Origin of the sequence: Colwellia sp. C2M11, from assembly GCF_018860915.1 — a bacterium.
Classification (GTDB): domain Bacteria; phylum Pseudomonadota; class Gammaproteobacteria; order Enterobacterales; family Alteromonadaceae; genus Colwellia.
In genome coordinates, this window is record NZ_JAHKQD010000021.1 from 40,500 (window position 1) to 98,170 (window position 57,671).

44 protein-coding genes and 1 riboswitch (1 of these 45 only partly in view) are annotated in these 57,671 nt (G+C 36.3%); of the genes, 15 read left to right on the forward strand and 29 right to left on the reverse strand.

The features are described 5' to 3' along the window. Nucleotides 1-92 precede the first annotated feature (92 nt). The 11 genes from atzF to KO509_RS07105 form a co-directional block, all read right to left on the reverse strand. Entirely contained in the window at nucleotides 93-1,922 is a 1,830-nt protein-coding gene (gene atzF, locus KO509_RS07055; RefSeq protein WP_252727432.1) for an allophanate hydrolase, read from the reverse strand. After that, nucleotides 1,922-5,533 (reverse strand): urea carboxylase, encoded by a 3,612-nt coding sequence (uca, locus tag KO509_RS07060; RefSeq protein ID WP_215972587.1) that lies wholly within the window; start codon nucleotides 5,531-5,533, stop codon nucleotides 1,922-1,924. The genes atzF and uca overlap by 1 nt, the downstream gene beginning before the upstream one ends. A 121-nt stretch (nucleotides 5,534-5,654) precedes the next feature. Beyond that, nucleotides 5,655-6,293: an urea amidolyase associated protein UAAP2 gene (locus KO509_RS07065; RefSeq protein WP_215972588.1), complete on the reverse strand. Its 639-nt coding sequence runs from the start codon at nucleotides 6,291-6,293 to the stop codon at nucleotides 5,655-5,657. A 2-nt stretch (nucleotides 6,294-6,295) separates the two neighbouring features. After that, nucleotides 6,296-7,108, reverse strand: a complete 813-nt coding sequence (locus KO509_RS07070) for an urea amidolyase associated protein UAAP1 (RefSeq protein ID WP_215972589.1) — start codon at nucleotides 7,106-7,108, stop codon at nucleotides 6,296-6,298. Further along, nucleotides 7,101-7,934: an ABC transporter ATP-binding protein gene (locus tag KO509_RS07075; protein ID WP_215972590.1), complete on the reverse strand. Its 834-nt coding sequence runs from the start codon at nucleotides 7,932-7,934 to the stop codon at nucleotides 7,101-7,103. Before KO509_RS07075 ends, KO509_RS07070 begins: the two co-directional genes overlap by 8 nt. After that, nucleotides 7,934-8,746, reverse strand: a complete 813-nt coding sequence (locus tag KO509_RS07080; protein ID WP_252727433.1) for an ABC transporter permease subunit — start codon at nucleotides 8,744-8,746, stop codon at nucleotides 7,934-7,936. The genes KO509_RS07075 and KO509_RS07080 overlap by 1 nt, the downstream gene beginning before the upstream one ends. A gap of 20 nt (nucleotides 8,747-8,766) precedes the next feature. Continuing rightward, nucleotides 8,767-9,855 carry a putative urea ABC transporter substrate-binding protein gene (locus tag KO509_RS07085; protein ID WP_215972592.1) on the reverse strand — a complete coding sequence of 363 codons (1,089 nt, stop codon included), beginning with the start codon at nucleotides 9,853-9,855 and terminating at the stop codon, nucleotides 8,767-8,769. Between the two features lie 51 nt (nucleotides 9,856-9,906). Then, nucleotides 9,907-10,002, reverse strand: a riboswitch (guanidine-I (ykkC/yxkD leader). A gap of 440 nt (nucleotides 10,003-10,442) precedes the next feature. Continuing rightward, nucleotides 10,443-11,774, reverse strand: a complete 1,332-nt coding sequence (locus KO509_RS07090; RefSeq protein ID WP_215972593.1) for a TIGR03503 family protein — start codon at nucleotides 11,772-11,774, stop codon at nucleotides 10,443-10,445. Then, entirely contained in the window at nucleotides 11,753-12,553 is an 801-nt protein-coding gene (gene dnaQ / locus KO509_RS07095) for a DNA polymerase III subunit epsilon (RefSeq protein WP_215972594.1), read from the reverse strand. Before dnaQ ends, KO509_RS07090 begins: the two co-directional genes overlap by 22 nt. A 28-nt stretch (nucleotides 12,554-12,581) precedes the next feature. Then, complete coding sequence (locus KO509_RS07100) at nucleotides 12,582-13,082, reverse strand: DUF2919 family protein (RefSeq protein ID WP_215972595.1); 501 nt, start codon at nucleotides 13,080-13,082, stop codon at nucleotides 12,582-12,584. Then, nucleotides 13,079-13,813 (reverse strand): DUF599 domain-containing protein, encoded by a 735-nt coding sequence (locus tag KO509_RS07105; protein ID WP_215972596.1) that lies wholly within the window; start codon nucleotides 13,811-13,813, stop codon nucleotides 13,079-13,081. The genes KO509_RS07100 and KO509_RS07105 overlap by 4 nt, the downstream gene beginning before the upstream one ends. 325 nt (nucleotides 13,814-14,138) lie before the next feature. Here KO509_RS07105 and KO509_RS07110 point away from each other — a divergent pair, with 325 nt between their 5' ends. Next, nucleotides 14,139-16,454 (forward strand): carbohydrate binding family 9 domain-containing protein, encoded by a 2,316-nt coding sequence (locus KO509_RS07110; RefSeq protein WP_215972597.1) that lies wholly within the window; start codon nucleotides 14,139-14,141, stop codon nucleotides 16,452-16,454. A 6-nt stretch (nucleotides 16,455-16,460) separates the two neighbouring features. Here the strand turns inward: KO509_RS07110 and KO509_RS07115 are convergent, their stop codons facing one another. Genes KO509_RS07115 through KO509_RS07125 form a run of 3 tightly spaced genes read right to left on the reverse strand, consistent with a single transcriptional unit; the run spans nucleotide 16,461 to nucleotide 19,745 of the window. Continuing rightward, a complete protein-coding gene (locus tag KO509_RS07115) occupies nucleotides 16,461-17,675 on the reverse strand; it encodes an RDD family protein (RefSeq protein ID WP_252727434.1) in 1,215 nt (404 codons plus the stop codon). A gap of 33 nt (nucleotides 17,676-17,708) precedes the next feature. Then, nucleotides 17,709-18,881, reverse strand: a complete 1,173-nt coding sequence (locus KO509_RS07120) for a VWA domain-containing protein (protein WP_215972598.1) — start codon at nucleotides 18,879-18,881, stop codon at nucleotides 17,709-17,711. 18 nt (nucleotides 18,882-18,899) lie between these two features. After that, the gene (locus KO509_RS07125) at nucleotides 18,900-19,745 is read right to left on the reverse strand and encodes a MoxR family ATPase (protein ID WP_215972599.1); all 846 of its coding nucleotides are present in this window, start codon (nucleotides 19,743-19,745) and stop codon (nucleotides 18,900-18,902) included. Between the two features lie 185 nt (nucleotides 19,746-19,930). Between KO509_RS07125 and cysK the strand changes: the two genes are divergently transcribed. Together cysK and KO509_RS07135 are read left to right on the forward strand one after the other, a co-directional pair. Continuing rightward, nucleotides 19,931-20,926, forward strand: a complete 996-nt coding sequence (gene cysK / locus KO509_RS07130) for a cysteine synthase A (RefSeq protein WP_215972600.1) — start codon at nucleotides 19,931-19,933, stop codon at nucleotides 20,924-20,926. 145 nt (nucleotides 20,927-21,071) lie between these two features. Continuing rightward, entirely contained in the window at nucleotides 21,072-21,506 is a 435-nt protein-coding gene (locus KO509_RS07135) for a hypothetical protein (protein ID WP_215972601.1), read from the forward strand. 54 nt (nucleotides 21,507-21,560) lie between these two features. Here the strand turns inward: KO509_RS07135 and KO509_RS07140 are convergent, their stop codons facing one another. Further along, complete coding sequence (locus KO509_RS07140) at nucleotides 21,561-22,727, reverse strand: methyl-accepting chemotaxis protein (RefSeq protein WP_215972602.1); 1,167 nt, start codon at nucleotides 22,725-22,727, stop codon at nucleotides 21,561-21,563. 122 nt (nucleotides 22,728-22,849) lie between these two features. On the opposite strand from KO509_RS07140, the gene KO509_RS07145 reads away from it, so the two are divergent. Next, a complete protein-coding gene (locus KO509_RS07145) occupies nucleotides 22,850-23,041 on the forward strand; it encodes a DUF2897 family protein (protein WP_215972603.1) in 192 nt (63 codons plus the stop codon). Nucleotides 23,042-23,400: 359 nt separating this feature from the next. After that, nucleotides 23,401-24,003 (forward strand): carbonate dehydratase, encoded by a 603-nt coding sequence (gene can / locus KO509_RS07150; RefSeq protein WP_215972604.1) that lies wholly within the window; start codon nucleotides 23,401-23,403, stop codon nucleotides 24,001-24,003. Between the two features lie 59 nt (nucleotides 24,004-24,062). On the opposite strand, the gene hppD is transcribed toward can, so the two are convergent. The 3 genes from hppD to KO509_RS07165 form a co-directional block, all read right to left on the reverse strand. After that, nucleotides 24,063-25,142 carry a 4-hydroxyphenylpyruvate dioxygenase gene (hppD, locus tag KO509_RS07155; RefSeq protein ID WP_215972605.1) on the reverse strand — a complete coding sequence of 360 codons (1,080 nt, stop codon included), beginning with the start codon at nucleotides 25,140-25,142 and terminating at the stop codon, nucleotides 24,063-24,065. 276 nt (nucleotides 25,143-25,418) lie between these two features. After that, nucleotides 25,419-27,275: a DEAD/DEAH box helicase gene (locus KO509_RS07160; RefSeq protein ID WP_215972606.1), complete on the reverse strand. Its 1,857-nt coding sequence runs from the start codon at nucleotides 27,273-27,275 to the stop codon at nucleotides 25,419-25,421. 561 nt (nucleotides 27,276-27,836) lie between these two features. Further along, nucleotides 27,837-29,216 (reverse strand): ATP-binding cassette domain-containing protein, encoded by a 1,380-nt coding sequence (locus KO509_RS07165; RefSeq protein WP_215972607.1) that lies wholly within the window; start codon nucleotides 29,214-29,216, stop codon nucleotides 27,837-27,839. Nucleotides 29,217-29,415: 199 nt separating this feature from the next. On the opposite strand from KO509_RS07165, the gene KO509_RS07170 reads away from it, so the two are divergent. Together KO509_RS07170 and KO509_RS07175 are read left to right on the forward strand one after the other, a co-directional pair. After that, a complete protein-coding gene (locus KO509_RS07170; protein WP_215972608.1) occupies nucleotides 29,416-33,393 on the forward strand; it encodes an ExeM/NucH family extracellular endonuclease in 3,978 nt (1,325 codons plus the stop codon). A gap of 36 nt (nucleotides 33,394-33,429) precedes the next feature. Continuing rightward, nucleotides 33,430-34,041 carry a PEP-CTERM sorting domain-containing protein gene (locus tag KO509_RS07175; protein WP_215972609.1) on the forward strand — a complete coding sequence of 204 codons (612 nt, stop codon included), beginning with the start codon at nucleotides 33,430-33,432 and terminating at the stop codon, nucleotides 34,039-34,041. Between the two features lie 306 nt (nucleotides 34,042-34,347). On the opposite strand, the gene KO509_RS07180 is transcribed toward KO509_RS07175, so the two are convergent. The 7 genes from KO509_RS07180 to KO509_RS07210 all read right to left on the reverse strand — a co-directional run bounded on the left by KO509_RS07180 (nucleotide 34,348) and on the right by KO509_RS07210 (nucleotide 43,256). After that, nucleotides 34,348-35,019 (reverse strand): response regulator transcription factor, encoded by a 672-nt coding sequence (locus KO509_RS07180; RefSeq protein WP_215972610.1) that lies wholly within the window; start codon nucleotides 35,017-35,019, stop codon nucleotides 34,348-34,350. 196 nt (nucleotides 35,020-35,215) lie between these two features. Then, on the reverse strand, nucleotides 35,216-36,397 hold the full coding sequence (locus KO509_RS07185) for a porin (protein ID WP_215972611.1): 1,182 nt from the start codon (nucleotides 36,395-36,397) through the stop codon (nucleotides 35,216-35,218). Nucleotides 36,398-36,631: 234 nt separating this feature from the next. Beyond that, nucleotides 36,632-37,963 (reverse strand): DUF3422 domain-containing protein, encoded by a 1,332-nt coding sequence (locus KO509_RS07190; protein WP_215972612.1) that lies wholly within the window; start codon nucleotides 37,961-37,963, stop codon nucleotides 36,632-36,634. A gap of 17 nt (nucleotides 37,964-37,980) precedes the next feature. Beyond that, complete coding sequence (locus KO509_RS07195) at nucleotides 37,981-38,781, reverse strand: ABC transporter ATP-binding protein (protein WP_215972613.1); 801 nt, start codon at nucleotides 38,779-38,781, stop codon at nucleotides 37,981-37,983. Further along, on the reverse strand, nucleotides 38,774-39,529 hold the full coding sequence (locus KO509_RS07200) for an ABC transporter permease subunit (RefSeq protein WP_215972614.1): 756 nt from the start codon (nucleotides 39,527-39,529) through the stop codon (nucleotides 38,774-38,776). Before KO509_RS07200 ends, KO509_RS07195 begins: the two co-directional genes overlap by 8 nt. Beyond that, entirely contained in the window at nucleotides 39,526-40,560 is a 1,035-nt protein-coding gene (locus KO509_RS07205) for an ABC transporter substrate-binding protein (protein ID WP_215972615.1), read from the reverse strand. The genes KO509_RS07200 and KO509_RS07205 overlap by 4 nt, the downstream gene beginning before the upstream one ends. Nucleotides 40,561-40,934: 374 nt before the next feature. Next, the gene (locus KO509_RS07210) at nucleotides 40,935-43,256 is read right to left on the reverse strand and encodes a TonB-dependent receptor (RefSeq protein WP_215972616.1); all 2,322 of its coding nucleotides are present in this window, start codon (nucleotides 43,254-43,256) and stop codon (nucleotides 40,935-40,937) included. Nucleotides 43,257-43,615: 359 nt separating this feature from the next. Between KO509_RS07210 and KO509_RS07215 the strand changes: the two genes are divergently transcribed. Then, nucleotides 43,616-44,104: a GNAT family N-acetyltransferase gene (locus tag KO509_RS07215; RefSeq protein WP_215972617.1), complete on the forward strand. Its 489-nt coding sequence runs from the start codon at nucleotides 43,616-43,618 to the stop codon at nucleotides 44,102-44,104. 131 nt (nucleotides 44,105-44,235) lie between these two features. Here the strand turns inward: KO509_RS07215 and KO509_RS07220 are convergent, their stop codons facing one another. From KO509_RS07220 to KO509_RS07235, 4 genes are read right to left on the reverse strand one after another with little or no spacing between them, the layout of a single operon-like run. Then, nucleotides 44,236-45,024 carry an ABC transporter permease gene (locus KO509_RS07220; protein WP_215972618.1) on the reverse strand — a complete coding sequence of 263 codons (789 nt, stop codon included), beginning with the start codon at nucleotides 45,022-45,024 and terminating at the stop codon, nucleotides 44,236-44,238. Next, nucleotides 45,024-45,752 carry an ABC transporter ATP-binding protein gene (locus tag KO509_RS07225; protein WP_215972619.1) on the reverse strand — a complete coding sequence of 243 codons (729 nt, stop codon included), beginning with the start codon at nucleotides 45,750-45,752 and terminating at the stop codon, nucleotides 45,024-45,026. The genes KO509_RS07220 and KO509_RS07225 overlap by 1 nt, the downstream gene beginning before the upstream one ends. Beyond that, on the reverse strand, nucleotides 45,749-46,729 hold the full coding sequence (locus tag KO509_RS07230; RefSeq protein WP_215972620.1) for a YVTN family beta-propeller repeat protein: 981 nt from the start codon (nucleotides 46,727-46,729) through the stop codon (nucleotides 45,749-45,751). The genes KO509_RS07225 and KO509_RS07230 overlap by 4 nt, the downstream gene beginning before the upstream one ends. Before the next feature lie 15 nt (nucleotides 46,730-46,744). Next, a complete protein-coding gene (locus KO509_RS07235; RefSeq protein ID WP_252727435.1) occupies nucleotides 46,745-48,010 on the reverse strand; it encodes an ABC transporter substrate-binding protein in 1,266 nt (421 codons plus the stop codon). A 231-nt stretch (nucleotides 48,011-48,241) separates the two neighbouring features. Here KO509_RS07235 and pedF point away from each other — a divergent pair, with 231 nt between their 5' ends. From pedF to KO509_RS07270, 7 genes are all read left to right on the forward strand, one after another. Continuing rightward, nucleotides 48,242-48,685 (forward strand): cytochrome c-550 PedF, encoded by a 444-nt coding sequence (gene pedF, locus KO509_RS07240; RefSeq protein ID WP_215972632.1) that lies wholly within the window; start codon nucleotides 48,242-48,244, stop codon nucleotides 48,683-48,685. 1 nt (nucleotide 48,686) lies between these two features. After that, a complete protein-coding gene (locus KO509_RS07245) occupies nucleotides 48,687-49,565 on the forward strand; it encodes a transporter substrate-binding domain-containing protein (RefSeq protein WP_303495476.1) in 879 nt (292 codons plus the stop codon). A gap of 271 nt (nucleotides 49,566-49,836) precedes the next feature. Then, entirely contained in the window at nucleotides 49,837-51,561 is a 1,725-nt protein-coding gene (locus KO509_RS07250; protein WP_289847529.1) for a PQQ-dependent methanol/ethanol family dehydrogenase, read from the forward strand. 279 nt (nucleotides 51,562-51,840) lie between these two features. Beyond that, a complete protein-coding gene (locus tag KO509_RS07255; protein WP_215972623.1) occupies nucleotides 51,841-53,361 on the forward strand; it encodes an aldehyde dehydrogenase family protein in 1,521 nt (506 codons plus the stop codon). Between the two features lie 145 nt (nucleotides 53,362-53,506). After that, nucleotides 53,507-55,666 (forward strand): 4Fe-4S binding protein, encoded by a 2,160-nt coding sequence (locus tag KO509_RS07260; RefSeq protein WP_215972624.1) that lies wholly within the window; start codon nucleotides 53,507-53,509, stop codon nucleotides 55,664-55,666. Nucleotides 55,667-55,719: 53 nt separating this feature from the next. Continuing rightward, nucleotides 55,720-56,868 (forward strand): nitric oxide-sensing protein NosP, encoded by a 1,149-nt coding sequence (gene nosP / locus KO509_RS07265; protein WP_215972625.1) that lies wholly within the window; start codon nucleotides 55,720-55,722, stop codon nucleotides 56,866-56,868. After that, nucleotides 56,861-57,671, forward strand: partial view of a PAS domain-containing hybrid sensor histidine kinase/response regulator gene (locus KO509_RS07270; protein ID WP_215972626.1) — the beginning only. Its footprint extends 1,754 nt past the window's final position; the window shows 811 of its 2,565 coding nt (coding positions 1-811); the start codon lies at nucleotides 56,861-56,863; its stop codon lies beyond the right edge, outside the window. The genes nosP and KO509_RS07270 overlap by 8 nt, the downstream gene beginning before the upstream one ends.

The window sequence follows — 57,671 nt, forward strand, 5'->3', positions numbered from 1 at the left end:
AAATAAATGCCTTGTATTTGACAATTTTTTCTATGTATAAAATTGTAACCTAATGAATGAAACTGGTATTATTGATATATAATTTCGAGCAATTACATATTTTGATTAGCATAAGCGCGCCAGCCGCCTAAATGCGTAATATCAGTAGCAGATTCGATTGCGTACCCTTCACAAATAAAGCTAGTTATCCAACTACCATCGTCTAGTTCAACTTTACCTAATCCTAATGGTTGCCCTATTCCCTGTAAAAAACTCCCAACAGTACTTACCGGTATACGCCACACTTCAACGTCAATGGCGGTTCCGTCTTCTGCTACTCGAATTAAACCTGGGCGAAAAGGAGGACCACCTGCTAATGCGTAAAAACGATAATCCGCAGAGGTTTTACAACTTTTCACTAAGTAGCCACCACGCTCTGTTAATTGGTGATTCAGTGGAAAACCAGTTAAATGTGCGCCACAAACAGCAATATCAACTTGCTCTACATTTGCATCACTTAAAACTGTACTACTTACTTTACTTAGAGCTTGCTGCGTCGCTCCTAAGGTAAAGTTATTCAGTTGTTGTACTTTAGCGCCAGCGCTCAATAGTAAACGGTCGCTAAACGCAGGGCCAAATAAGGTAATACCAAACGGTAATCCTGATGCTAAAAAGCCGGCAGGCACAGCAATTGCGGCATAATCCAATAAATTCATAAAGTTGGTGTAATAGCCTAAATTAGAATTTAGCTGAATAGGATCGGCTTCAAGTTCCGCTATAGTATAAATAGTGCCAGCAGTTGGCGTGACAATACAATCTAATTCAGCAAGGATGGCATCACATTCCACTTTGAAAGCCTGTAATTTATACATTGCTTTAAAAGCACTTACCGCAGAATGTTTAGTTGCACCACCAATGATGGTTTCAATAACAGGTAAACATTGTTTAGGGTCGTTAACAAAAAATTCTTCAATAGCAGCGTAACGCTCTGCAACCCAAGGACCTTCATACAGCAGTTTCGCGGCATCTAAAAACGGTTGAAAGTTAATAGTAACTACTTCTGCGCCAGCTTGTTTTAGCTGCTCAACGCTATTCGCAAATAAGGCTTGTGCACTTTCGTCACCAAAAAAGGCAAGCTGCTCTTGTTCTGGCACACCAATTTTTAATGACGCAAGACCTGACGCTGGTTGATAAACCGCATCAGCGCCCAGGTTGAGTCTAGAGTAGCAGTCGCTCATATCTTGTTTTGCCGCAATCGTTAATAGTTCATTTAACTCATCAACCGTATTAGCAAAAAAGGTAACGCAATCTAAACTTTTACAAGCAGGCACCACACCAGTACAACTCAACAAACCTTTTGTCGCCTTTAACCCCACAATGTTATTAAGCGCTGCAGGTACACGGCCTGAGCCTGCAGTATCGGTACCTAATGAAAAACTTACGTTACCGTTAGCAACGGCAACAGCACTACCCGAGCTTGAACCGCCTGAAATATATTCAGAATTAAAACTATTTTTTACTGCACCCCATGGGCTTCGAACCCCCACAAGCCCTGTAGCAAATTGGTCTAAATTAGTTTTACCTAATGGAATAGCACCCGCTGCCATTAACAATTGCACAACTTGCGCTGATTGCTCAGGCTGATAACGATACGCTTCACAGCCGGCAGTAGTCGGCAAAATGTTTAAATCAATATTATCTTTAATCGCAAAAGGTACGCCGTATAAAGGTAACTCGTCGAGCGACTTCTCGCTCAGTGCCGCTAACATTTCAGTTAACTGCTCATCTGAAACCGTCGCTAACCAAACATTATTTTGATCGTCTTTAGCTTGCTTTAATTTAGCGGTTAAAAAACTTTCAACGTTTAATTCACCACTACGGTAAGCATCTTGTAAAGCGCTAATGGTCATATTTTGTGTGATCATGTTGTTAGTATCAATCATTAGTTTTTCTCCAAAATCAATAAACGTTGTCCAGCGTGTACTTGCGCACCTTCTTTTTGAACTAAGCTTGCAACAGTACCTGCGGCAGGTGCTACTACTTCAATTTCCATTTTCATAGCTTCTAAAATTAATAACGGTTGTCCAGCTGTCACTTTTTCACCTGGCTTCACTAGAATCTTCCAAATATTACCCGCGACATGACTATCAACACCGCGTTGTTCGGCAGTTAAACTCACAACATCAGTTTCTACTTGAGTCATTTCGTCGGCAACAAAATTAGCTTGTCCTGATTCTTGCCATTGTTGACGCTCTGCTTCAAACGCTTTTTGCTGCTTGTCTTTAAAGGCAACAATTGACTCTTGGTTCTCACTCAAGCTTTCTTGGTATTGCGCTAAGCTAAAAGTTGTTTCTTCAATTTTTAATGGGTAATCACCACGTGGAAAATCATGACGAATTTGTGTCAATTCTTCACTACTTACGGAGTAAAATTTAATTTGGTCGAAGAAACGTAATAACCACGGTTTTTGAAATTCTGCTGTTTTACGGTAGCGGTTCCACATTTGTAAAGTACGACCAACAAACTGATAACCACCTGGGCCTTCCATACCATAAACACATAAATAAGCGCCACCAATGCCAACAGCATTTTCAGGAGTCCATGTACGTGCAGGGTTATATTTTGTGGTAACTAAACGATGACGAGGATCTAGCGGTGTTGCCACTGGCGCTCCTAAATAGACATCACCTAAGCCCATCACTAAGTAACTTGCGTTGAAAACAATTTCTTTTACTTCTTCAACCGAATCTAAGCCATTAATGCGACGAATAAATTCAATATTATCAGGACACCAAGGGGCGTCTTTACGCACTAATTCATCGTATTTTTTAATCGCTAAACGTGTTGCATAATCATCCCAAGATAAAGGAATATGCACAATACGTGATGGCACAGTTAATTGGCTTACATCCCCTAATGCCTGTTCCGCTTCTGCTAATAAGTCAAGCAACGTGGCTTGTGGTAGCAATAAATTATCGTAATGTATTTGTAGGGAACGAATACCTGGCGTTAATTCTTCAATACCAGCAATATTCATTTCTTGTAGTTTTAACATCAAGGCATGAACACGGAAACGTAAGGCAACGTCTAATACTTGCTCACCGTATTCAACTAATAAGTAGTCTTCACCACTGGCGCGGTAAACTACTTGCTCGTTTAACTCTGATTTATCAATTGTTTTGATAATAGCACTTTCAGGTAGTTCTGTTGGTGCTTTTTGTTCAACAAACTGAGCTGATTGTAATTGTTCAATTTGCTGTGTTTCTAACTGTTGCGCATCAAGAATAGAGACAGGTTGAAAACGAATGCTAGCACCCGCTTTTAACTGACCTACTTTCCATAAATCTGCTTTGATAATAGTAACGGGACAAACAAAACCACCTAAACTTGGGCCGTCAGGACCTAGGATAACTGGCATATCCCCAGTGAAATCAATGGTACCAACCGCATAAGCATTATCGTGAATGTTTGAAGGGTGTAATCCTGCTTCTCCACCATCATTACGTGCCCATTTAGGTTTTGGCCCCATTAAACGCACACCAGTACGGCTTGAGTTAAAGTGTACTTTCCACGTTGCATCAAAGAAGGCATCAATATCTTCAGGACAGAAGAAGTCTGGCGCACCATGTGGTCCGTAAATAACACGAATAGTCCATTCATCGGTAATATCAGGTAATAATGTTGAGCCTTGTGTTTCAGTACCTTCAAATGTGCATTCAGAAAAGTCTGCAATGCTTAATACATCACCCGTACGTAAAGCACGACCGGCATGACCACCAAATTGACCTAGCGTAAAGGTTGATTTACTGCCTAAATAATCTGGACATTGAATACCTTCTTGTACGGCTAGATAAGCACGTGAACCAGCCCCTTTAATATTACCCAGTGTTAAAGTTTGTCCTGCTTCCACGTTAATAACAACACCATTAGTCACACTAACGTTATCTAATTCCGCGTCTATTGTGGCACCGGCTAAAACAATACGTGTTGCACTGTTAAAGCGTAATGTTGGGCCACTAACAGTAATCTCTAAACCTGCAGCATCATCGGTATTACCTAATAAGGTATTCGCTAAACGAAAACTAACACTGTCCATTGGACCTGAGGGTGGTACACCGATATTCCAGTAACCTTTACGACCAGGGTAATCTTGAATAGTGGTTTGTGTACCACCAGCTAACACGTCAATTGAACAAGGTGAGTAAACAAAGCTATTTAATGTTTGTGTTAATAGCTCGGCATCTTCTACTACTTTACTGCTTAATAACTGGTGTAAATAATCTTTATTGGTTTCTATACCGTAAATTTCACTACGAATAAGTGCTTGTTTTAAGCCGGTAAGCGCTTGTTCACGTGTTTTACTATGACAAATAACTTTAGCTAACATAGGGTCAAAAAATGGTGACACTTCAGTGCCACTTTCTAACCAGTGATCAATACGTAATGTGCCTTGGTCAACTTCTGTTGCCCATTTAACATGACTAATTAAACCGGCGCTTGGTTGGAATGATTTATTCGCGTCTTCTGCATACATACGCACTTGAATAGCATGACCTTTAGCCACTAATGTTTTTTCAAGTTCAGCTAATGGCGCTAACTCTTTTGCCGCTAAGCATACCATCCAGTTAACAAGGTCAACGTTATATACTAACTCGGTTACACCGTGTTCAACTTGTAAGCGTGTATTTACTTCTAAGAAGTAGAATTTTTGATCTTGTTGGTCAAAAACAAACTCTACCGTACCTGCGTTACGATAATTAACCGAAGCGGCTAAACGGGTTGCTGTACTATGTAATTGTTGACGAACATCGTCGGCTAAATTAGGTGCTGGACACTCTTCAATTACTTTTTGGTTACGACGTTGTGCTGAGCAATCTCGTTCACCCAGAGCGATAGCATAACCTTCACCATCACCAAAAATTTGCACTTCAATATGGCGCGCTTGCACAATAAATTTTTCTAAAAATAATGCGCTGTTACTAAAGTTGTTTTCACTTAATCTTTTTACTGAATCATAAGCTTGGCTTAATTCTTCTGCGCTATTACAGCGCTGCATGCCAATACCACCGCCACCAGCAGTACTTTTAAGCATTACTGGGTAACCAATTTTTTCAGCACACGTTAATGCATCATTTAAATCTTCAAGTAGATCACTACCTGGTAATAACGGCACGTTAGCTTCTTCAGCAATTTCACGTGCTCTATGTTTAAGACCAAACTCAAGCATTTGTTCTGGTGTTGGCCCTAAAAATACTAAATCATTTTCTTCACATGCTCGAACAAACTCAACATTTTCACTTAAAAAACCGTAACCTGGGTGAATAGCCTGCGCGCCACATTCTTTGGCGATAGCGATAACTTTTTCGATATCAAGATACGTTTGTTTAGCGCCACCTTCGCCTAATGAATAAGCTTCGTCAGCTTGAGAAACATGCAGGCTATCTGCATCGGCTAGGCTATAAATAGAAACACTTTGAACCCCCATTTCTGATAGGGTACGGATAATACGACAAGCGATTGCGCCACGGTTGGCAATTAATACTTTAGTGAACATAATGATGACCTTTTAAAGGTTGGGTCGTCCCGAAAATAGTACTGAGCGTTTGGTAACAAGGTCGTCCTTGCTGGCTCGTAATGGCTGCTAAATAGTTTATTTACAGCACGTTATCTTTTAATTAATCCCAAATCAGCATTTCAACTGCGGTTGGATTATAAGCATTACAAGGGTTATTCAATTGAGGACAGTTCGACAATAAAACAATTACGTCCATTGCAGCTGTCATTTCTACATATTTACCCGCTCCGCTGATACCGTCAGCAAAACTTAAACCACCGTCACTACTTACAGGTACATTCATGAAGAAGTTAATGTTGTGGGTAATATCGCGTTTACTTAATCCGTATTGTGGGTTTTCGGCTACGGCTAATAACCAGCTATCGCGACAAGCATGCATACATTTTTTTTCTATCGCGTAACGCACTGTATTACTTTCGGTTGCACACGCACCACCTAATGTGTCGTGACGACCACAAGTATCGGCAGTAATTTCTAACATCACGTTACCGCCGTTAGAAAGCAATTTGCTTCCTGTCGTTAAGTACACATTACCTTGCTCACGGATAGTATCCATGGCGCTGTAACGCTCACTTGGGTCATTCGCGCTGTAAAATAATGTATCCGCCGCTTGGTTACCTTCTAAATCTAAAATACGTAGCGTTTGCCCTGCTTTAAGTACTTGCATGTAATAGTCACCGGCAAGGACAGTATCGCTGCGAGTCGCTTGCTCTGCTTTAAGTTGACTTGAAGTGATCATGATTATGCTCCTTGTATTTCAGTGTGATTAGCATGTGAGTGATGCGGGTGTTGGCAACTATGCATTAGATTTTGTTGAAAGTTATAACGACGGTTGTTTTCAAAACCGCGACCATTTTCATCGCTAGAATTTAAACATTTATCATCATCTGTCATTGCAGGAGCTTCGCTTAAAGCAATGCTCACAGGACGATTAGGATATTCGCTTGCGGGGTTCATTGGATGAGGGCATGTAGTGAATACCACTAGCGTTTCCATTTCAAAACGTAATTCTACGGTATCGCCGGCTTTACTGTGATTTGGAACAAAGCTTAAATCGCCATCGTCATTGGTTTTAACTTGGCTGAAAATATTGATGTTAGCCGCTAAGTCACGTTTGCCTAAACCATATTTAGCCACTTCAACTAATAAACTGTCGTGCCCGTTTTGCAACCAAGCATTACGGTCGCTTTGGTAATTTCTTTCACCCCATTTTTCTGCCACTTTTTGTTTATTAGCAACACCACCAACACTGTCAATCCAGTTGGTGTCATCACGCACAATTGAACAGAAAATACGACCCATATCTGAATACAAGCAATGGCCATGAGTTAGCTTAAACGTATGTTGGCACTTTAATGTATCAGGGGCGTTGTAACGCTCTAATAAGTTATGTGGGTTATAAAACAACATAGAAACATTAGCACCGCCTTCTATATCGGTAACAGCTAATACTTTGCCTGCAGGAATAACCATAGACCAATGGCTTGCACCTGGAATAGTGTCTTGATAAATCACGCCTTGTAGTGGTTTTTGTAACGAAATATCTTTACTCATGAGTGTTCTCCCGAACAGCATCTTTAGCTGTTGCTTCTTTTTCTATTAACGTCTGTATTGTTGATGGAATAGCCTGCGCTGAATTAAGCGCAATATCGTAAACAACTTGTGCGCCGTAACGCTCTGGCTGTTGTGGATCGATTCGCGGCTTATCTAATACCCAAACACGCGATCCAAGGCTAAAACCTTCCGACAAATCGTGAGTAATCATAAAAATGGTTAAACCACGCTTTTGCCATAACTCTCGTACCAGTTTATGCATGTCTTTACGAATGCCTGGATCCAGTGCACCAAAAGGCTCATCCAGTAATAAAATACGAGGCTCTTTAATCAGAGCTTGAGCAATAGCTAAACGCTGTTGCATACCACCAGATAACTCACTTGGGTATTTAGCAGCCGCATGACCTAAGCCAACGGCAGTTAACATCTCTAACGCTTTTTCTTTAATTTCTTTACGTTGTTTACCAAGCACTTTTCCGAAAAATGGAGCTTTGGCAAATTCGGCACCTAACATGACATTTTCTAAAGCATTAAGGTGCGGAAAAGCTGAATACTTTTGAAAAACAATACCGCGAGTTGCGTTAGGCTCTTTAGGCATAGGTTCGCCATCAAGTAAAACGTCCCCTCTACTGTGAGCTTCAGTACCTAATAACATATTTAATAACGTTGTTTTACCACAACCTGAGGCACCAACAATGCTAATAAATTCGCCCGCTTGTACGTTTAAGTTAAGTTTTTCAAGCACGATATGATCACCGTATTCTTTCCAAACTTGTTTAATTTCAATAATAGGCTCAACCGTATTTTTAATGAATGGATCTGTCATTATTCTTCTCCTCCTTTACCGTGGTACCAAGGAAAAGCGCGCTTTGAAATAAGTCGTAAAATGGTATCCATTAAAAAAGCTAATACCGCAATCCAAAGTACGTAAGGTAAGATTACGTCCATGGCTAAATAACGACGAATTAAAAAGATCCGATACCCTAAACCTTCTGTTGCGGCAATGGCTTCACCCGCAATCAAGAACAACCATGCACTACCTAAGGTTAAACGGACTGCGCTCAATAATGGTGGTAATACTTGTGGTAACACTACTCTAATCATTATTTGCCATGTATTAGCACCTAAGGTTTGTGCCTTAAGTAACTGCTCTGCAGGTAATGACTGTGTACGTAGTTGTAAATCACGAATTAAAATAGGACAAATACCAATGATAATTAGCATTACTTTAGATAATTCACCCAAACCAAAGACGATAAACAATATCGGTAATATCGCCATTGGTGGAATTAACGAAATAGCGGTAACCAAAGGAGAAAGTGTTGCTCTGAACAGCGGCAACATGCCATTAATAACCCCAAGAACTAAACCAATAAGTGCACTAATACCAACCCCAAAAAATAAGCGTTCTAAACTTGCCCCGGTATCAGCCCATAACAAATATTCGCCAGTACGTTTACTTGGTTCAAATGCCATACGCTGTACCGCATCAGCAAAACTTGACCATGAAGGTAATAATTTGTCACTTGGGTTTTCTAATAAGCGTGCATCAGATGCAACCGTATAAATAATTAACAAGAGAACAAAAGGTAATAAGTTTAAAATCAGTCGTACTGAACGACTGGGTTTACTATTCATTAAACGCATAACAATCAGCCTTATAGTTTATTGTCGATAGCCATTTGCATAAATGAAGGAGTAAAACGAAGTTTGATATTTTGTTTGTTACCATAAACGCCACTTGATGTTTCAATACCAATGAATGTAGCATCACTTGCACCCTCACCTAATAAGCCATGTTTAAATGAAAATTCTGCTACTTTACCCATGGTATTTTTAAGGTCAGCGCTGTTGTTAAACATTACGGCATCTTTAGCATTGAAGAACATTTTTGTTGAAGCTAATTGTGCATCGTATCCTGCTAAATCAGTGCCTGAAGCTTCTGCCATCATGGTACGTGCATCAATAGCTTTTTGATCGCTACCTTGCATAGTGGCCATAATTTCATACCAAGCACCTGTTAAGGCTTTACCTAATTTAGGGTTATCATTAAGTGTTTGTGTATTAACAACTAACAAGTCGATGATTTCACCAGGGATCATTGAAGAGTCAAATACTTTACTGGTATTTGGCATTGCGGTTATTTCACTTAATAATGGGTTCCAGGTAGTGACTGCCGTTACATCATCAGTAGTAAATGCGGCAACAAGGTCAGCATCCGAGGTATTTACAACACGTACATCACGTTCAGTTAGCGAGATAGTTTCTAGTGCACGAGCTAATAAATAATGAGAAACACTTAGTTCAACTAAGTTAATATTTTGTCCTTTAATATCAGCTAGTGTTTTTTTACCTTTAAGCACAACACCATCATTACCGTTAGAGAAATCACCAATAATTACCGCTGTAGAATCAACACCACTGGCTGCAGGAATAGTTAATGCATCCATATTAGTCATTACGGTTGCATCAAAACCACCAGCCGTATATTGGTTAATAGATTCGACATAATCATTAACCTGAACAACTTCAATGTTGATGTCATATTTGTCAGCCCATTTTTTTACAATGCCTGACGCATTACCATAATCCCAAGGCATCCAGCCGACATAAATAGTCCAAGCTAAACGGAAAGTAGGTTTTTCATCTGCTGCACTGGCTACTGAGTTAAACAAAACAACGCTGCAAAGAGCGCTAAGTGTGAGGAATTTAGAAACTGAGCTACGTAAATGTTTAATAATATTCATATCTTTATCCTTTAGTTACACATAGAAAGTATGAGAGACATTGCTCTAATCTTCTCCCGGGCTTTTATCCCTCCGTGTAACCTTCAAATAAAGGTCGACAACTCTCGGTCCAGTCGCTAAAAAGCCGGAACCCTAGATGTCTATTACCAAATTGTGATATTGATAAGTGACTTACCAATATCCCTCATACGAGTAACTAGAAAATAGCAAATATAATGCCAATTAAAAATATTCAACAATTACAGTGATATAGCAAGAAAAAACATTCTCAACTTTAGTAATAATGCACCATAAAGGGTAAATATCAGTTAAGCTTGATCCAAAATAGTGCTTAAATTCTATTTGTAGGTTTATTTAAGAAAGCGCTTTATTTCCTAAAAAAAGCACGTCCCTTTTATAAAAAGAAAGCTTTGTACATGATTAATTTTTAGGATGAATCAGTATCAAATGAATATATTGATGCTTGAAAGTATTTGAGAAGGCTTAACAGCAGCCCTTCATTGATTTATAACAGTTGTTTTTCTACTAAGAGATAAAAGGTAAATTGATTTATCAGCGAGATTACTTTGTTTAGAAAACGAACCAATTTAACTGTTAACTTTTCTTTTACGTACAAAGAAAAATAAGGCAATAGCGAACAAAATAATAACAAGATTAGCAACTATAACGGTAACAATGGTTTTCATACTATTTTCTTCATCTAGTTTTTGTTGCTGCGCTAATTTATCGGCAAGTTCAATTTGCTGTTCATCCACTGTATTCTCCTCTGGTATTTGCGTAATTTCCTTAGGAAATTCTTTAATATTAAAAGAAAAATCAGGTACAGCTAGACGAAACTCACGTCCTGTTATTGTGCGGCCAAAAGCACTCACAGTCACACGATGAATACCAGGTTCAGTGTAAGGGAAATCTTTAGTTCGAACGGTCGGGCTTTCTATATTTTCATTATCCGTAATAGAAAAGGGTCTTGTATGTCTATCAGGTGATGTTATCTTTCCTTGAAAAATTAAACTACTTGGATCGACATAAGTAGGGTCAATAGTCAAAACTAACTTATGTGCCATGGTATCATCTTCTGCAGGCACTACCGATAATTCAACTGGTGCTTCATGTAAAATAACAGGCTCATAACGAAGCTCTCTTGTCATTAATGGCAGCTTTATAACGAAAACAGGTTGCCATTCACCAGGAGCAAAATTCAACATGAATTCCCCCGTATAAATATTATCTCCCGCATACTCATCTAGACCACGACCATCATCGCTAAACGAGCTAACTTTAAGCGCATCGGCACCAAAGTTTGCATAATCTGAATTATTGGTACTAAAAAAGTTTACATCTAACTCAACAACCTCTTTAAACTCTGAAACCTCAATATTTCGATTGCCATTGTAAAGCTTACCAACAACTTTTATCGTTTCCCCTGACAATAAAACATTGGGAAAAGGTTCTATTTCAATTTTAACTTCTGACACAATTAATATCTTACTCTCAGGTAAAATATTACCAATTGCTTGCCAAGGACCAGGCATAGGTTTAGTAATTTTTACCATGTCAAAAGTCTTATCGTCGTACCATTTCACCGTATCAGGATCATGAACACTAGACCGTATCTTTTTACCGTCCGGTTGTACTAGAATTATAGACCTACTACCCTTCACTCTAAAAAATATGAGAGTTATTTCATCAAGCTCAGCATCAATATGAAAGCGATTATCGAAGTAAGGTATTTCATTAGTGATATTATCGCTTTGATAGAAATCTATTTCTCGTTTTGTTAGATTTTTTTCTTCACTATCAGTTAGATAACTATCTTTTTCTATAGCCTTTACGTCTGTTTTTTCTGCATTTTGCGCAACGGCATAATTAACATTCGTTAGTAACAGCAAACAAAATACTAATAGCTTGGTAATTTCCAAAGTGGCTCTCCCCCTTTTTGCTTAACAACGGCTAACCTTTCTTTATGTGCTTCTTTTTCATCGACCGTAGCAGCAATAACCTTTAATTTTTTTCTATCTTTACTAAGTCGTCTAATTTCTTTGGCATCACCACCACTATTATCACCAACAGAAAGGTTAAATGCTGATTGCTTTCGCGTCATTTCAATATACACAAAAGCAAGCAATTGAGCATCAATTAAAGCCCCGTGATAAGTACGATCAATAAGCTTATCAACTTTATAAAAACGGGCTAAATAATCTAAGGTTTTAGGTGATCCAAACTCGTCTTTCGACGTTTTCAAAGTATCGGTAATAGTACAAATATCTTCTGTCATAGGTACTTTATTACGAGAACGTTCGGCAAAATTCAATAAAGAAAATTCATGATCCATAAAGCCAACATCAAACTTAGCATTATGAATAACCAAGTTTGCACCGCGAATAAAATCTATGAACTCATCCACAACTTGAGAAAAAATAGGTTTATCATTTAAAAATTCATTTGTTAAACCATGGACATTAATTACCTCTTGCTCCATCACGAAGACTTCTCCGCGCGAATCCATCGGTTTTATATAGGCATGAAATGTTCGGCCAGTTAACTGTCGATTGATCATTTCTACACAGCCAATTTCAACAATTCTATGCCCTTCTCTTGGGTTGATACCCGTCGTTTCCGTATCAAGAATAATCAACCGCTCTTCTGTCTTAGCGTCGGCTCTTGTATCTTTATTAGTAGGGTTATTGCTTAAATTCACTATACATATCTCTAATTTTTTGATGAAGTTATTTTTCAGGTATTTTTTGTGGAAATTCTGATAGATTAATATTAAATCTGTCACTAGTATAACAAAGTAATATTAACGCTAACGTTATTACCGTTTGAAGTATAAGCCACTCTAAAGAAAATAATTGCCAATAAAAATAAGCAATAACATGGGTAAGTAAATCAAACAATAACGCAACGCTTAAAATTTTTCTGCAATGTCGCCAGCTTGTTTGCACCCAAGAACCGGCTTCTGGCCTGCGTAAACTAATGATCAATAAAACAAATAAACCGATAGCACCTGAAAACAAACTAAAATAAAATAGTGACTTTTCAGGGTATATCCAAGAGATGATACTCACTCTATCACGCATATTAGTCACTGACATCAACCAAACGAGATAACCTCGTAACAAAAATATTAGCACTAAATAAAATTTTTTTGATAATTTTAAGCAATCATAGCTGTCAAAATCACCTACCGAATAATGCTGATATTTTTTAGAAAAACTTTTATTCACCCCTTACCCTTATTTTGCATTTTGTTATCACGTTCAACTTTTAATAGTCTTTGTGCCGCGGTAATTGCTTTTACCGCTTTTGAATTAAATTCACGTGTATATAAAGTATAAACAACCCATATACTCATCAAAATAAGTAAAACAGGATGAAAAAACCAACACATTGCAGCAAGTGCAAAATAATATGAACGAAGCCCATAATTATAGGCGTGAGCAGCTTGGTCTTGTACTGTGGCCATTTGTTTTGCATAAGATTTTAGGTTTTCATTTTGACCTGAAACATCAATAGGAGCAGCACCCATCATCACATTAACAAAACCATATTGACGCATCGACCAAGTAAATTGGAAAAATGATAGAACAAAAATAAAAGCAAGCAAACTTAACTTTAATTGTATCATTAAATGGCTAGTATGATCGGCATAAGGCATGGATGAAATAACCATGTCTAAGGTTTCAATTTTTGCAAAAAGGGTTAATAAACCCGCTAAAATTAATAGAGTGCTCGAAGCAAAAAACGTTATATTTCGCTCTAAATTTGACAATAATGAAGCTTCACCAACTCTCATTTCTTTAGTAATAGCTTCGTGCATCCAGTGAATTCTATGCTGATGTAAGCTACGCGCTAAACAATCCGTACTTTTTGCTTTTTTACGAGCAAACCAACTGTAGCCAGACCAAGAGAGGATAAAGACAAACAAGGCAAAAACATCAATTATCGATAAGGGCATTTAAAACTCATAAAATAAAAATGAACTAACTTTAGCAATAGTAACTTTTTAGCTAAATACTGCAACACAATATCGATGATAATTACCTTTTTTCGAAGAAAATAAAGATATAACAATTAATTTCGCTATTAAAAAACGATCGTAAATACTCAAAATAAAGTAAACATTGTGTTAACGAATAAAATTTGTAACAATTTACCTCAAAATTTATACAGTTAAACTTAACTTGCTATAGAATATGAAAATTAATTAATAGCGATAGGGATATATTTAAAATAAATATAATATTTTAAATTCATAATAATAATAAATTTACGGATGATGTATGCAAAAGCTAAGTTATAATAACTTATTTGTGCTTTTTGTTGCTTGCTTGCTGATATTACCAATGTCAGCAGTACAAGCATTTAACACAAAAAAAGAAAGTGAAACAACAATTCAACCTTTAGATATCCCCTATTACGAAGGTAAAATTAATATTGATGGCAAACTCAATGATAATTTGTGGTTACATGCCCTTACTGTAGAATTAAACTTGGTAAATAGTCCATGGAATAATCTGCCTAGCCCAGTAAAAACGACCGCTAAACTGGTAGAAAATGGTGAATTTCTTTATATATCATTTCTCGCAATAGATCCTAATCCTGAAAAAATTCAGGCATTCTTAACCGATCGTGATAATGCTTGGTTTCATGATTTAGTCGGTATTAAACTTGATACCCACAATAATCGCCGCTTAAATTACGAATTCTTTGTCAACCCTTATGGCGTACAAAATGATGCTACCTTCAATGAAATTACTGGTGAAGGAAATACTTCCTGGGATGGACTTTGGTATTCCTTTGGCAAAATAACGAGTCAAGGTTATCAAGTAGAAATAGCGATTCCCTATAATATTTTAAATTTTAAAAATGATGGTCTAGAAAAAAAATGGGCGATTGAATTAGTAAGAACCTACCCAAGAGACACAAGTTTACGTATATCTCATGTTCCGCTTAATAGAGATAACCCTTGTTGGTTATGTCAATACCCAGAAGCAAAAGGCTTTAAAAATGCTCGCATCGGAAAAAATTTAAGGTTCACACCAACTCTTACAGCAACAAGAGATGAATTTCGTGATGTCTATTTAGCTAATGATGACCCAGCGAATGGTTGGACTACAAATGATGATATTGAAGCTGGTCTTGATTTACGCTGGGGAATTAATAGCAATAATTTATTAAATGCCACGATAAACCCTGATTTCTCTACCGTAGAAAGTGATAGCGGACAACTTAGCGTTAATACTAACTTTTCATTATATTATGAAGAAAAACGTGCTTTTTTCTTAGATAATAGCGACTATTTTAGTAGTGATTTCGATTTAATATATACGCGAAATATTGCTGATCCTGATTTTGGGGCTAAACTCACTGGGCGTATAGATAAGCACAGTTATGGTGTCTTTACCGCTAACGACACTGAAACGAATATACTACTGCCTGGCAATTTAAATTCTAGGTTAGTCACTCTCGATAAGAAAAATAATGCTAGTGCTTTACGTTATCGTTATGATTTTAATGAAAACTTAACTGTAGGCTCTATAGCAACATTTCGTTCTGCAGATAACTATCATAACTATGTTGCAGGAATTGATGCACGTTATCGTTTATCTGAATCAAATGCTATTAAAGCACAAGTATTAAGCTCTAACAGTGAATATTCTGACAGTATATTCTCAAATAAACCCACTAAATACGTTGAGCTAAATAATACCCGTTTAAAAGATCAAGCTTTTAAAATGAATTTTAATCACCATTCTGAATATTGGTTGTTAGACATAGAGCATCAAACTATCGGCGCAGACTTTCGTGCTGATTTAGGTTATATGCCCCAAACAGATATAAAAACAAATACAGCATTGTTAAAAAGGACTTTTTATTCCGATCAAGACAGTTACTGGCAAGAAGCTGGTCTGGCAGGCGAGTGGAAAATTGCTCATAATATAAATAATGAATTGATAGAGCGAGAGTTAACAGCAAGCTTTACGATTGATGGTCCTTTACAATCGATCTTAGAAGTCGATTTCATTCATGGTGAAAGAGTTGGACTTCGTTATGATAAGAGTATAGCCAATATTGATGGTAATACTTCCATGTTTAACGAAGATCAGCTGCAACTATATTCCAGTGCCAATATAAATAATCGTACTTATTTATCACTTAATATTATTGTTGGTGATAAAATTGATTATTCTAACGACCGTTTAGGTGACTTAATAGAAGCCACGGGTAATTTAACTGTTTTTATTACTGATCATTTAGAATTTGATTTTTACCAAACTTACAGTAAATTAGATGCCAAAGAAGATGATCATGATATTAATGTTTATATCGCCAATATTTCTGAACTACGCTTATCTTATCAATTTGATGTACTGAGTTACCTTAAATTCAGTTTAGTTTATGATAACATTGAATACTCAGGCTCTGAGAACATAAAAGCGTTATCTACTCAACTAATTTATGCTTATAAGCTCAACCCCCAAACTGTATTTTTCTTAGGTTATTCCGACAATAGCTATCAAGATCAAGATTTAACTAAGTTAACCCGAACTGATAGAACTTTTTTTACAAAAATCAGTTATGCTTGGGCTCCATGAATTTAATTAATCTAATATTGGCTTACGCGCTTTATTCAGGTCAATTACCACTGTTGCCGAAATTTTGTCATGAATAGCTTGTTTATTAGGATCCCAATAAATTTGAATAAAGCCTAATAACCCCGTAGCAAGACCGGCTCCATAACCACCGTATCGACCAAAACTATCCCATAAAGACAAAGGTGTACCATCTAACTGTATTACTTTAATTTTTAATAGTTTTTTACCTAATGTTTGACCTTTTCCTAAAGCAATGGATACGGTGAAATAAAACATAGCCCAACCAAAACCCAACCCGAGATCATTTATTATTCCTTTGAGCCATGCAATGAGAGAATAAGCTTGTCTATTCGTTTCTTTCTCTTCAAGAGTATCACCACTCATTAAACTTTCATCTCCTGCTAAAACAATGGCTACGTCTGTCTGAGCTTTATTAATAGGTTTGCTAGGTTGCTCTATTACTGAAGAGTCTTTTATTATTTTATTTTCTGAATTTTTAATCAACTCGCTTGGTTGCTGAAAAATTTCTTTATCATAACTCGTCTGCATAGCGGTAATTAATTGTTCTTTATCTTTTTTCGGTAAATCAATTTCTTGCACAATATCGGTAAATATTTCACTGAGTTCAGTGGGCGCTACATTTATCTCATTCTCAACGCTTACATTTGCAATATTAGCTGCTACTGCTGTTAACTCAACTTGCCAACATTCAATTTTTTTGCAATGACTATTATGTATTTTTTGCAGTGTAGACAATGTAATTGCGCCAATCGATAAAGACTGACTTAACGATAGCGAATTATTATCAACACTATCCTGATGTTGACCTTCTTCAATACCAACAAGTTTAAATAAAGCGGGTAACACACTCAGCAAAATAATAAACGCCATCGAGGCAGCAATAAAACGCATAGTAGCGCGACGTTTACGCCCTTTTGTTTTATTTTGATCTTGTGCTCTTTTTTTATTGCCTAAATAGTAAAGTGTGATTGCAATAGCAAGCGCTAACAATACGCCAGGTATATCACTTAATAAAGCCACTAAAAGTAAATCGATCAATAAAGCTACCCCTCGTTTTGTTGGTGTCGCTAGAGGTAAACCAAATAAAGAGTTATCCATCTTAAAAGCAAATGGCGTTAAGTATTGCTTAGTTTCTTTTTCCGATAACGCTGCAACATTATCAACAGACATATGTTCAACAGGTATAGTGCTATTTTCCAACAGGGTGATCCTTATTCCATTACTTTGAAACAATTAAGTTAATGCTTTGATACCTTGCCCTAAGCCAGCCAGCGTTAACGGATACATTTTACGTTCAACAAGTTGCTGCATTATTTGTATCGATGCATAATAAGGCCATTGTGGCTCTGGTTGAGGGTTTAGCCAAATCACTTTATTGAAGTGATCTGTTAACCTTTTCATCCACACACTACCGGCTTCTTCATTCCAATGTTCAACACTACCGCCAGGATATGTAATTTCATAAGGCCCCATAGTAGCATCTCCCACAAAAATGACTTTATAATCTCGACTATAGGTATGCAGTACTTGCAATAAATCTATTTTTTCACTTTGTCGACGATTATTATCACGCCAAACCGTTTCATAAAGGCAATTATGAAAATAGAAAAACTCTAAATGTTTAAACTCGCCATGTATTGCCGAAAAGAGTTGCTCACACACTTTAATGTGATCATCCATTGAACCACCAATATCAAAAAACATCAGAACCTTAATGGCATTATGGCGTTCAGGTTTCATTTTAATATCTAAATAGCCAGCATTACGTGCTGTCGCGGCAATAGTATCATCAAGAGCAAGTTCTTCACTGCTACCAGTGCGAGCAAATTGACGTAACTTACGTAACGCGACCTTAATATTTCGTGTGCCTATCTCAACATTTGCATCAAGGTTTTTAAATTGGCGTTTATCCCAAACTTTTGTCGCCTTACGATGTCGCGAGCTATCTTGCCCAATACGAACACCTTCAGGGTTATAGCCATAAGCACCAAAAGGAGAAGTACCACCAGTGCCTATCCATTTATTACCACCTTGATGACGCTTTTCTTGTTCTTTTAGCCGCTCAGCAAGCGTTTCCATCAGTTTATCTAAACCACCTAAAGCCGCTATTTTTGCTTTTTCTTCATCACTTAATTGTTTTTCAAACTGCTTTCTAAGCCATTCTTCTGGTATTTCAGACAAATCTAACTCTAATGACGCCACGCCTTTAAAATAATCAGCAAAAGCACGGTCAAATTTATCAAAATGCGCTTCATCTTTAACAAGAATAGTACGACTTACACTATAAAAATCATCAATACTAGCAAACACAACGCCTTGTTCTAACGCACGAAGCAAATCTAACAATTCACGTAATGTACAAGGCACTTTGTAGTCGCGTACTTTACAAAAGAAATCAATTAACATAAGAATTTCAGCCTTCGATTAACGGTTGCGCTGGTTCATAAAAGCAAGTTTTTCAAATAAATGAACATCTTGTTCATTCTTTAATAAGGCACCGTGCAATGGCGGAATAACTTTTTTTTGTCTGGTTTCATGTAAAACTTCTTCTGAAATATCTTCGGCCAATAATAATTTTAGCCAATCAATTAATTCAGACGTAGACGGTTTTTTCTTCAGTCCTGGCATTTCACGTAAATCAAAAAATAAAGCAAGCGCTTCATCTAATAACTTTTGTTTTATCTTGGGAAAGTGAACATCAACAATGGCTTGCATTTCAGATTTTTCAGGAAAATTGATGTAATGAAAAAAACAACGACGTAAAAATGCATCTGGCAGCTCTTTTTCATTATTTGACGTAATAATAATAATAGGTCTTTGCTTAGCCACGATTTTTTCTTGAGTTTCATAAACAAAGAACTCCATTTTATCAAGCTCTAATAATAAATCGTTTGGAAATTCAATATCAGCTTTATCGATTTCATCAATCAGTAATACTGGACGCTTGTCTGCAGTAAAAGCATGCCACAATTTACCTTTAATAATATAGTTACCAATATCTTCAACTTTATCATTGCCTAACTGGCTATCTCTTAAGCGAGATACGGCATCATACTCATACAATCCTTGTTGTGCTTTAGTTGTCGACTTTATGTGCCACGGAATAAGCTCTACATTTAAACTAGCTGCTAACTCTTCTGCTAACATCGTTTTTCCGGTACCCGGCTCGCCTTTTATTAGCAGTGGCTTTTCTAAAGCAATCGCAGCATTTACAGCTAATTGAAGATCTTTTGATGCTATATAATTGGTTGTCCCCTGAAATGCGTTCATATGTAATTTCCAATAATTTATAATAATAGTGGTGTGCTTACTTTACACTTTTTGAATAATACTAGAAAAGTATATATCTATTCCATAAAAGCATATAAGTTATAACAAAATATCACTTCTTTTTCTGTTGTAAAGGACTAATCTTAGCAAATATACTTATGTGAAAGAAGTCAGAGGATCCCGCTATGTCTAATATATTTGAAGATAATTCAACCTCCATTGGTAATACACCACTGGTAAAACTTAACCGTGTAATCGCAAGTAAAAACAGCGATGGCACCCCTACAGCAACTGTTTATGCAAAAATAGAGTCGAGAAACCCTAGTTTTAGTGTTAAATGTCGTATTGGTGCTGGCATGGTTTGGGATGCAGAAGAAAAAGGGTTATTAGCTCCTGGTAAAGAAATTGTTGAACCAACAAGTGGTAACACAGGTATAGCCCTTGCATTTGTTGCTGCTGCTCGAGGTTACGGTATTACGTTAACTATGCCAAGTACAATGAGTTTAGAGCGCCGTAAACTACTAACGGCTTTAGGTGCAAAAGTTGAATTAACTGATGGTGCTAAAGGTATGAATGGCGCGATAGCTAAAGCCCAGGAAATTAAAGACTCTAATCCTGAAAAATATGTTTTATTAGGTCAATTCGATAATCCTGCGAACCCAAAAATTCACGAAAAAACGACAGGTCCTGAAATTTGGCGTGATACTAAAGGTGCAATTGACATTTTAGTAGCAGGTGTAGGTACAGGTGGAACAATTACTGGTACTAGCCGTTATATTAAACTAACCGAAGGCAAAGCAATACAAAGTATCGCCGTTGAGCCTACCGATTCTCCGGTTATTACTCAGAAAATTGCTGGTGAAGATCTAACACCTGGCCCTCATAAAATTCAAGGTATTGGCGCAGGCTTTATTCCAGGTAACCTTGATTTAGATATAATTGATGGTGTTGAGCAAATAACAAATGATGAATCGATGGCAATGGCACATAGATTAATGAAAGAAGAAGGTATTCTTGCCGGTATTTCATCTGGCGCAGCGGTAATGGCTGCCAAGCGTCTTGCTGAAAAACCAGAGAATTCAGGTAAAGTTATTGTCGCTATTTTACCTAGCTCTGCAGAGCGCTATTTATCTAGTGCTTTATTTAGCGATACTTTTTCAGAAAAAGAATTAGTACAGTAAGTTTTATGCTTATTCTATAAAATGAAATAACAATTTTTCTCATTTTATCTTTAAAGGCGCTTCGGCGCCTTTTTTATTGAACAACGGATCAAGTTTGCGTTATGCTAATGTTAATACTCGTTAGTTGGCTTAGTTAATTTACTTTATGTATAAGACACTTTCTTTAATATTCATGTTTATCATTTTTCTTCCAGCTTGTAGCGATGAAGACAAAATTAACGACCTTGATGATCCAAAACTTGTCACAATTGCTTTTTTTGAAGCAATATACAATGAGAAAAATATTAAGAAAGCTGCTTCGGTTTGCTCACCTAAATTAGCACGTTTACTCTTACACTATAAAACACCACAGTCAGTTGCTAGGCACTTATTTAACATGCCATATGATAAGGTTACAGAAATAAAGCCTGATGATTCTGGCATGAAAATCAGAGAAATATTTAAAGATAAAGCGATCGTAACTGTCTATTTATCTGGCTATCAAGGTGAAGATAATATCAAAGATGTTAAACGCCTATCTTTGATTCAAAACGATAGAAATCAGTGGATTATCGATAAAATATTGAAAGATCCTTTTTAACATTATTAGTGAAACCTATATAGATAGAATACTTATCTTGCTCGCCAATAAATATTAAACACAAACTCGGTTTAATGTAATATCTACCTCTGTAGATGTTTGCTGTTGTAGGTTTGCATGTTCGGCAACAAAAGCAAGTCCTTCATTTACATCCCTACTAAGGGATAATACTGCAACCATATTATCATTGATGGAAACCGTTGAACTTTGCTGTGCTTGAGTGCTTTGAGCTATTTGAGAGGTTAAACAGTCGACTTCTTCAAATGACTGCTTAATTTGTGTTAATGCACTAACAACCTCTGTCGATTGAGATAAACTATGTTGAGATAAAGTTTGCCCTCGGGTAACCGCGGCGACAGCATTTGCTGTTTTATCTTGTAAACCTTCAACCATAGACTGAATTTCAACAGTAGCTTGTTGAGTTCTATGCGCAAGTGCTCTTACTTCATCAGCAACAACAGCAAAACCTCGACCTTGCTCACCTGCCCTAGCCGCCTCAATGGCTGCATTAAGCGCCAGTAAATTAGTTTGATCTGCAATACCTCGAATAACATCTAACACAGAGCCAATATGAGCACTCTCTTCTTTTAAAAGTACTAAATCTTTAGTCATACTGTCTACTTCTTTAGCAAACGATTCACTGGTGTCTTGATTAAGGTTAGAAGATGAGATCCCTTGATTCAATATATCCATAACAACATTGGTAGTATTACTCACTTGATCCGTATTCGTTGTTAAAATTGAAGAGGTATTCACAACCTCTTCAATTGAAATCGCCATTTGCTCAATTTGATTAACCGACTTATCGACAGAGCAAACCGATTTTTTTATTTGAGCTGTCAAGGTAATAGCACCCTGATTTAATTGTTCTGATTTACTACGAATATCACTAATAACATCAGCTAAACCGACGATAAACCCACTTAGTTCATTTGCTACCTTGCCAAAATCATCATCAATTGCATCGGTTAAAGGGTCTGAAGGTGCTTGTTCAGTACTGACAACTAAAGCTAAGTAGTTTTGCAAATTAACAATACGAGCTGTTACTTGTTTTGAAAAAAAAGCAGCACTCACTGTAACTTGCGTTATAACAAGTATAATTATCATGGCTAATACGTTATATTTACTTAACGAATCGGGTAAAAATAAAATAACTAAAACAAAGAGCAACCCTACTATTATCATAGGTAAGATAAGCTTTGTACTTAAATTTTTATTCATATATATATCCAGCCATACTTATTATTATGTTTTATTTAATAAGATAAGTTACCTGTTAAAAAGCTGTTTTACTATTACTATTTAACAATGGCGACTAGGATAAAATTCAACAAAGAGGTTTTATGTCATTATTTGGAATCGTTATAACGGTTATCGCATTAGGTTCAATAATAGGTAGCGTATATTTTATAAAAAAATCTGCTCAAAAATTTAACTTAACCCCAGAACAACTAGAAAAAATTAAGAAACGTAATGAAGAGCTAGACAAAGAAGAAGAAGAAGAAGAAGAAGAAGAGAAAAAGATAAATAGTTAATCTGTATCGACATAGTTAACATTGTAACTATGTCGAAGCTCGGTTTAATATTTCTTTCTCTAACAGTAGTTTTTCCTTACTTCATCGTTAAATTTACTTGCAATAGACTAGCTATTGACGCGAAATTGTCCTTGAATTAAGAAAAATTATCAAGTTAGAGTATAAAATATGGTTATATTATTAATAATTTCAATAAATTAAAAACATCTTAAACCGAGTTCAGGTTAACTAGGCAATTATATTCAGTTAATATTACCCCTCACTATTATTCTACTGGTAATACCATAAATACCTTTTACTCAATTAGTTATTACCATAAAATGCTAGCAACTTACCTTACATCAATATAAAACCACTATATGAGCACAATAAAACATTTATTTGAAAATAATAAACAATGGGCTGACAAAATCACAGCAGACAACCCTACTTTTTTCAAAAGTCTTTCTGAGCAACAATCACCACAATATTTATGGATAGGTTGTTCAGATTCTCGCGTGCCTGCAAATGAATTATTGGGCATGCTACCAGGAGAAGTATTTGTTCATCGTAATATTGCCAACCAAGTTGTTCATTCAGATCTTAATTGCTTATCGGTAATCCAATTTGCTGTAGAAATTTTAAAAGTAAAAGACATTATTGTTTGTGGTCATTATGGTTGTGGTGGTATTCATGCGGCTTATCATGATGAAAGCCATGGTTTAATTGATAATTGGTTACGCCATATACAAGATGTTTATCGCTTTAACCAAGAGAAATTAAATAATGTTAAAAGTGAAGCAGAGCGCATTGATTTACTTTGCGAGCTTAATGTTATTGAACAAGTTGCTAATATTTCAAATACAACCATATTACGTAGTGCTTGGCTTGCTAAACAAAATGTAACTGTACATGGTGTTGTTTATAATTTACGCGATGGTATATTAAAAGACTTAAATGTTTCTGTAAGTGGTAATAAATAAAACCTTTAACAGGATGATTAACTAATCTAAATCATCCTGTTAACAAAAAACTGCAAGGTTTATAACGTGCCTCGCTCCATTTGATTTAACTCAATAGATTTGAATAAGGTTGAAAAATTCCCTTCTCCAAAACCTTGATCATCAACTCGTTGGATCATTTCAATAAAAATAGGTCCAAACAAGTTTTTAGTAAATATTTGAAGTAAATAAGTATTTTCAGCTTGGCTATCAACCAATATTTGATGTGCTTTAATTTTTTCTTTATCTTCTTTAACCCAAGGAACACGATTGAATATTTCATCATAATACTCTGGCACAATATGCAATGTTTCAACGATATTACGATCTAACTTATCTAAAGAGCTTACTAAATCATCAGTGATAAAAGCTAGGTGCTGAACTCCTGGACCATTGTATTCATCCAAATATTCATCAATTTGATTATTATTATTCCCTTTGCCTTCATTAATAGGGATAGAAAACTTTCCACAAGGGGATTGCAGTGCGTAAGAAATAAGGGCACTTTTAATACCTTTAATATCAAAATAACGTACTTCAGTAAATCCAAAAATATCTTTATAAAAATCAGCCCATATATCCATAGTGCCTTGATAAACATTATTTGTTAAATGATCGACAGCTAAAAAGCCTTTTTCCTCTACTAAAACAGGTGAATCATGTGAATCAAAATCGACATCATATATATAACCTTTATTTTTACTATTATTGCGCTCTTCTTTGGCAAAATTATCTATAAAGTATATTAAGCTTTTTCCAATCCCAAAAATAGCCGGGTAAGGTAACTTACCTATTTCATTTTTAGCTGACTTAGCACCTCGCTTAAGTGCTTCTTGAAAAGCAAAGTCAGCATCATCAACACGCCACCCCATAGAACAAATAGCAGGTCCATGATTTTTAGCAAACTCGTTTGAAAAACCTTTTATTTCTTTATTAAGCAAAAAATGAATATCATGTTGATTAAAATAATCAATATCACGACCTTTAAATTTTTTAATCTTTGAAAAACCAAAACCATAGAAAACCTGCTCCATAAAATCAGAATCAGGACTAGCAAATTCAATAAATTCTATACCACATAGTTTTAACGGATTATGATTGATTAACGTTGTGCTATTCATTTTATCATCTCTTCATTTTTGAAATATTTACACCTTATAAGGTAAGGTGCTTATTGTTATAACTTCATTATCTAGAGGATTTAGCCTTTACGGAAGCCTATGATAAATAGCAAAAGCAAAGTGTACGTAAATGAATATTTACGTTAAATTTAATAGAAATAGTACAAATAGAAAGCAAACCTATATAGAGGCTTAATAGAGGATGTATTTAATTATTTACAGACAATAAAAAAGGCGCTTAAAAGCGCCTTTTGCTACGTAATAAATTACTACAAATTAGTTTTGACGTTGTGAACGTTCACTACGACGACGTGGTGCTTGTTGTCTTTCAACTTGTTCTTCTGAAGCTGTAATAGCTAATGGTTGACGACGTACACGTACACCTTTTAATTGTTTAAATAAATCATCTGGGATACCTTTAGGTAACTGTACGAAACTGTGCTTGTCATGCAAGTTTATAGCACCAATATAGCTGCTATCTAATGATATTTCATTCGCAATTGCGCCAACAATATCACCTGGACGAGCACCGTGCTCTTTACCAACTTCTAAGCGGTAAGTCTGCCAATCTACATCATTACGATCTACTTTTGCTTTACGCGGCTTTTCATCACGTGAACCACGTTGACCATTACGATCGCCTCGACTATCTGATCGTGCATCACGACGAGAATCTCTACCACGGTCATTTCTATCACGACCATTGCGATCACCACGACCTTCTGAGCGACTATCTGAACGAGCGTCACGGCGTGGTTTAGGATCTTCTTTCGGTTGGAATGGCTGCTTTAACTGCTTTTGATATATTAACGCTGCCGCTAGATCTGTCATAGACATATCAGATTCACTTGCCATTGCTTCAACAATTTCACGTATACTTGCTAATTCTGTTGACTCAATAATTTTAGCTATTTCATCACGAGCACGTTCAATACGTTTTTTACCTAACTCTTGTATGTTTGGTAACTCATACATATTCACTGTACCGGAAGTTAAACGCTCATAGTGACGTAATGAATACATTTCACGTGGACGAACAAAAGCAATTGACATGCCTTCACGACCCGCACGGCCTGTACGGCCAATACGATGAACATAAGCTTCATGATCACCAGGTAAATCATAGTTAATCACTAAAGAAATACGTGGAATATCTAATCCACGAGCAACAACATCTGTCGCTACCAATATTGACGACTTACCTGATTTCATTTGATCAATACAACGCTCACGTTGCGCTTGGTTAAGATCACCATTAAGGGCTAATGCTGGATAGCCAGCACGCTCTAATTTTTCAGCAACATCAACAGTATCATTACGTGTGCGTACAAAAATTATCATTGCATCGTAATCAACAATTTCAGCAATACGCTCTAAAGCAGTCATTTTAGTGATGCCACCTACTTTCCACGCATATTGTGTAATATTAGCTTTTGCTTTTTTAACCGCTGCAATTTTAATATGCTCAGGATCTTTTAAGAAGCGATTCGCTATTTTACGAATGGCCGGAGGCATAGTTGCAGAGAATAAACACATTTGTGTCGTTTTAGGTAAGTGATCTAAAATCCACTGAATGTCTTCTAAAAAGCCCATGTTTAACATTTCATCGGCTTCATCAAGTACGCATACTTTTAGATCATCTAATTTAAGGCTTTTACGACGTAAATGATCCATTAAACGGCCTGGTGTGCCAACAACAACTTGCGCACCACGCTCTAATTGTTGAAATTGTGGGCCATAAGACTGGCCGCCATATAATGTAGCAACACGTAAACCTTTCATATTTTTACCAAAAGATTCAATAGCTTCTGCTACTTGCATAGCCAATTCGCGTGTTGGTGCTAAAACCATTAATTGTGGTTTTTTAATTGAAGTGTCTACTTTAGCTAATGCAGGTAAACCAAACGCAGCCGTTTTACCAGTACCCGTTTGTGCTTCACCTAAAACATCTTTGCCTGCCAATAAAGGCGGAATAGTTTGTGCTTGAATACCAGTAGCAGAAGTGAAACCAATAGAAAGAACCGCTGTTAATAAGTCTTGCGGTAAACCTAAAGAATCAAAACTAACAGCAACTTTATCTAGTGCTACAGGAGATTGTTCATTATTTTTTTCTGTGTTTTTTTGTTCAGTCATTTTAAATATCATCATTTTAAGGCAGGTGTTTAGAGTATCTCTAAGACACTTATATAAAGACTTCTAATAAAGAAAAATTAGCAAAAAATAAAGAACAAAGAATAGATCACCTTCACACATAACATTGTTATGGAAAGTATACTGAATTGAATAAATTTTAAATTGCTAAGTCTTAACCTGCGTATATCATACGAGGAAACCACCAGGAAGACTTAAAGCGCATAGCGTAGGAACGCTATATTTCTGCTGAAAACGAAATGTTCAGCTGGGCAAGTCTATTGGGCGGAAAACCCCTACTCATATCGATGAGCTTATTAGTTTTATAAAATTCTTTCTTTAAGAATATTACCAATAAGCTAAACACTATTTTATAAATTAAGTGTTATCTATCATTTTGTCGACTTTACTGCGATATAAAAATATATAGTAATCAGTAGAATCAACATCCCTTCATCGAGGATGCGCATTATACACAAAGCATACCAGTTTACAAGTTATATTAATAAATCTATTAATATAACTTGAGATTATCTGATAGTAATCGCCTAATAACTGAAAGATTTATAACCTGATATGCTGTGTAAAGATAGGTAAATGCTCATCTTTTCGATGGCTCACTAATATTAAAGTACTATGTTTTTGTTGGACCAATATTTCTAAAAAGTTAAGTACTCGATGGCGATTAATTTCATCTAAACCTTGTGTCGGCTCATCTAATATTAATAAATAAGGTGATTTCACAAGCGCCCTAGCAATTAAAGCTAATCGCTGTTCACCATAACTTAACTCTTGAAACATAGCATGCTGACATGACAATAACCCCACCATATCCAGCCACTTTCGAGCTATATCAATCTGGTAGTTCTCCGGTTTTTGATATAAACCTACAGAATCAAAAAAACCGGATAAAACTACAGTTAAGAGCTCTCCTTTTACTCGATATTGCCGATGAAACTCTGAACTAACAATGCCCATATGTTCTTTTAGTTGCCAGATACTTTCACCTGAGCCACGTTTAAAGCCTAACACTTCAATATCATTGCTATAACACTGTGTACAATCACCCGTTATAAGCTGCATTAATGTTGATTTTCCGCTACCATTTTTACCTGTTATTAAAGTATGCTGTAAGGGCTTTATCGTAACGTCTAAGTTTTCAAATACATTAACGCCACCATAATGTACTTTACCATTAGTTAATTTAACTATGTATGGGTGTTCATAGTCAGACAATGACTTAATCGATGGTGGCCATTCAAGGTTATCAGGTTTCGGTGTAAGCAACGCATCTAATTGACGTTTTGTTTCTTCATTGTCAAATTCGCCTATAACATCAAGTTGTCCTCGTTCAATAAAAGCAACTTTCTGGCACCAGGTAGGAATGTCTTGACGATTACTTAAAATTAGTAATACATTAATATTTTGTTGCGGTAATAATGCTAATATTGTTGATAAAGCGTCACATGAAGCTTCATCTAAACTGTCAAATGGGTTATCACATACCAGTAAATCCACACCACTAAGTATTGCTTGTAAAATAAGTAACTTTCGCCCTTCCCCAGTACTAAGTTGTCGATAACCACTTTCTAATTTATGTTCTAAACCAAATTGAGCGATTAATGGGTCAGTTAACTTGTCTTGAGGAAGAAAGTTTTTCGCTTGCGTACCAATATCATTACTATCATTAAAATCGGTCGCATCCATTTTTAATTCATTTTCATATATAACTTGTTGTGCTTCAAAAGAAACAATTCCAACTTTATTCGACTTAGGTAAGTGAAAATGATCGACTGAGTAATCAAATAATTCTCCAGTTAATAATTGATCAAGGTACTCTTTGCCAGAGCCATTTCTTCCCAATACACACCAAGTTTCATTCTCAGTCATTTTCCATTGTTTAATACTGAGGTTGTCATGCTTAAAGTTAGTTATTTCTATCATGGTAATGTTGAAACCTAAAGAGTCGATGGTTGAAATAAAAACTATTATAAATCATTAAAAGTAATGATTTAAGCGTTATCTATTGACTATCTGGTCAACTTTAATCATATTCTTACTGTTTTTTAACATTAATGTAACATTTAAGGTTCAAAATCAGGTTAGTTTTTAAAAATAATGATTACACACTTGGAGATATTAAATGATAACGAATAAGGTAAAAACAAGTCGACTTCTCGGCTCTGGTACAATAAATTTAAGCTTGATAGCCCTCTGCGTTGCATCAAGCTTTGTCACCCACAGTGCGTTAAGTGCTGAAACATTATGGGCAGAAGACTTTAATGACATAGCATTAGACACTAAAGGTGCCATTTTTGATACGCTTAATATGAATGATGTTACGCGCTGGTCAATCGATGTAAGTAATGCAGATTTAGCAGATGATAGTGACTGGTTTAAAGTCACCAATGGCAAACTTGAGGCTAGAGATGTTGACGGGACAGTAGACTGGTTATCAGAGCCTATTAATATTGAAGGCAAACGTGACATAAATATATCCGTATTGGCTGAAGAAGATGGAACGCTAGAATCAGCAGACTTTTTTGACCTTTCATACTCATTAGATAATGCTCCCTTTGTCAAAATAGAAAATTGGCAAGGCAATGGTGATGATAATCATACATTAATTGACGACTTTACCTCAGCTGAAATTACACAAGCAATTCCTGAAGGCAGTACTCTACAATTAAAAGTATCTATGTCGAATAATTCTGCTGCTGAATACATCAGGTTAGATAATGTATTAGTTACCTCAGGGGTTGATGATGAAGCTAGCAACGATGACAACGATACTACTATCATTACGAACGCCTGCTTTAATTGTCCTGACTTAAGCAAAATAGAAAATGCTGCAGATTTTGATGCTGCTACTTATTATGCGCCAGTTATCAGCGCAATAAATTCAGAACAAAGTGTTGATATTATTAGAACGAACATCAATGAAGTAATTTCAACCAACCACAAACAACTCACTTATTCAGAAGCATGGACAGCGTTGACAGTAACGGATGAAGATCCGTTAAATGCTGATAATGTTATTTTATTTTATCGTGGCATTTCAAAAGCAAAACATTCAAATGGTAGTGGCTCACAATCTACAAACCCTGATAACTGGAATCGCGAACATGTTTGGGCAAAAAGTCATGGCTTCCCAAGCTCTAGTGCACTTGCCTATTCAGATATTCATCATTTAAGACCTACTGATATATCGGTTAACGCATCAAGAGGTAATTTAGATTTTGATAATAGTGACTCTGCTTTAGCTGAATCACCAGAAAACCGTGTTGATGATGATTCTTTTGAACCAAGGGATGCAGTAAAAGGTGATGTAGCTCGTATCGTTTTATATATGGATATGCGTTATGCAGGTTTAGACTCTATCACACCTGATTTACAAGTTAGCGAAACATTAACGACTACTGGTGAACCAAAGTTAGGTAAATTATGCACTCTTTTATCATGGAGTGATGCCGATCCTGTTGATGAATTTGAAATTAACCGAAATAACAAAATTTATGAATTTCAAGGAAATCGTAACCCGTTTATCGACAACCCAGAATGGATTTCAATCATTTATGGTACATCATGCTCAGATGTTGAGCCGGTAGACCCTGTTGACCCTATTGATCCAGTAGACCCAGTTGAGCCAACAGTGCCAACTAATAACCTCTTTTTCTCTGAATACGTAGAAGGCTCTAGCTTTAATAAAGCAGTTGAGATTTATAACCCAACTGATTCAACGATTTCGTTAACAGATTATCAATTCAAACTTTATTCAAATGGTAGTACAACAGCAACAAGTAGCTACACATTAACGGGTGAATTATTAGCAAAAGATGTGGTAGTACTGGGTTCTTCTCAAATCACTGATGATAGTGCTTTAGTACCTTACATTGATCATTTTGTTAGTGCTATTAATTTTAACGGTGACGACTACATCGAACTTGTTCATGGCAATAATATTATCGATACAGTTGGTATTTATGGTGTTAAAGAAAATTGGGGCAAAGATACTACCCTAGTACGCTCATCTTCTATAACATCTGGTGATACGGATCGCACAGATGAATTCGTAACAACGGCACAATGGGATGTACACGCTAAAGATACTTTTACAAATTTAGGCTCTCATTTATCTAATACTGGCCCAACAGATCCTACCGATCCGACAGATCCAACAGATCCAATTGAAGAACCTGTAATAGGAATGTGCGGAGATAACGCAGATCTCATTAGTAGCATTCAAGGAACGAGTAGTGAATCTCCATTTACTGGCCAAATAAAAACTATTGAAGGTACTGTTACTTCGGTATTACAAGACTCTTCAGGTTACTTTGTTCAAGAAGAAGCAAGCGACAACGATAATGATCCTATGACTTCTGAAGCTATTTTTGTTTACTTTAACGGCATTAGTAACTTCCCAACAGTAGGTAATAAAGTAAGAGTTAATGGCAGTGTCACTGAAAGCTATGACCGTACGCAATTAACTGCAACATCTGACTTTATTGATTGTGGCGTAGGTGAACCTGTATTAACAACTTCAGTATCTTTACCAGTATCAGCCATTAGCTACTGGGAAACAGTAGAAGGCATGCTGGTTACCTTCCCTGAAACGCTAAAAGTAAGTGATACATATTATTTAGGTAGATACGGTCAATTAACTTTGTCTAATGGACGCTTAATTATTCCTACCAACATCTATGATGCAGGAAGTGAGCAAGCTATCAATTTAGCCGACAAGAATAGCCGAAACCGTATCACGTTAGATGATATCAATAATGCTCAAAACCCTGATAATGTACCATTTCCGGCACCTGGATTAACCTATCAAAATACTTTACGTTTAGGTGATTCAGTTTCTGATTTAACCGGTATTATTGATTATAGTTTCAGTGAGTATCGTGTTTTACCTACAATTACACCACAGTTTATTAATAGTAATGCTAGAACATCACAACCTGAAATTGCAAATACTGGTACTTTAAAAGTAGCAAGTTTTAACGTGTTAAATTACTTTAATGGCGACGGTACTGGTGAGGGTTTCCCTACAGAACGAGGTGCTGATACTTTAGAAGAATTTGTTCGTCAAAGTAGCAAAATAGTCTCGGCGTTAGCTGATATTAATGCTGATATTGTAGGTCTAATGGAGATTGAGAATGATGGCTTTGAAAGTAATAGTGCTATTGCTGAGCTTGTACAACAGCTAAATAATCAATTAGGCGAAGGTACATATAACTACGTTCGTATGAATCAAGCTGGTATTGGTGAAGATGCAATTACTGTAGGTTTAATTTATAAACCAGCAACGGTAGCATTAGTTGGTGATGCAATCACTACAGATGATAGCCCATTTGATTTCGGTAACCGTCAACCACTGGTACAAACTTTCAAAGAAATTTCAACTGATGAAGCCTTAACTATTGCGGTAAATCACTTTAAGTCAAAAGGCAGTTGTGGCAGTGCCTCAGGAAATAACCTTGATAACGGTGATGGTCAAGGCTGTTGGAATGAATTAAGAACACAAGCAGGTAGTGCCTTAGTAGACTGGTTAAGTACTAATCCAACGGGTTCAACAGATAATGACTTCCTTATTATCGGTGATTTAAATGCTTACGGTAAAGAAGATCCGATCAACGCGATAACCGCTAAAGGATACCAAAACCTAGTGGCTGAGCATATGGGATCTGCTGGATATTCTTATAGCTTTGGCGGAGAAATTGGCTACCTAGATCATGCTCTAGCAAGTAGCGAATTAGCAAGCCAAGTGGCTGACACTACTGTTTGGCATATCAATGCTGATGAGCCAGCAATTTTCGATTATAACACCGAATATAAATCATCTGAGCAACTATCAACATACTTCGCTGAAGATGCTTACCGCTCTTCAGATCATGATCCTGTTATTATTTCGCTTAATTTAACTAGTCAAGTTGAGTTAGCCGGTGATTTTGATGGCGATAATGACATCGATATCAATGATATCAATCAATTTTTGAGCATGATTAGAAGCGGTGCAGCAAGTAATATCCAGTATGACTTCAATAACGACAATGTTGTTAATAGTCTTGATGTAAGAGCACTTATGTCTTTATGTACACGTTCACGCTGCGCTGCAGAATAACAATTAACTTAATTAAAAAATATACAGGAAATTATCATGAAAAAAACAATACTATTACTAACCATGCTTTTCGTTTCGTTAAGTAGTAAAGCAACCTTACTAACCATCGACTTAAACCAAGATAGCTATCAAGTGGGTGACACATTAACGGCCGACTTTATCTTTACTGATATTGAAGACGATTCTTTAGGCTTTCAAAAGTTACTCGCATCATTTGAATTTTCGTTCGCTTGGAGTAACGATTTAATTGAGTATTCTTCAACCAGTTTTGGCAATTTACTTGATGTTGACCCATCTTTTGCTTCTTTTCAAACCATTGATACAGAAACAAATAGCTTAACGATTAACGAATTAAGTTTCGCTCAATCAATCGACCTTTTTACAGCGCAAGACGGTTTAAGCAGCTTTGTATTAGCTAGCATCAACTTTAATGTATTAAGTAATGGTGAAGGTGAGTTTATTTTATCAAACATATTATTTGGTGATGCTTTTGGCAATAATTTTACCAATATAGCGAATGATATTGACGATAACTATAAGCCTTATGTGATTACAGCAACTAAACCTGTTGACGTGCCAGAGCCAGCATCAATTCTGCTTCTTCTAATGGCGCTAATGTTAATAATGAAGCAAAGAAAAGTTAACTAATTTAGCATTCATCTATATTAGTTAAAGCCCTTATCTTGGTGATAAGGGCTTTTTTTTGATTATTTTTCGTGTATTGAAGTATACGTTATACCAGTTTCATTAATTAGGTGAACAATTTTATACGTAAAAAAATTGCCAAATATAAGGCCTTTATTTCAATAACTAGTTGTTCTAATTATTAAATAAATAAATAACGATTTCGTTGGTGATTTTAACAAGCAGAAATGATCACATAGTTAGTAAGATCGGTATTAATAATTTCCAAGTGAAATAAGTTTGAGAGTTAGCCAATAGCGCTAGTCAAAACTAGCGCTTTAAATATTGATTGAAGTCGATATCACTACAACCAAGCACCACTTTTACTCGGTTAGAGGCACCTAACTTCTTAAGAATAGATGAAACATGCGATTTCACCGTTGTTTCTGAAATATGTAGATTGAACGCAATTTGTTTATTCGCTTCACCTTTCGTTAAATGCTTTAACACGATTAATTCTCGGCGAGTGAGTAAAGAGATATTTTCAGGTAAAACTTTATATTCTTTTGCAGTGGCAGTTGTCGTGGTGGTGGTGGTAGCTTCTGAGCGCATAATGTCTGAAGGTAAATAAACATTACCTTGAAAAACACTCTCTATCGCTTCACCAATAACATCTTTTGACGATGATTTAGAAATAAACCCCACGGCGCCATATGATAGGGTTTGCAAAACCTTTTGTTTTTCTTGTTCTGCTGAAACAATAACAACAGGCGTTGTCGGACATTGATTACGTAAATCTAATAAACCATTAAGGCCAGACATACCAGGCATATTTAAATCTAAAAGTATTAAATCTATTTCATCATTATCTTTAACAAAAGCAAGTGTAGAGTCTATATCTTCAGTTTCATAAGTCGTTGACCCAGGAAATTTCATGCCAATAATATTAACAATGGCATCTCTAAATAGCGGATGATCATCTGCAACCAAGATTTTATACATAAAGCAAAATACCGTAAAATGAGTAAGCTACTAGACTCTAGCAGGTTATTATCAACTAGTTAACCCTCCTAAAGTTGTAGAAAACTCATCTTTTAGATATAAAGTAATAATTTAATCGCTATATTCGTTTAAAATATTATCTCTTTGATTTTTAAGGAGCAGAATATTTTTCTACTCCTTAAGCTAGATTACGACATTAAAAAGTCACCACAGCACCAATTGAGAAAGTGTTGTTGTCTTCAGCTATTAAAGAATCTGTGGCATCTGCTTCAGTATTATTATATTCAACTACGGCAGTCAAGCCTGGAAGAATTGTTCGAAAGTAAGCAATACCAGTATTACTGTGTGTCGCATCACCTACAATACCAACAGTTTCAACATTACCACTATTACTGGTTTCTGATTCACCATAAGTTAAGACTATACGGTTATCATTTAGGGTATAAGCGGCCTGAATTAGATAGCCTTCAGTTTCAACTGTGTCTGGTCCAACGATTTGATCTAAACCTGCAACATGACCTAACCCTTCAGCACTATAACCGGAAGCGGTTAGTGATAAACCTGAAATTTTGTAATTAATACCATAACCAATGCCGGTCTGATCATGTTCAACATCATTAATTTCACTTGACTGAGTAACCCCACTAACCCAAGCTTTTAATGAAGAATCATTATTAAAATTAGTACTATACATTAATTCAGCTTCAAAACGAGGTAGATCTTCGGAAGAGTCTGCACCAAGTTTATTAGGGTCCATAATGGCAACCGCTAATTGAAAACCGTTTAAATCAGGCGTTCTATAAGTAATTTGTGATTTAGGCATTGGATAAGTATAACCTGTTGCGATATTACCAAAAGAAACATTGTTACCATCAGCTAAGCCAAAAAAGTCAGATGTTTGACCAAAACCAAGTAAAAGTTCATCGCCAAGAATGTTAGCACGATTATATAAACCAAAATCTTTACCAATTAATACTTCCCCGAAATCGCCGCTAATAGTGGCATAAAACTGACGAACGTCGATTAATGAACCAGTACCCAAATCAGCAGGTGATTCATCACGTACATTGTCTGTATCACTTAGAGAAACCCAAAATGAAGAACGCATAGCGATTTTTACATCATCAAGTTGTTTAGCGATATTAAAACCGATATTACTTGGCAAAAAACCAGTACGAACTCGTGATTGTGTGCGATCTGTTTCTACCCCAGTAGCATCAGTTTTATCAATTGAGCTATTAGAGTAAAATACATTAACTAACCCGTCAGTGCTGAAGGTTATCCCGTCATTATTGTATATTTCAACGGCGGCATTTGAGTTAAATGCTGCCATAGCTAATGTCGCAGTGATTAAGCTAGTTTTGAATCGTTTAGTCATTTTCATGCTTCCTTTTTTATCGTTATTAGAGTTCAATCATCATAAAAATAACTTTAAGCGAATAGAATGAGTCAACTTATCGAAATTAACAGTGCTTTAGTCGTAAGTAAGAGTCTTAGTGCTTTAGTAGGAGTACGGATGAAAAGGTAGGAAGTAATTTAATTAGCCTGCGGTAATATAAATAAATAGCCTAATATTACAGATAATTAACGCTACTTTACTATTTAAATATACTTATGGGTGCTTTTTGACATAACGAATGGCAAGTCGAACAAATAACCAAGTTATCAGTAAAAAAATAGGAACTGAGAAGCCTTTGACAAGTGTTTTATTAACTTCAAAACCTGAAAAAGTCACGGCATTAAGCACATAATCTAACAAGCCCATCAAATAAAAAGCCATTGCAGCAACAGAAACACCTTCAACCATTTGTTGTAAACGAAGCTGTACTTTGCCACGTTGATTAATCGCAGATAATAATTGTTGATTTTGTTGCTCAATTGTTAAATCAACCCGAGTCCTTAACAAGCTACTCGCTCGAGCAATTCGGCGAGTTAGTCCATCTAAACGAACAGATAATGCCTGACAAGTACGAATTCCAGGACTCAAGCGTCGAGTAACAAATTCGTTTATCCGTTCAAAACCTTCAATGTCCGTTTCTTTGAGCTGTTCAAGTCGAGAGCACACTAATTCATAGTAAGCATTCGTCGCACTAAAACGATAACTAATATCCGCTATCAGTTGCTCGGTATTTCCTGCTAAATCTGACAATTTATCTAGCATTTGACTATCATTTTTTTCGCCCACACCTGCCATTTCTTGATTTATATCGACTAAATCATTTTCCATTTGAGCTACTTTAGGCGACAAAGAGCGAGCTATAGGTAAACTCAATAACGCCATGACTTGATAGGTTTGTATTTCTAGCATGCGTTGTATAAGCCTACCCGCTTGATAACTATTGAGTAAGTTACTTTGAATGATAATACGGTCAAAACCATCACTATGTACCCTAAAAGAAGCATAAACATTTGCTCGATGGTCAGCAACACTACTCCCCAATATTTGATGTCCTTCAAAAGCGCAGTGTAGTACTTCTTCCGATATTTCATCCTGATGAATGACTAAGTTAACCGCACTCACTAACTCACCAACAATATTATCAAACCACTCTTGTGGCACAAACTCTGTTGCATAACCATCAAATAGGTATTGCCCTACCCCTTTACGAATAAAACTATAACTTGAAAACTCTAAATGACGTTCCCAACGTAATTCAAAACCGCCAAAATCTTGATAATAACAACTTGCATCACGGCTAGGAGGGTTAACATTATAGCGTTGGCATAAAGAATAAATTTGTTGATATTCTTGTTCTTGATCCTTTGCTGTTAAACGTACAGCCATATGTGTTATCGATGATGGCACAGTAACTTGTGGTGATGGCCTATTATGTAACTCTTGTGAGACTTGTTGTCGTAGAGGAGAAACCACAATGCTTGCGCGTGTTGAATTACAATGATTAACCCTTGCTTTTTTCTGTGCCGTATACAAAGTAGATGTCATTTAGTCATTCCTAAAAATCAGTCAATTTTACCCGCTAGTAAAAGGGGAAATTGCCTCGTAAGTTTTGCTTGAAACTCTAATTCAGCAATGCCAGACTCTGTACGAGGTTTAGGAAAATTAATGATAGACTCATGGATAATAGTACAAGGGGAATCGCTTAAGAAAATAATACGATCTGCTAGATAAATAGCTTCTTGTAAATCATGAGTAACAAACACAACCGTAGTCTTTTTTTCTCGACATAAATCAAGTAGTAGCTTTCGTAATCGCCCTGCAGTAGGTGCATCAAGAGAGTTAAATGGCTCATCTAACAACAGTAATTGCGGGTTGATCGCAAAAGCACGTGCAATACTCACCCGTCGCTGCATTCCACCAGACAGTTGGCTAGGAAAGTAATCACCTTTTTGTGCTAAACCAACTTCTGCTAATAACCCTTCAATTTTGTTGAACTGTGTAGGATCTAATACCAATTCAATATTTTCTCTCACGGTCAGCCATGGCATTAACCTTGGTTGTTGAAAGATATATCCAATACGATTAGCCTGTTCATTTTCTAAGTATTCGCTTTTTGAGCAATCACTTGCTAAGTCATTTTTCTTAAAACGATTACCACTTGAATTGCTGCTGTAAGAAATATGCTGGCCCACGCATGATTCAAGGCCGCTAATCATATTTAATAACGTAGTTTTTCCACAGCCTGAAGGACCGATAATAGCAAGAAATTCGCCAGAATTGACCTTAAAATCCAACTGCGACAATACCGCAGTTTCGCTATTTTCATAATACTTATCTTTAATAGCAACATTGAGTTCAATCAAAACGTTTTCCTCTGGCGACGATTTTATCAAAGGGCTTAAAGAACAATAGTTCAATGATTAATATAATAATGACAAAGGCGATGGTGTATGCAAGGATTCCGGCAATATCAAAAAACTGAAATAAAGTATTAAGCGCAAAACCAACACCATCGCTTCGCCCTAGCAGTTCAACCACTAATACTATTTTCCAAATTAAAGACAAACCAGAGCGCGCAGAAGCGATGATAAAGGGGTAAAGTTGAGGTAAAAAAACACGAAAGAAAGTTTTACTCGGTGACAATTTATAAATTTTAGCTACGGCTAGTAAATTCTGATCAACGGCTCTCGAACCTTCTCTAATCATCACAACAACTGTTGGTACTTTATTGATAACAACAGCAGTAATAGCAGCCGTTTCTACTAAACCTATCCAAATATAACAAAGCAATATGGTCACTAAGGCTGGAATATTAAGCATAATAATAAGCAACGAATCTGTAAGCTTATTAGCCAACGAATTCATCCCCATCAAGATACCAATTAAGCCACCAAGTACCATAGCAATAATAAAACTCAATAATGCACGCTTTAAGGTAATGAAAAGATTACTTACCATTTCCCCTTCAGTTAAATGGAAATGTAAACTTTTCAGCACTGTCAATAAAGATGGAAAATCTGAGCTAGCAATTACCCAAGCCAAGCTTTGCCAAAGCACGCATAGAGTAAAAACAACACCAAGCTTAGTAAACAGCAATGAAAAGAGCTTCATTGTACCCTCGGAAGATCGGAGGAAAGATTAGCAGTATTGATAGTAGAAAGGTTCATTAAATAGGCCAACTGACTAGGTCGCCAAAAAAGCCCATCACTTAACGATGTCGCTTTTCCCACTAAAGCATGCCCGCCTTCCTCGGCCAATATATTGAAAACTTGTTCACTCGCTTCCATTTCTTTTGTACCAAACTCACCTAATAAACCTGACCGGTAATCTTTTTTTAATGCGGTGAAAACTTCATCATTCTCAGCCTTTAGTAACGGTCGAATTCGATCCCATTCACCATCAGATGAAACGAGTATCTGCTTGGCTTCTCGTGAAGCTAATAAGAATCGAGTAACCGCTTCAGGCTGTTCGTTTGCCCATACTTGATCAAACACCCATCCTAATAAAGGAACGTTAGTTTCAATACCAAATTCGGTCAACATGTCCCTCATCGTCACTAACTGCTTATAACCTGTCGCTTTTAGTCTGGCGCCATAATGCCAAAAATTAATGGCAGCAGCTAAGTCGCCACGGAGTATTAATCTATTTAATAACGGTGGTACCGCAAATGTAGGCTTAGTTTCATTATTTAAATCAAAGCTATATTTTTTCTTACTATACGCTTGTAACAATAACCAACTTTTATCAACGGCACCGCCTGCAATACCTATTTTCTTTCCCTTAAGATCAACTAAAGATGCGATGCTACTATTAGCCGAAATATAAAGTCCACCTGTTGCCATTGATGTTGGAAATATAGTGTACATTCTCTGTTCAAATCGTTGACGATTTACCCAAAGCCAATCACTAAGAATAATATCAACTGCATCACCTTGTAACGCCACTGCAGATGCGTTTTTACTCGCTAGTGACATTACCTTTAAGTTAAATTGATATTTTTTATCTAACTGATGATGCTTGATCACCGCTATTTCCCAGTTGACCGTGCCATATTTTAAAACACCGACTCGTATTTCAGGGGTAGCAAAAGTATGAAAAGGTAAGAAGATGCATAATGTAATACCAATTAACCATTTACTCATATTCAACCCTCTATTTCAAAATTTTTCTTGAGTAGAATTGAATGTTAATAGTTAACGTTCATCCCAAGATGCAATACATATAACTCCCCATTTAAAACGAGATGATTTGAATATAAATACAAGTAGTTCAATTTGAATAGCACTGGAATAAATGACGTTAATATTGTCATACTCTGTATTGAACTGTATTCCATATTTTCGTTAAAAATAAGTATATAAAATATAGCTCTAATTCTATTAGGACTTACTTAACAATACGTTCCTTCTTTAGTATGACAAAGCTCGTCTTTTAGTAAGACAAGCTCATCTTCAGTACAATGGTTTTTGCTCACTAACCTTGAGCCAGTTCCATTTAAAAATAAGAATTACTGCTTTTAAAATTGATAGTTTAGGTTGATACTGGCTGATAGTGGTCTTGATGGTCCAACAAAATATTCGTCGAAATCGGCATCAGGATATATATCTTCTAACACTTCATCTGCTTCACCGTAGGTACCAAAAGTATCAAAATGACGATCAAATACATTATCAACTTTAGCTGATAAACGTAACTGTTCGGTAACTTGGTAATTTAAGTAAATATTGGTGACAGAATAAGAAGGTATTTTCTTATTCTCATTTGCTTCATCACCACGATAGTATGATGAAGAGGCATATAAAAACTCAGTACCAAGATTAACAGCATCATTAATTTGCCAATTAGCGTGGAACTTAACTTGGTGCTCTGGTTGACCCGGAATAGTATCGCCTGGATTAACTTGTCGATTAGCGCCTAACGGATTCACCGGACTAAAAGAAACGAAAGGTGACTCAAAAGTTGCCTTTAATAAATTATAGCTAGCGCCAAAATCCACGTCTTTTATCTGAGTATTAAAAGCAAGTTCAACACCTTGACGTTGAGTTTTATCAAGGTTGATAAAGTAACCTTGATTAGACTTATTTGTCGCTTGTTGAAAAATAATATCTTGATGGCTAATCGTTGAAAAAACCGTTGCTAGTGCAGAAAAGTTATCTTTATTATAATTTAAAGAAGCTTCTACTGTTTTCGCGACAACTTGTTCAAGCGGAGGATCGGCCACAAAACCATTAGGCAACTTACAAGGATCATTTTCATCTGCACAGCTTAGCTCTGCTGGGCTTGGTGTTCTTGATGATTCGCTATAACTTAATTTAACCATATAATCAGAAGAAAGCTGATAATCAGCTGATATGGCAGGGTTAAATCGATTAAAAGAGTGTTCACCATTAAGTGAGCCTTCACCCGTATCTATCTGATCTTGCATACTTATTTGAGCATGATTGTATCGACCGGCCAAGTTAATGGTAAATTTATCGCTAATAGAGATGCCGTTCATAAAGTAAAAGTATTGCTGCTTTGTATCAACTTTCAAATCAACACGTGATTCCATATCAAAAAAGCCAATACCAGTGACAGAACGATCATCCGTTACAGTTTCATTATGAAGTACTGCAAATTGGGTATCACTTCTAAAGTGAATATCGGCTTTATCTATGCCTAAACCAAAAATAAATTCGTTATCAAAAGAATCAAATTTACTTAACTTAACAAATTGTAATGCTGCACCATAACTTTCATTATCAGTAAAACCGGTATTTAGTGTGCCATCCACTGTGTCAGGATCTATATCACTCAACTCACTGAGAAAAACCCCTTCATCATAACCAACAAAGTGGACAAGCTCTAACTCATCTTCTTCCTCTTCTTCACATAAACTATAGCTTTCGCCAAATTCACATTCTTCATAGTCACTGTCATCACCATTAATGCTATTAATTTCATTTTGACGATAATAGGCATTTGCCTGCCATGACATTTCGCTATTAATAACACTGTCAGTTTTAACACTAAACTGTTTATAACGATTATGAGTTTTATCTGGTTGCGTATAAATAGCATCTCTACTTGCCAAGTCAGCAAGTATTTCAGGTATAGCACCATTACCTAGCATTTCATTATCATTACCTGCAAAAGTAAACTCTACGGTGCGTACATCAGTTACATAACTCAATGTTGCAAACAACTGATTTAATTCACTTTCAGAATAATCTCGCCAGCCGTCTTCTTTGTAATGATTAGCCAAAATATAATAGCCCCAATTACCTTTATTACCGCCAGACTGCAGCGTATATTGCTGTTGTCCAAAGCTGCCAAAGCGTACATCAAATTCGTTTTTTGTATAACTAAAACCATTTTTTGTTTGTAAAGCTAATGCACCACCTAAGGTATTTTGACCAAAGGCAGGATTCGATCCTGAATATAAAGAGACGATATCAAGTGCAGCAAGGGGAATAAGATCCCAGTTAACAGTATCGCCAAAAGGTTCGTTAAATCGTACGCCATTTAAATAAACAGAAATTCCCTGAGGTAAGCCAAGTAATGGTGAGGCTGTAAAACCTCGATATTGTACATCAGGCTGGAAAGGGTTATTTTGTACATCATTTATATGTAAACTCATTAGCTGATTTTTCATATGCTCTGCTAATGAAATACTTTGTGATTGAGCAAGTGTTTCTGCATCGATTGTTTGAACACTACCAAAAATACTTTTATCACTGACTGCATTCGATGAAAGTGGTGTTTGCCCATATATACTAATTTTTTCAACACCGGTAATATCATCCCCTAAAACGGGTAAGCAAGTGCAAGTAATAATACAAGCTAATAATATTTTCATTACAGTTTCCAAATAAATAATAACTTGCTTCAGTCTACCCCCATTTATAAAAATGTAACAATTGATGTTAGTGTTTAAATAACACTCAAAGTAAAAATAAAACTAATAAATACAGATAGATAATAAAAACACAATCAATAAGCATCATGCTAAAGTATGATTAATTTACTACCCAATATTTATGGTTATAGATGATACAAAGTCTACATAAAATAAAAAATAGCGGCTATTTACCTAAAACTTAATTAACGATGACAATTTCGTCAGACACTATTGCTATTAAGAGTGCTGTTCATACATTATTATTCACACAAAACGATTAGCACGTTATGATATTGCCAAGAGAATCAAAGGAGTAAATGATGGAAAAATTAACCGTCCGTAAGGCTGAAAAAAAAGATACCGCATTAATCTTACATTTTATTCGTGAGTTGGCTATTTATGAAAAAGCCGAGCATGAAGTGTTAGCAACTGAAGATACCATTAAGCAGTCAATTTTTGCTGAAAATAGTCATGTTAATGCATTAATTTGCATGCAGGGAGATCAAGCCATTGGGATGGCAATTTACTTTTATAACTATTCAACATGGTTGGCAAAGTCAGGACTTTATTTAGAAGATCTTTACATATCTTTAGAACACAGAGGTAAAGGTGGTGGAAAACTATTACTTAAAACAATGGCTAAAATTGCTGTCGATAATAATTGTGGTAGATTTGAATGGAGCTGCTTAGATTGGAATAAACCGTCCCGCGATTTTTACCAATCGATTGGAGCACAATCACAAGACGAATGGGTTGGCTATCGCATGTCTGGTCAAACACTTATTGATTTTGCAAAAGAGGATTAACGCTCTTCTACATTTGCTAGTAACACTCCAACTAAATAAGCCTTTCTATAGCCGCTAATTTTCTGACTTAATCATTGAAATACAGTTAATAAGTATTTCAATGATTAACAACATCTGCAATCAAGCGTCGTTTATTTACCACTACGTCCATGTTGTGGTCTAAAGCTCATTAAGGCAAAAAACGATACTGTGATGGTGACAAGTAACACAGTAGTCAACGCCGTAGGTTCAATCTCGCCATAAAGCGCAAACCTTAATAACTCTACACACGCAGTAAAAGGATTAAACTGACATAACCAATATAACCAAAGACTCGCTTCTTTCATCTTCCACAAAGGGTATAACGCACTTGATAAAAAGAACATTGGAAAAATAACAAAATTCATCACACCTGCAAAATTTTCCAATTGTTTAATAAGATTGGATAACATAAGCCCGAGCGAGCCTAGAAAGAAAGCGATTAAAAAAATTGCTGGGATTGCCGTAATATAGCCAATTAGTGGGATATCCACATCAACAAATTGAGCGAAAAATAAGAAAATTACAACCTGTAATAATGACAACAAAGCGCTCGCCACTAACTTACTACATAATAAAAATGGTCTTGGTAATGGACTCATCAATAATACTTTCATACTGCCCATTTCACGGTCATATACCATAGAAAGCGAGCTTTGCATGCCATTAAATAAAATAATCATGCAACAAAGCCCTGGAACAATATATTGCTGATAAGTAATATAAGTACCATAAGGCTCCATAATAGAGACGCCTAATGCGGCTCTAAAACCAGCAGCAAAAACCACTAACCACAATAATGGCCTAATTAAGGCACTTAATAAACGAGAACGTTGTTGAAAAAAACGAAAAATATCACGCTTAACAATGCCATTGAAACAATAAAGGTAGGTACGGTTCATTAAGTGATCTCCGTATTAGCCGTTAACATTCTATATAATTGATATATGTCAGCAACATTATGTGTTTCGCATAATTCACGACTTATCCCTTGCACCTTTACTTTTCCTTCATTTAGAATAATAAGTTGATCATCTGCTGATATTTCATCAATTAAATGAGTTGCCCATAACACACAAATTCCCAGTTGTTGACTCAACGTTTTAACGTATTCTGTGATCATTTTTCTACTGTCAATATCTAAGCCGACTGTTGCTTCATCAAGTAATAATACCTTAGGTTTATGGATTAGTGCTCTAGCAATTTCAACACGGCGACGATGACCTCCATTTAATGATCTGACTTTATCATTCAATCGCTGCGTCAATTTCAATTGTGATAATATATCACCAATATTTGTTAACGCTTCGGAGGATGAAATTCCTTGTAAAGCAGCATAATAAACCAAATTTTGCTTAACTGATAAATCTAAATCAACCGTACTTTGTTGAAAAACAACCCCCATAGATTTCATGATTTCAGCTCTATTGTCACGAAAATCATAACCATCAATTTTAATATTGCCTGATGATGGCTGATAAAGACCTGTTAGCATTGAAAACAAGGTACTTTTACCTGCCCCATTTGGGCCAAGCAAAACGTTAAACCCTTTATTAATCGTTAAGTTCAAATCATAAACGGCTGCTTTTTTACCATAATAAAAAGACAGTTCATTAGTTACTATACTCATGGCATTTGACGTATTACAACGCCCCAAGGATAACGCCCCACTTTAATTGATTTGGTTACTTTTAATGCATTAACATCTATCAAAGAAACATCGCCACTGATTCCATTGGTTGTTATTAACTGGCTTTCATCATGATTAAAGGCAAGTTGCCAAACTCTACGCCCAACTAACAGATATTTTTCAATAGACATTGTTTTTCTATCAATAACAGCTACATGATTTGCGGGCCCTAATGCGATAAACGCATACCGGCCATCCTCAGTTAATTCAATACCGACTGGTTGTACACGATCTCGGTGAATGCCCTTAATATGAAAAGTAAATTCTTTAACAATATTTTGTGTCGCCACATCAATAATAACTACCATACCGCCAATTTCAGAGCTCACCCATAGATACTTATTGTCTTTGGTAAAAAGCGCAGATCTTGGTCTGGAGCCAACGAGTGTATTAGCAAAATTTTCATGAGTTTCAGTGTTTATCCAATGTACCATATTGGTTGTTTCTGAGGTGACTACAACAATTTTTCCATTAGGACTTACCGCTAGTCCTTCAGGCTCAACACCTACGTCTATCTGTGTAGTAACACTAGCGTCTTCAATATTGATAACTGTTAATAAAGCATCATCTTCATTCGCCGTATAAATAATCTTACCGTTGGGATGTAATACGACCGTTTCTGGATCTTCTCCTGAGGGCAACTCACCAATAATTTGTTCCGTATTTAAATCAACTATTTGGATACGATCGGAATCACTCGCACAAACATAAGCCAGCGATTGATCCTTATTTAAGATAATGCCGCGTGGTCGTTGACCAACATCTATTGTTCTGATGACTTTATTTTGACCCAGATCGATTACCGAAATATTGTCATCTTTCTCATTGGTAACATACGCATACTCGTTGGCATAACTAACGTTAATATTAAATAAAAGAGCTAGACTTAATAATTTTAATAGTAATATGTGTTTCATAATTTATTGTAAACCTTATTTACATTGAGATTCTTGAATATCAAATCCAAGCGTATCAAGTTCAGTTATAGGGTGAAGCATACCTGGTTGTGGCGACTGCGATACCAAGGCATGAGGATGTACTAACGCTAATGGCATTCTTAATTGTTTATTCCATGCTCTAAAGCTCAGTTTCCGTCCCTTATATGCTGCCAATTCAAAGGCATCAGACGTAATATAATCAAGAATATGAGCACTAACATTAGTATTCAGTTCATGTACTGATTGAGCAACACTACGTACAGCAAGGTAACCGGCAAAATCGGTTTCATTCATTTTCCTATTAGCTAATGTCATAAAACGCCCTTGTAATTGAGCCGCTCCCCATTGCTCTATTACAGCATGCCAGGCTAACGCTTCTAGACCTGCCGAGCCAATAACAGGTCGAGGTAAATAAGTATTAAAGGGAATAAACTCTGAAAAATCTTTTTCTTTATCTGCTACGTAAACAGCATCATAATCTTTAATTGTTTGAGTAAATAAAGGAATTTCCTGCTGTGCAGTACGTCTCATATCCGTATTAAAATCCCATACCTTTTCATCAACAACTTTAATACCAAAGCGTTTAGCTGAACGTTTAAAAGATTTTGCCAGTTGAATATCTTCAACTTGACTACCTCGTACCAATAACACATTACTCATACGACGATAAAGTAACCATTGTGCCAGCGCATCAGATTTCATTGCATCGCTAGGTATAGTATGAAATACCGACGCTAAACACTGAGTACTACGAATTTCATCGGCCGGCTCTCCCACATTAAATAACAAAACAGGCTTATCTTTGGCCCACTGATCTATTGGTATTAAATGGATTAACGGAACATCAAGAATAAAAATTCTACGTCCTAGATCATATTCACCTTCGATATAGGCTAATAGTTCTGTTGACTTCTTCGTGACGAAATGTGTTATTTCAAAATGTTGCTGTAAAAACTTACCTGTTGTATTGGAATCATTAATAGCAAGTTTCGCGCCCGAGTATCCTGTATTCTCAGGTATTGGGAAAATATTTGATAACGTTGGTGAGTGCTTTTGTAATAACTGAACATAACTAATATCAACCGTTATAGGCTTTGATAAAGCAGTAAAACAAATAGCCCACGTACTGATAGCAATCCCTTTTAGTAGAAACTTTTTTAACTTTGTCCTTGTCGCAAAAAACATGTTTACCTCAGCTGTATAAAGACGTACAAAAGAAATTAATGACACTAGGTCAAATAAATGTATGTACATAAGCATATAGAAAAACTTACTAAAGTAAAAAATAATCAACTACCACATAAAATGCCTTAATACTTTGATATAAAACAAGATAATATTAAAATGTGGCTTTTTACACCCGTAAAATCATACTAAGTGATGAGAACTAACCGCGCTAAAGTACAATTCTTCCACTACATCAACACAGTTAAGCTTATATCATTAAAAACATATACATAATTAATTTTGTAGAAATTGGAGTACTGAGTGATGATAAAGTTTAATTTAGGTTTAAGCCAAAAATGTTTAATTACATTGATATCTGTTTGTTCATTTAGCATAGCTGCTCACGGCCCTGTAACACCACAAGCAATAAATACTTCTACTTTACCTACCTTAGGTGAAGAATGGTTTGACACGAATCCCTACCGAGAAAAAGAAGGTGATGTGCTCACAGAAATTTTACGCGTAGGTGCTTCTGCTTATAACCAAAATTGTGCTCGTTGTCATGGTTTGGGTGGTGTTTCAGGTGGTATAGCTCCTGATATACGCAAACTGCCAGCGGATTTTGATGGTGATGAATGGTACATTTATCGAGTACAAAATGGTGCGGTAAGAAATGGTGCTGTTTATATGCCGAAAATGACCGAGCATTTAAACCAAGAAGCACTTTGGGCAATTCGTACTTGGTTAGAGTCTGTCAGTGAAAAATAATATTTTAAATGCGCTAATTTTGTGGCTAAGTTGTTGCGGCATTCTTTGCTCAACAGCTCTTGCCCGATCTTACGATGATATTATTGAAAGCAAAGAGATCACTGTTGCTGTTTATCGAGATTATGCACCTTTTTCATACCAAGAAGACGGTAAAGAGAAAGGTATTGATGTCGAAGTCGCCAAACATATCGCCAAAGAATTAGGCGTAGAACTGCATATCAGATGGGTAACAGCAGATGAAGATGTAGAAGGTGATTTACGCAATAATATTTGGAAAGGACATTATCTTAACCGCACTATTGCAGATTTAATGCTCAGAATCCCTTATGATCAAGCATACTCTAACCTTAGAGACGATATTGGCGAACCTGTACATGAACAAGTACATATGTTTGCCCCTTACCATACAGAATCGTGGAAAATCATTTTCAATAAAAACAAAATTGAAGATGTTAGTACCATGGCCGTTTTTCAATACCATAACATTGGTGTTGAAGTCGATTCCATTCCTCAATTTTATCTATTATCGGTCTTCAATGGCCGAATGCGCGACAAAACTAAACAATTTCCTTCTCTACCGTTAGCGATATCGGCCATGCAAACACATAAAGTTGATGCGGTTATGGGGCTACGTAGTCAAATCAGTCACTATCAACAGCAACTTGATCCAAAAACCTATGTGTTAGCAAATAATGGTTTTCCAATGATAGGCAAACAACAATGGGATATTGGAATGGCAATAAAAAGTGATTATCGCCAACTAGGCTATGCTATTGGCGATATTGTTCAGGCGATGGTAACTCAAGGAACAATGAAAGACATTTTCACTCAATATAATGCTATCTACCAAGTGCCTGATTATTACGCCGAAGTAGAATAAGACTAGTCGACATATACAATAGTCAACTTCATCCCTTTAATCATACTAAATGATGAAAAAAACGCTACTGCCGAGTCATATATAAGTAAATAGAGACATTTTAATATCGTTATAGCCTGCTTCAACGTTTATTCATATCTATGATTGATAAACAAGCTTATTAATGACAGCAGGTAAGTAAACATAGTACATGATCTTTAACCAAAAATTTACAACCCGAGAGGAAATAACAATGATAACAACATGTAAAACCAAGGTATTGTCATTATCCATGGCGATATCTTTATCACTAACAGGTATAGCAAATGCTTATGTAACCGATAAAGATATTGCACAAGACCAAATGACCACTGAAAGTATTGTGTCTTATGGAATGGGTCTAAGAGGACAACGTTACAGCCCTCTTGATAAAATAAATATCGACACAGTGAAAGAAATACGTCCAGTATGGGCATTTTCATTAGGTGGCGAAAAACAACGCGGTCAAGAATCTCAACCGATGATTAAAGACGGCGTTATGTATATTACTGGCTCATACTCAAGAGCATACGCTATTGACGTAAATACAGGTGACGAAATTTGGCAATATGATGCTCGTTTACCTGACGGTATTATGCCTTGTTGTGATGTTATTAACCGTGGTGTTGCGCTATATGGCGACCTAGTTATTTTTGGTACCCTTGACGCCAAACTTGTTGCTCTTAATAAAGATACAGGTAAAGTCGTTTGGAAAAAAACGGTAGAAGATTATAAAGCCGGTTATTCAATTACTGCTGCTCCAATTGTTGTTAAAGGTAAAATCATCACAGGTGTTGCTGGTGGTGAATTTGGCGTAGTAGGTAAAGTAAGAGCTTATGATGCTAAAAATGGCCGACTAGTTTGGGAACGTCCTACAGTTGAAGGCCATATGGGTTACATCTGGAAAGATGGTAAAAAAATGGAGAATGGTATTTCTGGTGGCAAACCAGGACAAACATGGCCAGGTGATCTTTGGAAGTCAGGTGGTGCTGCTCCTTGGTTAGGTGGCACGTACGATGCTGACACAGATCTACTTTTCTTTGGCACAGGTAACCCAGCGCCATGGAACTCACATTTACGTCCAGGCGATAACCTTTTCTCATCATCGCGTTTAGCACTAGATCCTGATACCGGAAAAATTGTTTGGCATTTCCAAACAACACCACATGACGGTTGGGATTTCGATGGTGTTAATGAACTGATTCCATTCGACTATAAAGAAAATGGTAAAACAGTTAAGGCTGCGGCAACAGCTGACAGAAACGGCTTTTTCTATGTATTAAACCGTGAGAATGGCGATTTTATTCGAGGCTTCCCATTTGTTGATAAAATCACTTGGGCTAAAGGACTAACCGATAAAGGACGTCCAATTTACGATGATACCAATAGACCAAGCGATCCAAGCAAATCAAAAGATGGTAATAAAGGTAGCACTGTTATTGCAGCCCCTGCTTTCTTAGGTGGTAAAAACTGGATGCCGATGGCTTACAGTCAAGATACTGAACTATTCTATGTGCCTTCAAATGAATGGGAAATGGATATCTGGAACGAACCTACTGCCTATAAAAAAGGGGCAGCTTACTTAGGTGCTGGTTTTACTATTAAACCAATTAATAAAGATTATATTGGTGTATTAAAAGCAATTGACCCTAAAACAGGTAATGTTGTTTGGCGTTACAATAACTACTCACCATTATGGGGTGGTGTACTTGCTACCGCAGGTAACCTAGTATTTACCGGTAATCCTGAAGGTTATTTATTGGCACTTGATGCTAAAACAGGTGAAGTAAAATACAAGTTTAATACCGGCTCAGGTATTGTTGGTACTCCGGTAACCTGGGATATGAATGGCGAACAATACATTTCTGTTTTATCTGGCTGGGGTGGCGCTGTACCACTATGGGGCGGTGATGTTGCCGAGCGTGTGAAACACTTTAACCAAGGTGGCAGTGTGTGGACATTTAAACTGCCTAAATAACCTTAACAACCGTTTAAAAAAGGCTTTTGAATTTATTCAAAAGCCTTTTTTTTAATTAATACGTTGCAACGAATTAATTAAAAAAAAGATATAAAAACCAGCATAAAAGAGCCTATTCCTTCTAAAGTATGATGTTTTCAATGCAAAGGGATAATAGTTTTACTTGCCTTATCAACCTTATTATAGATATACCAAAACACTTTGGTAACAATCAAAGTATACATAAACAAGATCAAGGAAAAGAGTCTTACTCTGACTGATCTAATTACGAGGTGATATATGATCTATGCAAACCCAGGCAGTGAAGGTTCTGTCGTTTCTTTTAAACCTAAATATGAAAACTTTATCGGCGGTGATTGGGTTGCTCCTGTTAAGGGTAATTACTTTACCAATACAACCCCTATTACAGGCGAAGAGATTTGTAAAATACCACGTTCAAGTGCGGAAGATATTGAATTAGCACTCGATGCTGCTCATGCAGCAAAAGTAGCATGGGGGAAAACATCAGTACAAGAACGTTCAAATATTTTATTGCAAATTGCCGATAGAATTGAAGCAAATTTAGAAACTATTGCTGTTGCCGATTCATGGGATAATGGTAAGCCGGTACGTGAAACTCTTGCAGCTGACATTCCGTTAAGTGTTGATCACTTCCGTTACTATGCTGGTTGTATTCGTGCTCAAGAAGGCACACTTTCTCAAATAGATGACGACACTGTTGCTTATCACTTCCACGAGCCTATTGGTGTTGTTGGTCAAATTATTCCTTGGAATTTCCCTATTTTAATGGCGGCATGGAAACTTGCACCTGCCCTTGCTGCTGGTAACTGTATAATACTAAAACCAGCAGAACAAACGCCTGTTAGTATTTTAATATTAATTGAGCTTATCGCAGACTTACTTCCTCCTGGCGTATTAAATATTGTAAACGGCTATGGTAAAGAAGCTGGTGAAGCCTTAGCAACAAGTACACGTATTGGTAAAATTGCCTTTACTGGTTCAACACCTGTCGGTCAACATATATTAAAATGTGCTGCTGAAAACTTAATTCCATCAACTGTTGAGTTAGGTGGTAAATCACCAAACATCTTCTTTAATGACATTACTCAATTTGAAGATGATTTCCTTGAGAAATGTGCTGAAGGCTTTGTATTAGGTTTCTTCAACCAAGGTGAAATTTGTACTTGTCCTTCTCGTGCATTAATCCAAGAAGATATTTTTGATGAATTCATTGAAAAAGTTATCGCTAAAGCGAATAAAATTATTCGTGGTAATCCACTAGATACTGAAACTATGGTTGGTGCTCAAGCATCTGAAGAACAGTTCGATAAAATCATGAGCTATTTAACTATTGGTAAAGATGAAGGTGCTAAAGTACTGACAGGCGGCGATAAAGAAAGCTTAGTAAATGAACTAGGCAACGGTTATTACATTCAGCCAACAATCATGAAAGGTAATAACTCAATGCGTATTTTCCAAGAAGAAATTTTTGGGCCTGTTATTGCCGTGACCACTTTTAAAGATGAAGCTGAAGCGCTTGCTATCGCTAACGACAGTGCATTTGGTTTAGGTGCTGGTGTTTGGACACGTGATGCCAACGTTGCTCATCGTATGGGCCGTGGTATTCAATCTGGACGTGTATGGACTAACTGTTACCATTTATACCCTGCTCATGCTGCCTTCGGTGGTTACAAAAAATCAGGTATTGGTCGCGAAACTCATAAAATGATGCTTGATCATTATCAGCAAACTAAAAACTTATTAGTGAGCTACAGCACAAGTCCTTTAGGCTTCTTCTAAGCTTAATAGTGTTGACTGAATGAGTGCCAACTATGGAGTAATGCTGCTCATTCAGCCAACAAAAAATTAAACAATTTATATAGCCTTTACTTAGCATATGACTAAATATGAAGTAAAGGCTATAACAATTTCTTTGGGTGTTAACATGCATTCTAAAAAAGTAAACCCGTTAATATTGTGGGTAACCCTGACCCTTTTTTTTATGTTATCACCCTCTTTTACCGCTTTAGCTTTCAATAACCAAACAAATCCAAATGCGACATCCATTGAGGATGATATTGCCCATATTTTTCCTAGCGCAACTCGCATTGGCCCTATCGATAAAGAAATTCCTGTTACACCAGTTTATCAACTGAATGAACTCTTAGGTTATGTTTTCGAATCTGATGATTTTGTCAATTTCATTGGCTTTTCTGGCCAAACAATTAATGTACTAATTGGTATTGATACCGACGGTGTATTTACCGGATTAAAAATATTAAAGCACAATGAACCGATCTTTTTACATGGCTTAGGTGAAGAGCCAATGTTTGATTTTATTAAGCAATTTAAAGGACATTCAGTAAAAGAGCGCTTCATCGTGAATGCACGAAATAAAGACTCGCTTGGTGCAACATATATTGATGGAGTCACGAAGGCGACGATATCAGTATTAGTTATTAATGACACCATTACCGCCTCCGCTATTCAGGTCGCTCGAGAGCGGCTCTCTGGTTTTGTTGCTCCATCACGAACCAGTATTAATCCTGACTACTATAAAGTGCTCACTTTCGCTGAACTTTTAAATGAAAACCTTATTAAACATTGGCGAGTTACACGTGATCAAGCACTGGCAATTGTTGATAAATCATCCTCAAGCTTAATAAATAAAATTAACCAAGTAAGCGAAGGAGAAAATGACTTTATCGATTTATACTTTGCTTTTGTCCATGTGCCTATTATTGGTAAAAATTTATTAGGTGAACAAGAATATCAACGCTTAATTGAAAGCTTAAAGCCTGATGAACACGCATTAATGGTATTTGGTCGTGGTAAATATGCTTTTGTTAGTGATGAGTTTATCCCCCAAACCGTACCTAGTCGTTTAACAGGACAACAAGCGACACTGCCGGTTGATCTTCGTGATATCGACTTTTATAGCTATTATGAGCCGTCATTTATACAAGCAGTTCCAGACTTTACTGATATAAAAGTCTTTCGTATAAAAGCTCAGTCTGGTTTCGAATTAAATAAAAGTTTATCGTTATCCCTAACATTGAATTACAACCAGTCTTTTTTATCTAAAAATCAGTATAGCTTTACAATTGATAATACCTTACCTGACTATTTATTTATTCATAAAGATGTAGAAGTTAATCCAGACAAAAAACAACCTTTATGGTTAAAAATCTGGATAGAGCGTAAGCTTGAAATACTAATATTAAGTGCTTACCTCTTCTTTTTGTCTTGGTTGTTTATTAAACAAGAAACCATTGCTAAAAATGTTAAAAAGACACATAAATTACGTTTTGCATCATTAACTTTCGTCCTGTTTTTTATCGGATTTTACTCGCAAGGTCAATTATCAGTAGTCAACATTTACACACTACTATTATCGATATGGCAAGGGTTTAATATTGATGTTTTTCTACTTGATCCCATTATTTTTATTCTTTGGATTTTTGTTTTTATCAGTTTATTCTTATTTGGCAGAGGCTTGTTTTGTGGATGGTTATGCCCCTTTGGTGCCTTGCAAGAATTTGCCGCATTAATCGCCAACAAGTTAAAGATAAAACAAATTAAAATAAAACCACATCATCATAGTAGAGCGCAAAAAATAAAATATGCCGTGTTGATATTATTAGTTGGTAGCTCTTTTTATTCGCTTAGTATTGCCGAAAAGCTTGCCGAAATTGAACCATTTAAAACAAGTATTACATTAAATTTTGTACGTTACTGGCCATTTGTTCTCTATGTTGTTTTATTATTAGCACTGAGCTTGAAGATTCATAAGTTTTATTGTCGCTATTTATGTCCGTTAGGCGCTGGCCTTGCTATCATTGGTCGCTATCCTATTTTTAAGTGGTTAAGACGACGCAAAGAATGTGGCACACCATGCCAACTTTGTCGTAACAAGAAATGTGGAATAGATGCGATAAACCAAGACGGTTCAATTGATTACGGGGAGTGTATTCAATGTTTGGAATGTTTAGTTACTATTGAGAGCCCACAACAGTGTGTTGTTAATAAATATTCAAATAAACCAAAGAGAAAAAAGAATGCAACAACGTCTACACCGATAACGGTTAACTATATTGAACTATAACGAGTCAATAATATGGTAGGCGTATAATAACAATAAAATTAATAGGTAACCTTATGCAGCCAATAAAAACAATAACCGCAGTCAGTACAGCTACCGATCCATTAATTGCTAGCCAAGAGCTCTACCAGCAGCTTAATAAAGAAAATATCTGTTTTATATTATTTTATTGCTCATCAACTTATGCGCTGTACACACTAGCACAAACAATGGAAAGTACTTTCAAGGACATCGAAATTGTTGGCTGCACAACTGCAGGAGAAGTAAGCCAGCAAGGTTACAAGCAGCACTCTATTGTTGCGATTGGATTTTCTAGCCAATACTTTGCCATCAGTTCAGCCTTAATTGAATCAATGGAAACATTCGACACCATCAGCGCACAATCAACCATCAACGAACTGATAGAACAGTGCCAAGCTAAAAAATTAACCGACATTAAAAACAATAGTTTTTTACTTACATTGCTCGATGGACTTTCTTCCAACGAAGAGCAATTTTTAGTAACACTAAACTCTGCTTGTAGAGGCATCCCTCACTTTGGCGGCTCTGCCGGTGATGATATTAGTTTAGCGAAAACACATGTCTATTATCAAGGAAGTTTTTATCAAAATTCAGCCATTGTCATCATGGTAAATACTATCTTATCTTTTGAAGTCTTTAACTGTAATCATATTGCCCGTCCGATAGAAAAATTAGTCGTGACTGCCGCAAATGCAGACAGTAGAACTGTGTATGAACTAAATGCTGAGCCGGCAGCGCTTGAATATGCAAAATTATTAAACATGAATTTGAAAGACTTAAGTCCTGAAGTATTTTCACTGAACCCGTTGGCAGTTAAAGTTGGCGGGCACTACTATATTCGTTCAATTCAAAAAGTTAATGAGGCTGACTTAAGTTTGACCTTTTACTGCGCTGTCGATGTTGGTATTGTGCTCACGGCAGTTGAAATGGGCGATATATTTGCTCCAGTAGTACATAAATTAGACGAAATATCATTGCGTTACGGTAAACCAGAGTTGGTTTTAGCCTGTGATTGCTTTTTAAGACGCCTAGAGATAGAACAAAAAGGCCTCGAAAATAAAGTACGAGAATTAAATAATAAGTACAGTATTGCGGGATTTAATACCTATGGCGAGCATATTAATGGTACACATTTAAATCAAACATTTACCGGTGTTTACATTGCCGGAGGTATTAATGAGTAATCAAGCTTTAGAAGAAGAACTTGCTCAATTAAGACAGCAAAATAGTAAATTAAAAAAAATTAACGATGCCTTGATGCAACGTGTTGAAGATAGTGGTGAAAATCAATATGCACCTTATACAGCATTTGAACACTCCGTACATCTAGCTGAACAAGTGCGAGAAAAGACTCACACTCTAAACGAAACTTTAGCAAAACTTGAACGAAGTAATCATGCTTTAAAACTAGCTAACGCACAAGCTAACCTGTTCAAACAGCGCTTTGTTGATGCGATAGAAAGCATTACAGAAGCCTTTGTATTACTCGACAGTAAAGGTCGAATTATCTTACAAAACAGTAATTTTGCTAATTTTTGGAAAAACTCAGGGTTGCCGATTAAGAAAGGTGCCAACCTAAAAGACTTAAAAGAATTAGCTAAAACACGTGGCCTTATTCGACGTGCATCACCTGGTGATGCGTTTGCTAGCCCAGTATACCAACTCGCAGATGAACGATGGTTTCAATTAAACGAACACCGAACCAGTGAAGGTGGTTGGGTTATGCTCTATACCGACATTACGGCGGTAAAAACGGCAGAAAGTGCTCGTTATGAACGAGGGATGGCACAAAAATCATTATTATTACAAAACTTAATTGATAATCTCTCGCAAGGTGTAGTGTTAATTAGTAACCAAAATAAGATTGAAGTATGGAATAGACGCTTTTCACAGCTTAGTTCATTATCTTCTAACCTTTTACAGTTGATCCCTAGTACTGATAATATGCAAAAATTAACAGAACTCGATTTAGCTCCCAAGTTTAACA

Coding starts and splice junctions, on each gene's coding strand:
- KO509_RS07220 (WP_215972618.1), bottom strand. CDS start 45,024: ATGAACCGTACCTACCTTTATTGTTTCAATGGCATTGTTAAGCGTGAT.
- hppD (WP_215972605.1), bottom strand. CDS start 25,142: ATGAATAGCACAACGTTAATCAATCATAATCCGTTAAAACTATGTGGT.
- uca (WP_215972587.1), bottom strand. CDS start 5,533: ATGTTCACTAAAGTATTAATTGCCAACCGTGGCGCAATCGCTTGTCGT.
- KO509_RS07185 (WP_215972611.1), bottom strand. CDS start 36,397: ATGACTAAACGATTCAAAACTAGCTTAATCACTGCGACATTAGCTATG.
- KO509_RS07135 (WP_215972601.1), top strand. CDS start 21,072: ATGTATAAGACACTTTCTTTAATATTCATGTTTATCATTTTTCTTCCA.
- KO509_RS07145 (WP_215972603.1), top strand. CDS start 22,850: ATGTCATTATTTGGAATCGTTATAACGGTTATCGCATTAGGTTCAATA.
- KO509_RS07125 (WP_215972599.1), bottom strand. CDS start 19,745: ATGAACGCATTTCAGGGGACAACCAATTATATAGCATCAAAAGATCTT.
- KO509_RS07165 (WP_215972607.1), bottom strand. CDS start 29,216: ATGATAGAAATAACTAACTTTAAGCATGACAACCTCAGTATTAAACAA.
- KO509_RS07105 (WP_215972596.1), bottom strand. CDS start 13,813: ATGCCCTTATCGATAATTGATGTTTTTGCCTTGTTTGTCTTTATCCTC.
- KO509_RS07175 (WP_215972609.1), top strand. CDS start 33,430: ATGAAAAAAACAATACTATTACTAACCATGCTTTTCGTTTCGTTAAGT.
- atzF (WP_252727432.1), bottom strand. CDS start 1,922: ATGATTGATACTAACAACATGATCACACAAAATATGACCATTAGCGCT.
- KO509_RS07210 (WP_215972616.1), bottom strand. CDS start 43,256: ATGAAAATATTATTAGCTTGTATTATTACTTGCACTTGCTTACCCGTT.
- KO509_RS07225 (WP_215972619.1), bottom strand. CDS start 45,752: ATGAGTATAGTAACTAATGAACTGTCTTTTTATTATGGTAAAAAAGCA.
- KO509_RS07120 (WP_215972598.1), bottom strand. CDS start 18,881: ATGTTAATTGATTTCTTTTGTAAAGTACGCGACTACAAAGTGCCTTGT.
- KO509_RS07070 (WP_215972589.1), bottom strand. CDS start 7,108: ATGAGTAAAGATATTTCGTTACAAAAACCACTACAAGGCGTGATTTAT.
- KO509_RS07075 (WP_215972590.1), bottom strand. CDS start 7,934: ATGACAGATCCATTCATTAAAAATACGGTTGAGCCTATTATTGAAATT.
- KO509_RS07235 (WP_252727435.1), bottom strand. CDS start 48,010: ATGCTTATGTACATACATTTATTTGACCTAGTGTCATTAATTTCTTTT.
- nosP (WP_215972625.1), top strand. CDS start 55,720: ATGCAGCCAATAAAAACAATAACCGCAGTCAGTACAGCTACCGATCCA.
- KO509_RS07160 (WP_215972606.1), bottom strand. CDS start 27,275: ATGACTGAACAAAAAAACACAGAAAAAAATAATGAACAATCTCCTGTA.
- KO509_RS07260 (WP_215972624.1), top strand. CDS start 53,507: ATGCATTCTAAAAAAGTAAACCCGTTAATATTGTGGGTAACCCTGACC.
- can (WP_215972604.1), top strand. CDS start 23,401: ATGAGCACAATAAAACATTTATTTGAAAATAATAAACAATGGGCTGAC.
- KO509_RS07065 (WP_215972588.1), bottom strand. CDS start 6,293: ATGATCACTTCAAGTCAACTTAAAGCAGAGCAAGCGACTCGCAGCGAT.
- KO509_RS07170 (WP_215972608.1), top strand. CDS start 29,416: ATGATAACGAATAAGGTAAAAACAAGTCGACTTCTCGGCTCTGGTACA.
- KO509_RS07200 (WP_215972614.1), bottom strand. CDS start 39,529: ATGAAGCTCTTTTCATTGCTGTTTACTAAGCTTGGTGTTGTTTTTACT.
- KO509_RS07215 (WP_215972617.1), top strand. CDS start 43,616: ATGATGGAAAAATTAACCGTCCGTAAGGCTGAAAAAAAAGATACCGCA.
- KO509_RS07085 (WP_215972592.1), bottom strand. CDS start 9,855: ATGAATATTATTAAACATTTACGTAGCTCAGTTTCTAAATTCCTCACA.
- cysK (WP_215972600.1), top strand. CDS start 19,931: ATGTCTAATATATTTGAAGATAATTCAACCTCCATTGGTAATACACCA.
- KO509_RS07140 (WP_215972602.1), bottom strand. CDS start 22,727: ATGAATAAAAATTTAAGTACAAAGCTTATCTTACCTATGATAATAGTA.
- KO509_RS07255 (WP_215972623.1), top strand. CDS start 51,841: ATGATCTATGCAAACCCAGGCAGTGAAGGTTCTGTCGTTTCTTTTAAA.
- KO509_RS07110 (WP_215972597.1), top strand. CDS start 14,139: ATGCAAAAGCTAAGTTATAATAACTTATTTGTGCTTTTTGTTGCTTGC.
- pedF (WP_215972632.1), top strand. CDS start 48,242: ATGATAAAGTTTAATTTAGGTTTAAGCCAAAAATGTTTAATTACATTG.
- KO509_RS07230 (WP_215972620.1), bottom strand. CDS start 46,729: ATGAAACACATATTACTATTAAAATTATTAAGTCTAGCTCTTTTATTT.
- KO509_RS07190 (WP_215972612.1), bottom strand. CDS start 37,963: ATGACATCTACTTTGTATACGGCACAGAAAAAAGCAAGGGTTAATCAT.
- KO509_RS07250 (WP_289847529.1), top strand. CDS start 49,837: ATGGCGATATCTTTATCACTAACAGGTATAGCAAATGCTTATGTAACC.
- KO509_RS07205 (WP_215972615.1), bottom strand. CDS start 40,560: ATGAGTAAATGGTTAATTGGTATTACATTATGCATCTTCTTACCTTTT.
- KO509_RS07080 (WP_252727433.1), bottom strand. CDS start 8,746: ATGAATAGTAAACCCAGTCGTTCAGTACGACTGATTTTAAACTTATTA.
- KO509_RS07180 (WP_215972610.1), bottom strand. CDS start 35,019: ATGTATAAAATCTTGGTTGCAGATGATCATCCGCTATTTAGAGATGCC.